The sequence below is a fragment of the Streptosporangium amethystogenes subsp. fukuiense genome, assembly GCF_042665875.1.
GTDB classification, from domain to species: Bacteria; Actinomycetota; Actinomycetes; order Streptosporangiales; family Streptosporangiaceae; genus Streptosporangium; species Streptosporangium fukuiense.
The window spans coordinates 7,302,765-7,359,093 of the sequence record NZ_JBHTEE010000001.1 but is presented as its reverse complement, the minus strand read 5'-3'; the positions used below and the strand labels follow the sequence as shown (position 1 = coordinate 7,359,093).

Here is a 56,329-nt window from a genome sequence, read left to right as displayed (position 1 = left end):
AACGTGGTCGTCCTGAACGGCGCGTACGGCTTGCGGGTGTACGGCTTGCGCTCGACCGACCTGACCTTGTACGGCACACCGGCCAGCCGCCCGGCCAGGGCCTGGGCGGCCTGCTCGTCCAGGTGCAGCACATCGGCGCTCTTGAGGGTGCCGTTACTCGCGAAGTCCCGGCCCTGGGCGACGCGCTTTCCGTCCACACCGGTCAGCATGGCGGTGAACTCGTGCGGAACCTCGTCGCCGCCGGTGTCGAGCAGCGCCTGCAGGTCCCAGTAACTCGCGCTGGTGAACGCCAGGCGCTCGCGCTCGCGCTCCACGACCAGCCGGGTCGCCACGGACTGCACGCGCCCTGCCGAAAGCCGGGGCTTGACCTTCTTCCACAGGACCGGGCTGACCTCGTAGCCGTAGAGACGGTCGAGGATGCGCCGGGTCTCCTGGGCGTCGACCAGCCGCAGGTTCAGGGCGCGGGGATTGGCCACCGCCTCCTGGATCGCCCGCGGGGTGATCTCGTGGAACACCATGCGGTGCACCGGGACCTTGGGATTGAGCACCTCGCGGAGATGCCAGGCGATCGCCTCGCCCTCGCGGTCCTCGTCAGTGGCGAGATAGAGCTCGTCGGCATCCTTGAGCAGCTGCTTGAGCTTGCTCACCTGTGCCTTCTTGTCGTGGTTGACGACGTAGAGCGGCTCAAACTCGTGATCCACATTGACGCCGAGGCGTGCCCAGGACTCCCCCTTGTACTTCTCGGGGATGTCGTCGGCCTTCTCAGGGAGATCACGAATATGCCCGATGCTGGACTCCACGACGTAGCCGCGGCCGAGGTACCCGGCGATGGTCTTCGCCTTGGAAGGCGACTCGACGATCACCAGGCGGTTTCCGCCGGCGTTGCCGTTCTTGGCTGGCACGCTGCTTCCTACCTCGCTGTTCGCATTCGTTCCCCGTTTACTTCCCCTCGGGTTACCCGATCTGAGTCGGGAACACTCCCAAGGAAAGCCGCAAGGACGCAGAATAAAGCCCTATGAGTGTCGACGTCCCTCAGCTCACCCTCGGAGACTAATCGCTGTGCTGGACTACTCCTACTTGGTTCTCCATCTCCCGCGTGGCACCTCACGGGACGCAGCCCGCCAGATACTGACCGAACACGCAGAATACGGTGACTGGGAGCTCGACCGTCTGCGACTGTATCCCGATGGCCGCCGAGACGTCCGGCTGCGCCGGAAGATCATACGTGTGACCAGGACGATGTGATTCCAGACATGGCTTTGCCCGCCCCGGGCCGCGCCCCCGGGACGGGCAAAGCTTCCGTGCCTCGCCAGGCGAGCGAGCACCGCACCACACGGGCACGGTCATCCTGTCTCGCCGCCGTCGAGGCGTCTGCGCGCCTTCCTCAGTGGCTCTGAGGAAGGCATGCCTAATAGGTGACTAATGCCTTACTTTTTACCGAAACGGATGCGACGGGTGGTGCCGAAGACGGTCGCGGAGGCCGCGGCCAACGCGCCGATCAGCAGGGTGACCAGGGAACCGACGTTCATCCCGGTCACGCCGACGGGCTGAGCGGCACTCATCAGGCCCAGATCACGGATCGGCAGGTTACCGGCCGGGGTGGAGGACGTCAGGCCCGTGACGGGAGCCAGCGGCGAGCTGCTGTCGGCCGCCGCGGCCCGCTTGCTCACCGGTGTGGCGGGCATGACGGGGAGCTCGGGCAGACCGGCGGCCGGAAGCTGGGACCGGCTCGCCTTCCGGGCACCGCGGGCGTCGGACGGCGACGCCTGACCGGTCTCGCCGTCGACCCCCGGAACGGCGGGGAGGACGGACAGCAGGCTACTGGTCTTGTTCCTGCCAGGCTTGCCATCCCAGCCGTCGCGGCCGCCGTTGTGATCGCCCTTGTGGCCGCCCCACTGGCCACCGTTGTGGCCGCCCCACTGGCCGCCGCCCGGCCCTCCGGCGCGGGAGCCGCCGAGGCAGCCCGCGGCGGCGTCGCCCAGGACGGCGACCGCGTTGCCACAGATGTTGATCGGCGCGGTGATCGGCGCCACCACCTGGTTACCACCCAGGACGCTGCCCCGACCGGAGGTACGGTTGCCACCGGCCCCCGCACCCGCACCACCGGAGACCGAGGTGCCGCCCCTGCATCCGGCCGCGGCCCGGCCGAGCACGCCCACCGCGTTGCCGCAGACGTTGATCGGCGCGGTGATCGGCGCCACCACCTGGTTGCCGCCGCCGATGCTGTGATCACCGTTCGTGCGGTTGCCACCGGCACCGCCGCCACCGGGACCACCGGTCCCGACGGACGCACCGCCCTGGCAGCCGGCGAAGGCCCCACCCAGGACGGCGACCGCGTTGCCGCAGACGTTGATCGGCGCGGTGATCGGCGCCACCACCTGGTTACCACTCAGGACGCTGCCCCGACCGGAGGTACGGTTGCCGCCCGCACCGCCGCCGCCTTGGCCCGTCCCCGCGGACGAACCGCCCGGGCAGCCCGCCTGGCCGTTGCCGACGGCGCTGCCACAGACGTTGGCGGGCGCGGTGATCGGCGCGACCACCTGGTTACCGCTGCCGGCTCCGAAGCGCCCATCGGTGTCGTTTCCCGGCCGGCCGTACCCCGAGCCGGGACCGCCCGGACGCGGGCCCCGCTCCCAGCCGCCGTGACCGCCGTGACCGCCGTAGCCCGGCTTACCCGGCCAGTCGGGCTTGCCAGGGCCACCGTGCTCCCCCGAGCCGCCCGGCCGTCCCGGCCCACCAGGGTGCCCGGGCCCACCGGGGTGACCAGGACCACCGGGGTGCCCCGGCCTGCCGGGGTGACCAGGACCACCAGGGTGCCCAGGACCACCGGGCTGCCCCGGCCCGCCGGGCCTGCCGCCGCCGACCTCGGCACCGCCCTCGCAGCCGGAGAACGCCTCGCCGACGACGGCGACCGAGTTGCCGCAGATGTTGATCGGCGCGGTGATCGGCGCCACCACCTGGTTACCACCCAGGACGCTGCCCCGACCGGAGGTGCGGTTGCCGCCCGCACCGCCGCCGCCACCGCCCTGACCGCTCACCGAGGCACCACCCCGGCAACCGGCGGTCGCCCCACCGAAGATCGCGAAGGAGTTGCCGCAGGCGTTGATCGGCGCGGTGATCGGCGCCACCACCTGGTTGCCGCCGCCGATGCTGTGATCACCGTTCGTGCGGTTGCCACCGGCACCGCCGCCGTTCCCGCCCTGGTTCCGCACCGAGGCACCGCCACGGCAACCCGCCTCGGAACGGCCGATCACCGACACCGCGTTGCCGCAGGCGTTGACGGGCGCGGTGATCGGCGCCACCACCTGGTTGCCGCCCAGAACGCTGCCCCGACCTGAGGTCTCGTTGCCCCCCGCGCCGCCGCCGCTGTTCTCGGCGGACGCGCCCCCCTCGGAGGAGGCGGCCGACTGCCCGGCCACAGCGACGGCGTTTCCACTGATGTCGATCGGCAGGGTGATCGGAAGATTGACCTGGTTTCCTCCGGCGATCGAGTGGTCACCGTCGGTGTCGGCGAAGGCGGTACCGCCGCCCATGGCCATGACGCCCAGTGCGAGCAGTGCCGCAGGGGCGGTGCCCCTAACCCACGTACGCATGATTGAAGCTCCTAGCAGTCTCGGGGGGACCTGAAGCCCTCGTGAGGGCATGCGAGTGCCATGCGAGGACCGGACAGGGCCCGCACAGCGGAGGCCCAGGCGGGCCGTCACGAGGAGTTGGGAACCGGCTGACTCGTCGGCCTGCTCACCGCTCACCGGTGGAGCGACTCTCCGGGGGACGGAGGATCGAGACAGGCTCCGCGACCGGCGGATCACTCGAAAGGAGATCAGGCCGGTCTACGAGACGGTGTCAGTCAGGAGAGAAAGAAGGGTCGTCCGCCGCTGTGCGGACGACGGGGGGGAGCACGAACGCCAGCGGAACACGCTGCGTCGCCAGTCGCGGGTCGTAGGCGAACCACGCGACATCCCCCGGACCCGAGCCGAAGAGGCCGGATCCACCACCGCTCTGGGGCACGAATCCATTGGTGCCAGAACCGTGGTCGACGGTGGCGGGTGCCGGGGCCCCCGGCTTGGACTGGCTGGTGAGCCCGTCCACACCTCGCCCCGCCATGGCTTCGGCGTTGTCCGTCGCCGACGGTTTGCCGCTACCCGTGGGGAAGTCATCGACCTTTGCAGCCGATCCGGAAGCGACAGCGTCGAAGGCCTGGGAGCGGGCCACTCCTGTCGCCGCGGTGGCGTCCGCGGCCGCGGGAGTGGCACTGAGAAAGCCGAAGACGATCGCGAGCAGCCATGCGGCGGCCAGGAGACCGCCGATGGCGAGGGCTTGCCTGATGCCCCGCCGGGCGCCGGCCGCGAACCGCGCCATCCGGTCGGCCCGGTCGGGGATCGTGTCGTCGACGGAGAAGGCCACGGGCACGCGTCGAGCAGCGGGCGAGGACGCCCTCCACTGCTCGTGCGGCACGTGCGCCACATGGCCTCCCAAAGCTCCTGGACAGGCCCGCTTGGACACGGGCCACCCTTCAACGGAGAGTCACGTTAGCACCACATGGAGTCAACGCAACGGGTTTCCCGGGAACGGATCAGCAGCCGTCCAGGAATCGGTCAAGAACCCGGACCCCGAACCGCAACGAATCCACCGGCACCCTCTCGTCCACCCCATGGAACATCCCGGAAAAGTCCAGGTCGGCGGGGAGCTTCAGCGGCGCGAACCCGAACCCTCGAATTCCCATCCGGCCGAACGCCTTCAAGTCCGTCCCCCCGACAACGTGTACGGCACGGCCAGCGCGCCCGGGTCCTCGGCGAGGAGGGCGTCGGCCATGGCGCGCACCAACGGCCCGTCGAAACCGGTCTCGATGGCGATGTCGTGGTAGATGAACTCCCTGGTCACATTGGGGCCGAGCAGCTCGTCGACGGTCTGGAAGAACTCGTCCTCATATCCCGGCAGGAAACGGCCGTCCACATGCGCGGTGGCGACCTGGGGGATCACATTGGCCTTGTAGCCGGCCTCCAGCATCGTGGGGTTGGCGGTGTTGCGCAGCGTGGCGCCGATCATCCGCGCCAGCGGCCCCAGCTTGGCGACGGTCTTCTCCGCGTCGTCCAGGTCAAGCTCCAGCTCCAGCGCCCTGGAGGTCTCCTCCAGGAACGTCCTCACCGTCTGTGTCATCCGTACCGGCCACTCGTACCGGCCGATGCGGCCCACCGCCTCGGCCAGATCGGTGACCGCGTTCTCCGCGTTGAGCATCGAGCCGTGCCCGGCCCGGCCGGTGGCGGTCAGGCGCATCCAGGCGATGCCCTTCTCGGCCGCCTCGATCAGATAGAGCCTGCGCGCCTCGTCGATGGAGACGCTGAACCCGCCCACCTCACCGATCGCCTCAGAGCACCCGTCGAACAGGTCCTTGTGCTGCTCGACCAGCCACTGCGCGCCGTAGTGACCCCCGGCCTCCTCGTCGGCGGTGAAGGCCAGCACCACGTCCCTCGGCGGGCGCCGCCCCTCGCTGAGCCGCTGTCGTACGACCGCGAGGATCATCGCGTCCATGTCCTTCATGTCGACCGCGCCGCGTCCCCAGACACAGCCGTCCGCGATCTCACCGCTGAGCGGGTGGTGGGCCCAGTCGGCGGCGTCGAAGGGCACGACGTCCAGATGTCCGTGCAGCAGCAGCGCGTCCCGCGAGGAGTTCTCCCCCGCGATGCGGGCGATCACGTTGGCCCGCCCCCTGTCCGACTCCAGGATCTGCGGCTCCAGCCCGACCTCGGCCAGTTTCTCGGCCACGTACTCGGCGGCGGCCCGCTCTCCGGGGCCCGAGTTGTCACCCGCGTTGGTCGAGTCGATCCTGATCAGGTCGCGGCACAGCCCGACGACCTCATCCTCACCGTTGAGCGTAGCCATGTGGACTCCTTGAGTTCGGTACGGCTTCCACCCCCATCCTCCCGCCGTACCCTCCTTCCCGGCACCCCGTCCCTACCCGCCCTCCAACCGATATGACGCAAGCTCAAGAGTTTGCTAACCTAAGTCCGCCGACGCGGGATGACGGTCCCACGTGCAGGCACCACGTCCGGGTGGCGGAATAGGCAGACGCGCTAGCTTGAGGTGCTAGTGCCCTTTGCGGGGCATGGGGGTTCAAGTCCCCCCTCGGACACATAGGAACAAAGTGCGACAGATGGCCATCTGTCGCACTTTGCGCTTTCCATGACCTGATCGTCGTCAGCGTCGGCGGACCGATCCGGCTCCCCGGCGCGTCCCGTACGCGATCGCGATGAAACCGGCCCTCACCGGCAGGCTCATGTCCGCAGGTGTCAATGCCCATTCGGACACCGCCGGCCCAAGAGTCCTCGCCGAACACCGTCCGACTTTGACTTTCGAGCAGATCCGCACCGGTACGGCAGTGCCGGGCACGGCAGGATCGTCCGGTACCGTCCGGCTCGGTACAGCGGGTGAGGTCATGGCTCAGCGCAGCGAGTTTCCTCCGTCCGTGATGATGGAGCGTCCGGTGATCCAGCCGGCCTCCTCGCCGCACAGGAACGCGATGACCTTGGCCAGGTCTTCGGGGGAGCCGGCGCGGCCCAGCGGTGTGGCGCGCGCGGCGGCGGCCAGGAGGCGCTCCGGGTCGGGGCTGATCTCGCGCAGCGCGTCCGTCGCCACCACACCGCCGCTCACCAGATTGACCGTGATGCCGTCGCGGCCGAGTTCCACGGCGAGGTAGCGGACGACGCTCTCGGCCGCGGCCATGGCGGCGGCGATCGCCGCATAACCGGGGACGTGCCTGCTCGTCCCGGTGCTCACGGTCGTCACGACCCGGCCGCCGTCGGCCAGTTGCGAACGTGCCGCGGTCACGAGGGCGAGGAGGGAGCCGACGCGGGTGGCGAACATCCGCTCGTAGGTATGCCAGGGGGTTTCGAGTGCCTTCCCCAGGGACGGCGAGGCGGAGCCGAATCCTGTCGCGTTGGAGATGACCGCACGGACGGGCCCGAGCCGTTCACCCGCTGCGCGCACGAACTCCGCGCACTGGTCCTGATCGGCGACATCCAGCGCGAAGGCGGCGGCGTGTCCGCCGTTCCGGTGGATCTCGCCGACGACTTCGGCGGCGGACTCGGCGTTCCGGTGGTAGCCGACCGCGACGGCGTAACCGTCGCGTGCGAGCGTGAACGCGGTCGCCCGGCCGATGCCCCGGCCGGCTCCGGTGATGACCGCGGTCTTCACGGGCGGTCTCCGAAGGAGATGTCGTCGTCGTCCGCCGCCTCGGCGTAGCGGCGCCGCGCCGCTTCCTGAAGCCTCCTGGATTCGGGGCTGGCCAGTCTCTCCGCGAAGAGTGCGGCCTCCAGCCGGAGACCTTCGGCGAGCGGTAGCCGGGGACCCTCGACGAGTGCGCGCTTCGCGGCGGCGAGGGCGGCGGCGGGATGGGACGCCATGCCGCGCGCGAGCCGCAGAACCTCCGCCTGGAAGTTGGGCGCGGGGAGCACCCGTTCGACGAATCCGGCGGCCCTGGCCTGTTCGGCGGTGAGGACGTCACCGGTGAGGACGATGTCGGCGGCCCGCCCGGGGCCGATCAACCGGGCCAGCCGCTGGGTGCCGCCCGCCCCGGGGATGATGCCGAGCGCGGTCTCGAGCAGACTGAAGTGGGCGGCGGTCGAGGCCCATCGCAGCGTACAGGCCAGGGACAGCTCGAAGCCGCCGCCCCATGCCTGGCCGTCGATCGCGGCGATCACCGGCTGCGGGATCCGCTCGACGCGTCGCATCGCGGTGTACCAGATCTTGGCCCGCGGCATCGGCCCCCGGGAGAGTTCGGCGAGCTCGTCCAGGTCGGCGTGGGCGATGAAGTAGCCGGGGACATCACTGGTCAGCGTCACAACCCCGATGTCCGGCGCGGTCTCCAGCCGGGCGAGTTCCGCGTCCAGTTCTTCGAGCGCGGCGAAGGTGAGGAAGTTGCGTGGCGGGTTTCGGTAGGTGAGGACGGCGACGCCGTCGACGTCCTCCCGGCTCCACATCGTCATATCAGTCCTCCGGTGAGTCGAGTCCGTGCTCGGCGGGGAAGCGCAGCACGGTGCTGTTGAAGAAGTCGGAGCTCCCGTGGCCCCGGACGTCCCCCAGCAGGATCCGGTACCGGGCGGCGAACGCCTCGGCCTGCGGTTCCCACGTACGGTGATCGAGGGTGGCGCCATGGGTGAGAACGATCGGGGACTGGTCACCGGAGTCGCCGGTCCAGTGGTGGATCTCGCAGTCGGTGGAGCGCTGGACGGTCCGGTGCCGCAGCGTCACGGGCGCGCCCCGTCGCCCAGGAGGAGGACCGACGTCCCGTAGTGGACACTCTGGGTGGACGGCGTGCCCGGTCCGGCCGTGGCGGGCGGCTCCCCGTCCCCCTGGTTGCGGTCGTAGTGGGGGAAGTTGCTGCTGGACAGCATCAGGCCGATCCGGTGGCCGGCCGGGAACCGCTGGGCCGTGTACCCGAGATCGATGTCCAGCCGGACCGGTTCTCCCCGTGGCACCGGGGTGTCGGGGCCGTCGCGGCGGCTCAGCCTGATCACCCCCTCGCCGACCGGCAGCATCCGCCCGTCGGGCAGCTGGTCCACCAGCCGAGCCATCACGTCGGCGTCCGCCGCGTCGGTGGCGAAGGTGAGCTTCAGCCGCACCGGGCCGATGACGTCCGTGTCCTCGGTGAGCACGTCGCCGTGGTAGACGAGGACGTCGGGTCGCTCGGCCGTTCGGCTGAGGTCCAGCGGCCCGGGGACGAGGCGGCCGAGGTGCAGGACGCGCCCGCCGTGGCTCGGCACCGGATCCTCCGGATCGTGGAGGTAGCCGTCCGGTGTGGCCGGGTTCGCCGTGTCGGGCGTGGCGGTCAGCCGTCCCGGCGTCCTACCCTGCGCGGCGGGCCCCGTCAGGTACAGGGCGTGCCCGGCGGCCTCCGTCGGCGGCCATCGCTCGGCGGTGCGCCACTCGTCCGCGCCCATCTGGAAGTACCGAACGGGGGCGGGACCGTCCGATCCGTCCAGGCAGCGGCGGAAGAACTCCAGGTGCCGGGCGGGCAGCCGGGTGGCCGCGGCGGAGGCCGCGACACCGAAGTTGACCTCGCCCTGCAGATGGGACAGGGCTCCGGTGTGCGCCCAGGGGCCGACTATCAGCTCGTGCCGCAGGTCCGGTCGCAGCCTGCGCATCTCCAGGTGCCCGCGGATGGTCGCGGTGGCGTAGACGTCGTACCAGCCGGTCACCGACAGGGTCGGCACCTCCACCGCCGCGTGGTCCCAGTCGGGCAGGGCCTGGATCCGTCCGTCCAGCAGGTCGCCGATCCGGATCGGGAATCCGGGCAGGTCCAGTTCCGGCATGCCCACGAGCGGCAGCCGCCGCATCGCCCGTCCCGGATCGTGAATCAACGACGCGACCTTGGCGACCAGCGACGGGTCGGCGTCCGGTCCCTGCCGGCCCAGCCAGTCGGCGGCCATGTAGGCCAGCCACCCGACGAGGTGGTCCAGCCGCAGCGCGCCGCCGGTGTCACGGGTGTCGGCCGCCGCGCCGGTCGTCATGGCAGGGGCGATGCCGCGCAGGTGGGGCGGGCGTTCGGCCGCGCCGAGCCAGGCGATGATGCCGAGGTAGGAGGTGCCCGCGAGGAACACGTTGCCGTCGCACCAGGGCTGTGCCGCCGCCCACTCCACCGTGTCGTAGGTGTCCCTGGCCTCCTGCTCCCACATGACGGCCCGCCAGTCGCCGTCGGAGTCAAAGCGGCCCCGGGTATCCTGCACCAGCGCGGCGAATCCTCCGGCGAGGCAGTGCTGGGGGTGCAGCGTGTCGGAGCTGATCTGCCGCCGGCCGTACGGCGTCCTGAACACCACGGCCGGGGACGGGGACGGGGGCCGCCACAGGTCGCCGCGCAGCAGCACGCCGTCCCGCATGGGGGCTTCGACGCCGCCTTCGATGCGTCCCAGTTCCGTCATCACACCTTCTTGAGAGTGAGCATCGTCCGGGCCATCTCGTTCCACCCGGCGGTCGCGCCGCCGTCCACGGTGAGACTGCATCCGGTGAGGAAGGAACTGCCGGGCAGCGCGGCGAACACCGCGGCGCGGGCCTGTTCCTCGGGGGTGGCCAGCCGTCCGACGGCGGTGGTCGCGGTCAGCGAGTCGCGGAGCGGACCCGGCGGCCACAGTTCGTCGACCATCCCGGTGTGCGTCGGCCCGGTGATCAGGGCCACCGCGCGAATCCCCTGCGCGCCGTAGTCGACGGCGACGGACTGGGCGAGGCCGATGAGAGCGTGCTTGGCCATGTTGTAGACCGGGGAGCGGGGAGTCGCCGACACCCCGCACATCGACGAGGTGAACACGAACACTCCCCCGTGCGCGCGCATGTGCCCGACCGCGGAGCGCACCAGGTAGAAGTTGGCGTCGCAGCAGACGCCCATCACCTTGCGGTAGTCGTCGTCGGTGAGGCTGTGCGGGCGGCCGGGCACGTTGACGCCGGCGTTGCCGTGGACGACGTCTAGCCGGCCGTGCCGGGCGACCACCCCGTCGACGACCTCCGCGACCTGTGCCGGGTCGGAGACGTCCGCTTGGACGATGCCCTCTCCCGGGGTCAGGTCCACCCCGATGACCTCGGCCCCGACGGCCCGGAACAGCCTCATCGAGGCCGCGCCGATGCCGCTCGCCGCACCCGTGACCAGAACGACCCTGCCGTCGAGCCGGCCGAACACGTCACCGTCTGCCATGGTCATCCGTTCCTCCTCAACGGCCCGTGAATTCGGGGCTGCGCTTTTCGACGAAGGCACGTGCTCCTTCGACGGCATCATGGACTTCCCTGTTGTTGCGGATGTGGAAGGTGTTCTGGATCCGCAGCGCCTGCTCCAGCGGCTGACCGTACACTCGCTCGCGTAGCTGCTTGTAAAGCCCGATCGCGCCGGTCGGACCGGCCGCGAGCCTGCGGGCCTCGGCGAGCGCCGCGTCCCGCAGATCCCCCGACGGGACGACCCGGGTGTAGATGCCCAGGCGTTCGGCGTCGGTGGCGTCGAGCAGCCCGCCGGACAGATAGATCTCGGTCGCCTTGGCGCTCCCGACGATCCGGGCCAGCATCACGGCGGTGCCGGTCTGCGCCACGTTCACCAGGCAGCTCCCGATCCGCGCCGTGTCCGAGGCGATCCGCAGGTCGGCGGCGCAGGCCAGCTCGGTGCCCGCCCCGGCCGCGGGGCCGTTGACCGCCGCGATGACCGGCTGCGGCGCTGTGACGAGGGCCTCGACGATCCGCAGGTACACGGGGTCGGCGGTGTCACCGAGCACCGGCGAGTGCCTGCGGTCCCCGGCGAGGTGCTCGTCCACCGCGCCGAGGTCGTCCCCGCCGCAGAAGGCACTGCCCGCCCCGGTCAGCACCACGACCCTGGCCTGCGGGTCGGTCTCGGCGTGCTCCAGCGCGCGCAGCAGCTCCTCGCCGAGCGCGCGATCGATCGCGTTGCGGCGGTCGGGACGGTTCATGGTCAGCCACAGCACCCCCGGGGCCGGCCGGGAGACCAGCAGGGCCCCTTCACCGCTTGACGTCGTGCTCTCCTGTTCGCGCATCATGCTCTGACCATCCCTCCATCGACGAACAATGCTTGGCCGGTGACATAACCGGCCCCCGTTCCCAGCAGCCACACGACCGCGGCGGCGACCTCCTCCGGGTGCCCGCACCGGCCGATCGGCAGCCGGGCGGCGACCTTCTCCGCCAGCCCGCGAAGCCCGCTCTCGTCGAGCATCGGGGTGTCGATGAAGCCGGGGCACACGGCGTTCGCGCGGACGCCGAGCGGTCCCAGTTCGACGGCGAGCGAGCGGGTCAGGCTCAGCAGCCCACCCTTGCTCGCGTCGTAGGCGGCCTGCCCGGCGAACCCGGTCACCGCGATCGAGCAGACGTTGACGATGGCGGCGCCCGGCCGTCCGGCGAGGGCGGGTGCCGCCGCACGGGCCAGCCGGAACGGCGCCGACAGGTTGATCTCCATGACGCGCGCCCAGTCGGCGGTGCTGTGCTCGCCCAGTGCCGCGCGGTGCTCCACACCTGCGTTGTTCACGAGGCCGTCGAGGCCTCCGAGTCGGCCGAGCGCCTGATCGACGATTTGCTGTGGCGCTCCGCTCTCCGTCAGGTCGAGCGGCACCAGGTGGAGCCGATCGTCGTCGAACCGCCTTTTCAGGCGCTCGCAGCCTGACGCGTCGACATCGGTCGCCAGCACCTGCGCGCCCTGCAGAAGCAGTTCGGCCACGAGGGACGTGCCGATGCCACCGGCGGCCCCGGTGACCAGCACCCGGCGGCCGCTCATGCCGCGCTTCCCTGCCAGGTGCGGTTCAGCAGTCGCTCGGCGTTGCCATGCAGCCAGGCCTGGACGACGTCGTCCGGAAGGCCCAGCCAGGTGACCTCGGCGGCGAGCCTGGCAGGGGTGGAGGCCTGGGTCCAGCTGGTGGACCCGAAGAGGACGCGGGAGCGGACGGATGCGGCACCCAGCGTCAGCAGCGCCTCCCATCCCGATCCCCTGGCCGCCATCCTGGACGGACGGTGCGAGGAGAACTCCAGGTAGACGTTGGGGTGCCGCTGCGCCACCGCCAGCATCTCCGTGACCCAGGGCCAGCCTCCGTGCCCGGCGACCAGGACGAGACCGGGGTGGGCGCCGGCGATCCGGTCCAGCACCCGCGGCCCGGAGACATCGATCGGGATGTCCGAACGGAAGTGCTGCCCGCAGTGCAGCCACACCGGGACACCACGGTCGGCGGCGAGCTTCCAGAGCCCGGCGTGTTCGGGTGCGGACGGGTCGGTGCCGTCGAGGAACGGGATGACCGAGAGGCCGGTCGCACCGAGCTCGTCGAGCGCGCGACGTGCCTCGGCGATCGCGGTCCGCGAGTCGGTGAGGCTGACCCCGGCCCATGCGCTGAGCCGGTCCGGGTGCCTGGCCGCGAAGGCGGCGACCGTGTCGTTGACGGTGGCGTCCCTGATGGGCCACGGCCCGCCGTGCAGGATCTGGTGGGCCACCCCGCTCTCGGTCAGCGCGGCGACATGGTGATCGATGTCGAAGCCGCGTCCAAGGACGTGGGCCAGCCGCTCCGCCGTTCCTATCGGATCATGCGCCGCCTCCGCCGCGACCTCGCCGTGAGCCCGTCCGGTGAGGGCGGCGAGCCGCCCGGAGAACATGACGAGATAACGCGGTGCGACGGTGGCCAGCGAACGCAGGTAGGCCGTCCAGCATTCGGTGTCGTAGGCGACCTCGCAGATGTCGATCACCGGTTCACCCATCATTCCCCCTTCTTATATACAAACGTTTGTTTACCAGACTCGGCACCGCCAGGTCAATGAACGTTCATATGGTGATAGCGTCGGGGGGTGGGTACGACACGCTCCCGGAAGACCACTGACGGCGCCCCTGCCACGACCTCGATGAGCCGGCGCATCCTCGACGAGGCGGCGCGCCTGTTCTATGAAGACGGGTTCCCCGCGACCACCGTCCGCAAGATCACCGCCGCGTGCGGGGTCACCGCGGGCTCGCTCTACAACCACTACGGGTCCAAAGAGGAAGTGCTCTACGCGATCCTCAAGAGGGCTCACGAGGACTCCGAGCGCATACTGGAGGAAGGACTCCTGCGCGGCGGCGACCGGGCCGACCGGCAACTGGCCGAGCTGGTGCGGGAGCTCACGCTCTTCCACACCGAACGGCGTATCGAGGGCCTGGTGGCCCGGACAGAATGGCGCCACCTCCCGCCCGAGCAGGCCAAGGAGGTTCTGGATGCCCAGCAGCGAGTCCGCCGCATCTTCGAACGCACCCTGGAACGGGGCCTGAACACCGGCCGGTTCCGCCTGACCGACCCGCGGTCGCCGGGTCCGGCCCGAGTGGACGTGGCCGCCAAGGCGATCCTCGACATGTGCATCAACGCCGGGCAGTGGTTCCGTCCCGACGGCGGGCTGTCCGCCCAGGAACTCGCCGACCAGTACGCCTTCCTCGTCCTCCAACTCGTCGGCGCGGCCCCGGAGGACTGACGCCCCGAAGGCCGGCGACCGGGAAAGCCGATCGCACATTCCTGATGGGAGGTGCGGAGACCGGCCGGGCGCGGGACCGGCCGGTACTCCGAGGAGGCTCAGCCTGCGGCGGGCGTCCCGCCGATGCGGTCACGCCGGACGGCCACGCCCAGCCGCTCGCGATCGGCCGTGTCCGCCGTGACGCCTTCCGAGCGCAACCGGTGCTTCTCGATCTTGTTCGTCGGGGTGTGCGGCAGCGCGTCGACCACGCGCACGTAGCGGGGCACCATGAAGTGCGCCATCCGGGGGATCAGGAAACGCAGCAGCTCGGCGGGGTCGATCTCCGCCCCGTCCACGGGCGCGACCACGGCGAGCACATCGTCCTCGCCGTAGGGGCTCGGCACGGCGACCACCGCGGCCTCCCGGACCGACGGATGCGCCAGCAGCTCGGTCTCCACCTCGGCCGAGGAGATGTTCTCACCGCGGCGCCGGATCGTGTCGCCCATCCGGTCCACGAAGAAGTACTCGCCGTCCACCGTCCGGAAGGCGTCCCCGGTGTGGAACCACCCGTTGCGCCAGACCCGTGCCGTCGCCTCGGGCATCCCGAGGTAACCGGAGTTCAGTGCCCACGGCTGGGCGGTGCGCAGCACCAGCTCACCGACCTCCCCGTCGGGCACCGGCCGGTCGTGCTCGTTGACGACCCGGGCCTCGACACCGGGCCGCAGCCGCCCGGACGTGCCCGGCACATCCGGGTTGGGGCCGGAGATGATCGGAATCGACACCTCCGTCATGTTGAACATGGCCACCACGTCGACACCGAAGCGCTCGGCGAACGCCGCGCTGTCCTCGATGAGCGGGATCATGAAAACGTGCCGCAGCGGGTGAGCACGGTCATGCGGGGACGGAGGGCGCTTGCCCAGGAACGTCGCCATCACGCCGAGCAGCGTGACGTGCGTGGTGCCCGTGTCGCGGACGGCCGGCCAGAACGACTCGGTATCGAACGCGCTGACGAGACTGATCCCACCGCCGAGCAACAACGCCGCGTACGTGCCGATAGTGCCGCCCGCGTGGAACAGCGGCAGGTTCACCATGTAGCGGTCGGCCGCTCCGAAGCAGCCGCCGAACGCGGCCCGCGCGCAGGCCGCGAGCTGGACGTACGAACACAGGACGCCCTTCGACGGCCCCGTCGTTCCGGACGTGAGGATCACCGCGTACGAGTCCCACGGCCGGGGTGGTGAGTCCGGGCGGAAGCCGGGGCTCGGCGCCGCCAGCGCCTCCGCCCCCAGCATCCCGGCCCGGCCCGCCGGTCGGCTGTCGCCCTCCCCGAGCACCACCACCCGTTCCAGCGCGCAGGCGTCGATCTCGTCCAGGCGCCCGGCCAGCTCGCCGTGCACCACCGCCACCCGCGCCCCGGACAGCCGGATCGCATGTTCGAGCAGCCTGCCGCGGTAGGCGGTGTTGAGCGGTACCAGGGCGCCGCCCAGCAGGTTGACGCCGAACCAGACGCGCAGTGCGTCGGGCCCGTTCGGCAGCCAGGAGACGACCGTGTCACCCGGCCGCACGCCCAGCGCGTGCAACCCCGCGGCGACCCGCTCGGCCTGGTCCAGGGTTTCGGCGTAGGTCCACCGCGTCCCGTCCTCGAAGATCACGTACACCCGGTCGGGGTGCTCCGCGGCCCGGCGGACGAGAAGCTCCGCCACCACGCATTCGTCGGCCTCGGGCACTTCCGGGCCCCACCACTCACCGCTCATGTCACTCCTTGTTCCGCTGCTCGCCGGCCACGGCCGCGCCCAGATAGGCGGCCCGCAGCACGGGATCCTCCGCGAGCTCGGCGGCGGTGCCGACAACCTCGATCCGGCCGTGCCGCATGACCAGTCCCCGGTCGGCGAGCGCCAGCGCCTGGTTGACACGCTGCTCGACCAGGATCACCGTCAGGTTCTGCTCCCGCAGCCGGTCCACCACCGCGAACACCCGCTGGATGATCACGGGTGCCAGGCCGATGGACGGTTCGTCCAGCAGCAGCACTCGGGGTTCGCGCATCAGCGCCTGGCCGATGGCGAGCATCTGCTGTTCGCCGCCGCTGAGCACCTCCGCGTAGGCGTCCATCCGCTCACCCAGCACCGGGAACAGGTCGACGACCCGGTCCGTCCGCTCCCGCTCGACCTTGCGCCGGTTCGGGACGTTCCAGAGCCCGAGTCTCAGATGCTCGGCCACTGTGAGCCCGGTGAAGAGACGCCTGCCCTCGGGAATGTGGACGAGGCCGTGGGCCACGATCCGTTCCGGGCTCCACCCGGTGATGTCGGTTCCGGCGAGCCGTACCGATCCGGACGTGGGGTGAAGCAGCCCCGAGATGGTGCTGAGCAGGGTCGTCTTCCCGGCCCCGTTGCCGCCGACCACCGCGAAGATCTCGCCCGTATGGACCGTGAAGTCCACCGAGCGGATCACCGGCACCGTCCCGTACCCGGCGCTCAGCCCGGACACGGTGATCAGTTCCTCGCCCTGCGTTCTCATGCGGGTGCTCCCAAGTACACTTCGACGACCCGTGCGTCACCGAGTGCCTCCTCCGGCGCCCCCGACGTCACCAGTTCGCCCTGGTCGAGGACGGTCACGACGTCGGCGACGCTCGCGACGAGTTCGATGTGGTGCTCCACCAGGACCACCGTGGTGCCCGCGTCGCGAATCGCGCGGATCAGGCGGCCCAGCGCCTCCAGCTCTCGCGGCGTGAGCCCGGCCGCCGGCTCGTCCATCAGCAGCAGGCGCGGCCGTGCCATCAAGGCCCGGGCGACCTCCAGCAGTCTCTGCTCGCCGTGCGGCAGCGCCGCGGCCTCCTCGTCCGCCCGCCCGGCGAGGCCATGACCGGCCAGCAGCCCGTCGGCCTCCCTCTCCAGTTCGGCCCGTTCGCGCCGGGCCCACGGCAGCCGCAGGACGGTCGCCGGACCGTTCGCCCGCTCCCGCGCGTAGGCGCCGAGCAGGACGTTGTCCCGCAGGCTCGACGCGCCCAGCAGCCGCGGCGTCTGGAAGACGCGCGCCACCCCGCGCCGGGCGAGCCGCTCGGCCGTGGCCCGGCTGACGTCCTCGGTTCCGAGGAGGACCCGTCCCTCGTCCTGCTGCAGCAGACGAGTGATCACGTTGAGCAGGGTCGTCTTCCCCGACCCGTTGGGCCCGACGATCGCGTGCACCGTACCCGGCTCGATGGTGAGGTCGATGCCGCGCAGCGCGTGCACGCCGCCGAAGGACTTGCGAACGCCGGCCAGTTCGACGCCGAGCGGCTCTCCGCGCGGCGGCCTGACCTCGATCGTGACGCCCGTGCCGGGGGCGTCGGAAGACGTGCCATCGGCCCCGTGGCGTGCCCGCAGCTTCTCCCACGCCCCGGCGATGCCGTGCGGCGCGTACACCATCAGCACCAGCAGCGCCGCGCCGTAGATGAGGCCGCGCCATTCAGCCAGGCCGGTCAGCAGTTCCGGAAGGGCGAAGAACAGCAGGGTGCCGATGATCGGGCCGACGAGACGCGCGGCGCCGCCGATGATGACCACCAGCAGGAACAGGATCGAGAAGTCGAGGGTGAAGTCGTCCGGGGTGACGAGCCCGTGATGAACGGCCAGCAGCGCCCCGCCCAGACCCGCGGTGGCACCGCCGCAGGCGAACGCGAACAGCTTCATCCGCGCGGGTCCGACGCCGACGCTCCGCGCCATCTCCGGCGCGTCCCGTACGGCCATCATGCCCCGGCCGAAGCGGGAGTCGACGATGGTGCGGACCATGACGAACAGTACGACATTCACGGCGAGGGCCAGCCAGAGGACGTCTCGTTCCCCGAGTTCCCAGGAACCGAACGCGGGCCGCGGGATGCCGACCAGCCCGGACCAGCCACCGGTCAGCCCCTCGAACTCGACCAGCAGGCTGCGCATCGCCATCGCCGCTCCGAGCGTGACCAGGGCGATGTACCAGGACGACAACCGGAAGGCGGGCAGCGCCATCAGGGTCCCGGCGCCCGTGGCGATCACCACCGCCACCGGGGCCGCCGCCCAGAAGGTCCAGCCGTGGTCGGCCATGAGGATGCCGGTGGCGTAGGCACCTACGGCGACCAGCGCGCCCTGTCCGAGCGAGACCTGGCCGGTGTAGCCGAACATGATGTTCAGCCCCGTCCCCACCAGCACGTAGATCGCGGCCGTGGTGGCGAGGTAGGTGATCGTCGGGTCGCCGCTGACCAGTGGCAGCGCGGCCACGGCCGCCACGAGAGCGACCCAAGGGGCCGAGCGCCGCGCGGCGCCCGCCCGTGTTCCGCGAACTTCAGACATGACGTTGCACCGCCAGACCGCGCAGGCCGTTGGGCCGGATCAGCAGGATGAGCAGCATCGCTACGAACAGGACGACGGACTGCGACCCGGGAGAGCCGTAGGTGGCGCCCGCGGCCTCGACGGTGCCGAGCACCCATCCCGCCACCAGGACGCCTCGGTTGTCGCCGATCCCGCCGACCGCCAGTGCGGCGAAACCCTTGATCAGCAGACCCAGGCCCATCGTCACCGAGGCCAGCAGCAACGGCGCCGCCAGCACTCCGGTGAGCCCCGCCAGGGCGCCGCCGAGCAGGAACGAACGGCGGGTCAGCATCGTCGGGTCGATGCCGCGCAGCCGGGCGCCGTCACGGTCGGCGGCCACCGCGCGCAACGCGGCGCCGAACCGGGAACGGTCCAGTAGGCCGAGCAGTATCACCACGGCGACGGCGATGGCCACCACCCCGACCTGGTAGCTCGAGAACCGGACTCCCGCCACCTCGTTGACGTTGATGGACAGCGGCCACGGGGGTGCGACGGTGCTCGGCTGGTCCGTCCACAGCCGTCCGGCGGCCTCCGCGAGCAGCAGCGAGAACGCCAGCGTGGTGATCACCCAGCCGGCTGCGTGGGACGATCTGCGCAGCACCGGGGTGACGGCCACCCGCTCCTCGGCCAGCGCCACGACCGCGACGACGGCCATCACGCAGACGGCGGCGATTCCCCAGGGGAGTCCGCCGATCGGAGTGGCGGCCATCAGCATCGCGCCGATCATGATGAGCTCGCCCTGGGCGAAGTTCACCACGTTCGTCGGCCGGTACAGGACGTTGAACCCCATCGCGACAAGGCCGTAGAGGCTGCCGAAGACCAGCCCCGTGACCAGGATGTCGGTGATCATCGGGCGGTCACACCCCGTCCGCGCGCCGCCGCAGAACCCCGCCCAGGCTCTCCGGATCCTTCGCCGACATGAGAGTGCCGATCGTGATGTCCTCATCGGCGATGCCGGAGTGCCGCTTCGCGGTGAACGACACCTTCGCCCGGGTGCCCTGGTAACCGTCGACCTTGTCGAGCGCGGCCTTGAGATCGGCCGGATCGAGGCTTTTGGTCTCCCCGATCACCGTGGCCATCAGCATCACGTAGTCGTAGTAGGGGCTGGTCACCGCCGAGTAACCGAGGCCCGCGGTGTCCGGATGCGCGTTGATCCGCTCGACCAGCTTGCGGACCTCGGCCGGAGGCTGCTCGTCGCCGGCATAGGTGAGCCCCCGGTAGGTGGTGCCGAAGAACCCGTCGAGCAGGGGCCGCGGGAACTCCCCGAGCGCATCGAGGTAGTTCAGGTCGTGCGAAACGATCACAGGATGGAAATCGCTGGCCGCCATCGCCCGCAGGATCAGGATGGTCGCCTGCGGCTGACCGGTGAACAACCCCAGCCCGTCTACACCGGCCCGCTCCAGATTCCGGACGAACGGCGTCATGTCGGAGGCGTCCACCTCGAACACCTCGACCGCGACCGGCTTGGCGGAGTAGTCGTCGCGCAGCGTCCGGACGACGGCGTCCCTGATCGACGTGCCGAACTCCGAGTTCTCCACGATGATGCCGATCTTGCGCAGCCCGCGGACCTCGTGGAGGAAGCGCGCCGCCACCCTGGCCTGCTGGGTGGTGTTGTAGACGAGCTGGTAGTGGTACGGGAAGCGGTCACCGTCCCCGAGCAGCTCCGCGCCTCCCCAGCACGACTGGATCAGGTTCGCGCGGGCGAGGGCCGTCACCGACGCCAGCACCTGTGAGCTGCCTGTCGGTCCGACCACGAAGGTCGGATTCTCCCGGATCAGCCGCTGCGCCACGGCCGGCTGGCTGGCCGGGCTCCCCTTGTCGTCCTGCTCCGCTACCTGCACCGCCTGTCCGAGCAGGCCGCCGGCCACCTTGATGTCCTCCAGCGCGAGCCGCGCACCCACGTAGATCGGCTTGTAGGCGGCTGCGAGGCGACCGGTCTTCGGCTCCACCCACCCGATCCGGGCGGCCGTTTTTCCTCCGCCTCCCGAGCTCCCGCACGCCGCCGTCCCAAGGCCGAGCGCTCCGAGCGCGGCGGCGGACGCGGCGCCCGCCAGAAACCCTCGCCGGGACATCCCGTCCATCCGGTAAGTGACCAAGGCCGCCTCCTCAGATTGGTGTATGAACGTTTGTATACTTCGCCTCGATGAGCGTCAAGAGGAAGCCCGTAAGATCGAGCGGCACAACAGGCTGGTCAGAGCCGGGCGTCGAAGTCGGCCCAAGGCCGTGCCGGACGGGTGACGAGCAGAGGCGTCAGCGGGCCAAGGCGGCCCAAGAGGCCGAGGGGCAGCGGCGAGAGCCGCGGCAGGTATCGACTCGCGTTCCAATTCCGCGGGGGATGTCGAAGGCACCCGGCACCCATCTCGTAGGGGCACTTCGAGTGTGGTGGAAACCGAAACGTCCGAGGTTCTTTCCGTAGCGGACTTTGACTTTCGGGGTTGCGAGAGCCTCGGACGTCACGGCGATGATCGTGATGACATGGTCGGGCCTTCCAGCCCACATCGCCGAAGACACCCGCGTGGCAACGGCCAGGTGGCGGCGTTCAAGCGCGATGTAGTTGGCCCCCAGGACGGGTGACGACCAGCTCGGAAACGACGGCTCGTGCGGAGAGCCGGGTGATGCTCATCGCCAGCTCCGCGACGTCCGCTGTACTGATCATTTCAGTGGGGTCGATGCGATCGTGCACCCATGCGGACATATCAGTGTCAACGTAGCCGGGGCAGATCGCGGTGGCCGTGATTCCGGCGGCGGAGACCTCGGCGTTGATCGAGCGGCACAACGCGATGAGCGCGCCCTTGGACGCTCCATAGGCGGCCAGGCCCGGCTCGGGGTAGACGCCCGTGATCGACGAAAGCGCGATGATCTTCACCCCCGAGACGGAGCGCTGCGCCGCGGTCGCGCGCAGGGCCGGAAGCAGGGCCTGTACCAGTGCGTAGCACGCCCGGACGTTGACGGCGAACTGCTTGTCGAACCGATGCAGGGGCACGGTGTCGAGAGGGCCTGCCGTACCGACGCCGGCCGCGATCACCAGCACGTCGCACCGCCCATAGGCCGACGTGTGCGCCTGGGCGACGCGGAGGATGTCCTGCTCCTTGGCCATGTCGGCGGCCTCGGAACGCACGTCCACCCCATATGCGCCCAGCCGGGCGGCAGCGGTGGCGAGGTGGTCGGCATCCCGGGCACAGATCGTCATATCGTGCCCTGCCTCGGCCAGCCGCTCGGCGATGGCCAGTCCGATTCCCCGGGAGGCGCCGGTGATCAGCGCCGCCGGCCTGGTTCGCATGGTGCCGGTCATCCGACCTCTCTTCCCGTCATCGCACGTAGCCCGCCCGCGGCGAGCCGCGGAACCGCGGCACCGGCCGTCTCGAAGCCCTGCCCCACCGTCAGCCCCCGCGCATGGCGCGCGTGAATCCCCTCCGCGATAACAGCGATCTTGAAATATCCCAGCGCCAGGTAGAACTCGAGGCGGCCGAGATAGCGCCCGGACACTCGGGCGTACCGTTCGGCGAGCGCCTCGGTGGAGGGCAGGCGCTCGCTCACAGCGGCCGCCGATCCACCGAGCACCGGCTCGATGGCCGGGTCGCGGTAGACCAGGTGCAGCGCGAGGTCGGCCAGCGGGTCGCCGAGGGTGGCCATCTCCCAGTCCACCAGTGCCCGCACCGTGCCCAGGTCTCGTGCGTCGAAGATGGCGTTGTCGATACGGAAGTCGCCGTGGACGATGGAGGCACCGCTCTCGGCCGGCACCGCCTCGTCGAGCTTGGCATGCAGGACATCGATGTCGCGGAGTTCGCGCGTCGCCACCCGGCGCCACTGGTCGTACCAGCGGCGGATCTGCCGTCCCAGGAAACCCTCGGGGCGGCCGAAGCCCGCCAGACCCACCTCGGCGTACGGCACGGCGTGAAGCGTGGCGAGCACATCGACCAGGCCGTAGGCGCAGCGAGCCGGCTCGTCTCCGCCATGGCGGGCGAGGTCTTCCCGGCTGCGGACGACCTCGCCGGGCACGTACTCGACGAGGGAGAACGGGCTCCCTATGACCGAGGTGTCCTCACACAGCGCGACCGTGGGCGCGACGGGGACGGCGGTGCCCCGGAGCGCGCCGACCACCCGGTACTCCCGGGCCATGTCGTGCGCGGACGGGGTGAGTCCGCCGAGCGGCGGGCGACGCAGCACCCACGCGCTGTGGCCGTCGGTCAGGCGGTAGGTGAGGTTGGACCGACCGCCGTGCAGCAGTTCGGCGGTGATCGGGCCGACCGCCTCCGGAACATGCGCGTCGAAGTAGCGCTGAAGGGCGGCCAGGTGCAGCCCTTCAGGGACACCGGTCATGTCACGTTCCCGTGCGCCCGGCTGCCGCGCAGAGCCCGGCGGGCGATGGCCCACCGATGCGTTTCGGTCGGGCCGTCATAGATGCGGAAGGGGCGCACCTCACGCAGGAACCGCCCCAGCAGCACATCGCCGGACACCCCGAGGGAACCGCAGACCTGCAGCGCCCGATCCACCACGCGCCACACCGCCTCCGCGGTGAACGCCTTGGCGATCGCGGTGGACTGTGCCGCGGAACGGCCGTGGTCGAGTTCCCAGCACGCCTGCAGCGTCAACGCCCTGGCCGCGGCGATGTCGATCTCCGAGTCGGCGATCATGCCCTGCACCATGCCCAGGTCGCCCAGACGTGAGCCGAAGAGTTCCCGCTCCGACGCCCTGGCCAGCGCGATCTCCTGCGCCCGGCGGGCGATGCCCAGCCAGCGCATGCAGTGTGTCATCCGCGCCGGGCCCAGCCGCACCTGAGCGTAGTCGTACCCCTTGTCCACCTCACCGAGCACCGCGTCGTCGGACACGACGCAGTCGTCGAACACCATCTCGCAGTGCCCGCCGAACAGGCTCTCGTCGAGGGTGTCGATGTGTCGGATGATCTTCATTCCCGGATTGTCGACGTCCACGAGGAACATGGTCGCGCCGCCGCGGTCTCCCGGCTCACCTGATGTTCGGGCCATGCAGATGGCGAAGGCCGCACCGTCGGCACCGGTGATGAACCATTTGCGACCATCGATCCGCCAGCCACCCGCCACCTTCGTCGCCCGCGTGCTCAGGGCGGCCGGGTCCGAGCCCGCCCCCGGAGCCGGTTCGGTCATCGCGAAACACGAGCGCACCTCTCCTTGGGCGAGGGGACGCAGGTAGTGCTCCCTCTGCGGGTGAGTCGCCACCGCCTCCAGCAGATGCATGTTGCCCTCGTCCGGAGCGGCGATATTGAGCGCGAGCGGGCCGAACAGCGACCAGCCGGCCTCCTCGAAGACCGCCGCCCGGCCCCGCATGTCCAGACCGTGCCCGCCGTACTCGGGCGCCACGTGCGGGGCGAACAGGCCGGCCTGCTTGGCCGCGGCCTGGAGCCGGCCGCGCAACTCCTCGCCCCCGACGGCCGCGACACCGCCGTAGCGCTCCTCCTCGGGAACGACGACCTCACGGACGAAGCGCGCGGTGCGCCGAGCCAGCTCCTCCACCCGCGGTTCATGGGACAAATCAATGGGCACTGACCGACCTCCCGACGTCTTGGGCTCATCTCTCGCAACAGGCTAATGATTGTTAGCCTTTCGTAGCCGCCACCCCTCCCTGCTGTCAAGGCGAGGATCAATAAAGGCATGGGATCATCCTCGCTTCAGCTAGCATCGATTAGCCTTAAGGGAGCACTAGGAGGTCGCCCGTGGCAGTGCGTGTGGCGGACATCAGAGCGGCGGCGTTGACGTTGTTCTCCGAACGCGGATATCAAGCCACCACGATGGCGGACATCGGGGCTGCGATCGGGATCCGCGGGCCGAGCCTGTACAAGCACGTCGGGTCAAAGCAAGAGCTACTCGCTCAGATCATGACCGCGACAATGGACACCCTCCTGGAGAACCACGAGGCCGCCATCTCAGGCTGCGAGGACGTCACCGAACGTCTCCGCAGAGCCACCGAGGCGCACGTGCGGTTTCATGCCCGGCACCGGTTGGAGGCCTTCGTGGGGACCCGGGAGATCCGCAGCCTCGAGGAGCCGCACCGGGCTGAGGTTCTCCGGCGGCGCGCAAGATACGAGCACGGATTCCGGAAGCTCGTCGCCGACGGGGTACAGGCAGATCGGTTCCGCGTCGCGTCCGTGAAGCTGACCTCCTATGCCATCCTCGACCTCGGCATGGGCGTCTCCGTCTGGTATCGGGAGAGTGGCGACTTCACCGAGGACCAGGTCGTGTACCAGTACGGCGATCTCGCGCTGCGGCTCGCGGGCGCTCGCTGAGCCGGCGACCGTTCGGCCGGGTGCCCACGACGCCCCGGTCGGCACATGTCCCTGTCCGGTCGGCGCCGGCCGTCTGACCGGGTTCCCGGCGCACGAACGGCAGCGAGGCCTCGGCCACGAGGGACAGGACCATCTCCATGAACCTCGACTGAGGGCGACCTGCCCGCACCACTGAAATTTTCATACGTCCGCTGAATTCTTCGTGCCCAGCAGCAGGTCAGCGGCACGGCCTGGGGAAACGTCCTGTACACAGATGTGAAACAAGCCAAGGATGGGAGCGCTCCCACACGGGCACCCCTTCCCTGGAGGCTTGAAGATGAAGACACTGCGTTTGTGGGCTCTGTCCACAGCGGTCGCACTCCTGGCGGCGATCGGGGTGGCCGTCACCTCGCCCGCCGCCCAGGCGGCGGTCGCCTGTTCCGTGACCTACACCAAGGCATGGGACAACGGCAGCGGGTTCGGCGCCAACATCACGATCAACAATCTCGGCGACCCGATCGGCTCGTGGACGCTGCGCTACACCTGGCCCGGCAACCAGCAGGTCACCCAGGGCTGGGGCGGAACCTGGACCCAGTCGGGCCAGAGCGTGACCGTGACCGCCCCGTCGTACGCCCCGGGCCTGGGAACGGGCGCCGGCGTCACCGTCGGCTTCAACGGCGGCTACATCGGTGCCAACACCAACCCCACCGCTTTCGCCGTCAACGGCGTGGCCTGCGGCGGCACCCCGACGTCGACGCCCACCCCCACCCCGACACCCACGCCGACACCGACGTCCGGCAACGCGCAGGCCGTCGTGGCCGCGATGCAGCCCGGCTGGAACCTGGGCAACTCCCTCGACGCCACCGGCTCGGACGAGACCTCATGGGGCAACCCGCGGATCACGGCGGCGCTGCTCGACAACATCAGGGCGCAGGGCTTCAACAGCATCCGGATCCCGGTGACCTGGGGTCAGTACCAGGGCGGGGCCCCCAACTACACCATCAACGCGACGCACATGAATCGGGTGAAAGAGGTCGTCGACTGGGCCCTCGCCGACGGCTTCTACGTGATGATCAATATCCATCACGACTCGTGGCAGTGGATCCAGAACATGCCGGGCGACCGAACGAACGTGCTGGCTCGGTACAACGCGATCTGGACCCAGATCGCCGGCACGTTCCGGAACTCCTCCGCCAAGCTGGTGTTCGAGAGCGTCAACGAGCCGACCTTCACCGGCAGCTCCGGAGACGCCCAGAACGCGACCCTGCTGAACGAACTCAACACGTCCTTCCGAAACATCGTGCGCCAGTCGGGCGGCAACAACGCGACCCGGTTGCTCGTCCTGCCGACCCTGCACACCTCGGCCGACCAGGCCAGGGTCGACGAGCTGGTCAGCACGTTCAACGCGATGAACGACCCCAACCTCATCGCGACGGTCCACTTCTACGGGTACTGGCCGTTCAGCGTCAACGTCGCCGGCGGCACGCGCTTCGACGCCACCGTTCAGCAGGACCTGACCGGCGCCTTCGACCGGGTGTACAGCGCCTTCGTGACCCGCGGCATCCCCGTGATCATCGGCGAGTACGGCCTGCTGGGCTTCGACCGGCACACCGGCACGATCCAACAGGGCGAGAAACTGAAGTTCTTCGAATTCCTCGGCCACTACGCGCGTACCAGGCAGATCACCACCATGCTGTGGGACAACGGCCAGCACTTCAACCGGACCTCGTTCCAGTGGGCCGACCCCGAACTGTTCGCACAGATCAAGTCCAGCTGGACGACGCGCTCGGGTACCGCCTCGTCGGATCAGGTGTTCAACGCGAAGGCGTCCGCCATCACCGGCAAGACGCTCACACTGAACCTGAACGGCACCTCGTTCGTGGGGATCCGCCAGGGCGGCACGGATCTGGTACGCGGCACCGACTACACCGTCTCGGGCGACCAGCTCACGTTCACCGCATCCGCGCTCACCCGGCTGACGGGCTCCCGGGCCTACGGCGTCAACGCGACGCTGTCGGCCCGGTTCTCCCAGGGCGTCCCGTGGCGGATCAACATAGTCACCTACGACACGCCGACGGTGCAGAACGCGAGCGGAACGACGAGTTCCTTCGCCATCCCCACCACGTTCAAGGGTGACCAGCTCGCCACCATGGAGGCCAAGTACGCCAACGGCACCAATGCCGGCCCCCACAACTGGACCTCGTTCAAGGAGTTCGACGTCGCCTTCGCACCCAACTACAGCACCAACACCATCACGCTGAAGCCGGAGTTCTTCGCCGAGGTCGACGACGCCTCAAAGGTCACGCTCACCCTCCACTTCTGGAGCGGCACGACCGTGACCTACTTCGTCACCAAGTCGGGAAGCACGGTCACCGGTAGCACGACCTGATCGAGCGGGCTCCCCGCCCGGCACCGTCCCGGCGGTCCACGGTTCGGCGAAGCGAATCGTGGACCGCCGGTATCCCAGGCCGTACCGGAACGTACGCCCGCACCCCATCCGGCCGATGTCCGGATTGACGTACAGCCGAGTGATCAGTGCCTCGATCCGGCCACTCCAGCACCGTGATCGTGTTCCGGTCGACATGAACGCCTCCGCGCACCGGAGCCGGCGACGCGAAGGCTGCTCCACACGGAGGGTGATCTTCAGAGCACGAACGGCATTTACGGCAGCTTTAGGTGAGCTTATGCATTGTTGTCCTATTGACTGCTAGGGGGAGGAAGAAAGATGACCTCTGGATCGGACGGATTCAGCACCGCGGAAACAGTGGTGAACGAGCCGCCCAGGCGCCGCATCCCTCGCTCCGCACTGCTCATCGCCACCACCGCGCTCGCCGTGGTCGCCGGAGCCGGTGTCGCCACCGCGGCCGCGTTCTCGCCCTCGCCGTCCCCGACGCCCACGGCCGGCGACACCGCGACACCGTCGGCGACACCGTCGGCGGCACCGTCCGACAAGGCGCCGGGACAGGACCGGGGCCGGGGCCACAGGATGGGCTTCGGCGGACCTTCCATCCACGGCGAGTTCGTCGTGCCCGACGGTGAGGGCAAGTACGTGACCGTCGCCACCCAGTACGGCGACGTCACGGCCGTCGACCAGGACTCGATCACGGTCAAGAGCGAGGACGGCTATACCAAGGAGTACGCGATCAACGGGGACACCCGGATCAACCGCCGCGGCGAGGACGGCGACACCCTGAAGACCGGGCAGAAGGTCATGGTCATGGCGAAGGTGGACGGCAGCACGGCCACCGCCGTCGCGATCCACGACGCGACCACGCGCGACGGGCAGGGCCGGCACGGCAAGGGAGGTCAGTGGCACGGCAAGGGAGACCGCTCGCACCGCGACCACCAGCCCGGCCAGCCGCCGACCTCCTCACCCGCACCGACCTCCTCACCCACGGAGACCTCCTGACCGCTGAGAATCACCCCCGTGCCATGCCGCCCGAGGTGGCATGGCACGGGTTACCTCACGGACAGCTCACATCCCGAAGAACCAGCGCCGATACCTCGGCCGCCCACCGATCGGGAGTGTGATCCGCGGGGACACCGTCGGCAGAGAAGAAGACAGCCCGAACACCGGCGATCTCGATGCCACGGGTTCGACGACGTCAGTCCGGTCGTGGGGCCGGGTCGGCGGTGACCGAGCGGAGCAGGGGCCGTGACAGCGCGCCCGCCCCCAGCACCCCGGCGAACCCCACGGCGACAGAGGTCAGCAGCGTGACCGCCCCGCTCACGCTCATCGCCGCGTACACGAACGGCAACGCGCGGAACATGCCGATGGAGGACGTACCGAACGAGGACGCCGCCCGGCTCTCCCCTCTCAAGCACGCGAACCTCAACACGCTGGGCCGCCACCCCCGCCCCGGCCTGCGCCCGCTGCGCAACCCGGCCGACGACGATGACGGCGAGGACTGAGCGGACCACGGCCGCGGTGGTTTGCCGACGCTGTTGGTGTGGTTGAAGGCGTACCGGTGGACGCCGAGGCTGCCTGCCCGCGGTCTGAACGTGGCTCAGGTAGTGCTGTCCGAGGTCGTTTCGGGTTTCGTGTGGAGGATCTCGCGGGCCTGGTCCGCAGCGCGGGCGATGCTCTCAGAGACGAAGTCGACGAAGCGGGCGATGTTCTCCAGGCGGGCGGCGGCCGGGGAGTCGGGGCCGAGGATGTCGACGCCCTGCCGGGCGACCTCGCCGAGGTGGGCGGTGGAGCGAGCGCTGGCCATCGTCGACTGGTACAAAACATCGTCGTCGACGATGTAGCGCTCGCGGCGGCGCTCGTCGCGTTCCCGGCGGATGAGGCCCTGGCTTTCGAGGAACGTGATCGCTTTGGAGACGGACGCCGGGCTGACCTGGAGGCGCCCGGCGAGTTCGGAGGCGGTGAGGCTGCCGGCGTCGGTGGTGTAGAGGCTGGCCAGCACCAGCGCCGTCATCTTGGGCAGGCCCGATTGCATGAAGACGGTGGCGAACACCTCCTCGTACTCGCGCACGGCCTCGGCCTCGCGCCCGTAGGCCTGCGGGGGTGTGTTGGGGTCCCGGGGCGCGGCGCGCCTGCGGCGGTGGGTACGGCGTTCGGTGGCGCGGTGGGCCAGGTCGGCACGGTAGGCGGTGGGGCCGCCGTTGCGCATCACCTCACGCGTGATCGTCGAGGTCGGACGGTCGAGGCCTCTGGCGATCTCCGCGTAGGCGAGACCGTCGGCCAGTCCCAGCGCGATCTGCCGGCGGTCCTGCTGGGTGAGTCTGCCTCCCGGCATCGCGGTCTCCTTCGTGGTCCGTGGTGTCTCCAGTATAGCGTTCACCTTTGATTCATTGCAACGAGCAAGGTGAGGATTGTTGCATTAGATTCAAAACACTGCAACGAATTACTGACTTCTACCTGCGAGAATGTCTCTTGTACGCAACGAATCAATTGCCGTACTGCGAAATGCAACGTAGTGTTTCCATCGTCAGAAACAACAGGGCGAAGGAAGACACGATGCAGAAGTTCGACACCCCCACCCCGGTGACCGCCATCCTCGACATCCCCGCCGGCCGCATCCAGTTCATCGCCGCCGACCGGGCCGACACCGTCGTCGAGGTCCTCCCCGCGAACGCCTCGAAGAGCCGCGATGTGAAGGCGGCAGAGCAGACCGAGGTCGCATACGGCGACGGCGTCCTGCGGATCAAGGCCCCGGAGGCGAAGAACCAGATCCTCGGCGCTTCCGGATACATCGAAGTCACGGTCCAGCTGCCCGCCGGCTCCCGCATCGAAGCGAAGGCGGCCAGCGCCGAGCTCCGGGGCGTCGGACGGCTCGGCGACGTCGCCTTCGAGAGCGCGCAGGGCTCGGTCAAGCTCGACGAGGCCGCGAGCGCCCGCCTCACCCTCCTCGCCGGCGACCTCTCGGTCGGCCGCCTGGGCGGCCCCGCGGAGATCAGCACCCAAAAGGGCGACCTCCACATCACCGAGGCCGTGCGCGGCACGGTCGTGCTGCGCACCGAGTCCGGCGAGATCTCGATCGGCGCCGCCCGCGGGGTCTCCGCCTCCCTGGACGCCGGCACCACCTACGGGCGGATCCACAACGCGCTCAAGAACACCGATGGTGCCGACGCCGCCCTGACCATCCACGCGACCACCGCGTACGGCGACATCACCGCCCGCAGCCTGTAAGAGCGGCACCCCTTGAATTTCACAACAGTTCCAAAGGAGCACACCACCATGTCCAGCCCCCTTGCCGACCAGGACCGCCCGGAGCTGCAGAAGGCCATCGAGGAGATGGTCGATTCCGGTTTCGTCGGGGTGACGCTGCGCGTGCACGACGAGCGGGGCGAGTGGGTCGGCAGCGCCGGGGCGGCCGAGCTGGGCGAGACCGCCAAGCCGCCGACCAACGGACACGTCCGGATCGGCAGCAACACCAAGACCTTCACCGCGACCGTGGTGCTGCAGCTGGTGGCCGAGGGCAAGATCGGGGCTGGACACTCCGGTGGATGACTACCTGCCCGAGTTCGGGCTGGACCGGAAGATCACAGTGCGGATGTTGCTGCAGCACACCAGCGGGGTGTTCAACTTCACCGGCGAGTACTACGACGACGGGACGTTCGCGCCGGGGATCCCCGCCACGCCCGCGGGCCAGGAGTGGGTGGACAACCGGTTCAAGACCTACCCGCCGGAGGAACTGGTACGGCTGGCGTTGTCCAAGCCGGCGCGGTTCGAGCCGGGGACGGACTGGAGCTATGCCAACACCAACTACGTGCTGGCCCGGCTGCTGATCGAGAAGGTCACCGGCCGCTCGGTCGCCGAGGAGATGCGGCGGCTGATCCTGGGGCCGCTCGGGCTGACGGGCACCGTGGCGCCGACCACCCAGACGGAGATCTCCGAGCCGCACGCCCACGCCTACTACCGCTACGAGGAGGACGGCCGGCAGAAGACGGTCGACGTCACCCGCCAGAACCCCTCCTGGATCTCCAGCGGCGGTGACATGATCTCGACCACCGAGGACCTGCACACGTTCATCTCCGCGCTGGTGAGCGGCAAGCTGCTGCCGGCCTCGCTGCTGGCCGAGATGTGCACGCCGGAATCGAAGGCCGGCTACGGCCTGGGCGTGTTCGTGCAGGAGGCACCGGACGGCGGCACCGTCATCACTCACAACGGCGGCATGGCGGGCCACGCGGCGCTGATGTACAGCACGCCCGACGGCGGCAAGACCCTGACCGCCGCGCTGAACTATGTCGACGACGCCGCGCTGTCCATGGGAGAGGCGTTCCAGAAGGCGACGCAGCGGCTCGTCAAGGAGGTGTTCGGCGGCGGACAGGCCGAGTCGGTTGACGCGGCCGAGCCGGCTCAGTAGACAGGGCCGAGCGGCGTGGCGCCCCACGCGGGCCCATGCCCGCCGACATGGACGACCAGGCCCACCCGGACCACACGCTGTCGCGACCCGAAGTGGCCGCCATGAGCGCGCGGGCCGCCCCCGTAGCTCCCGGCGCCCCAAGGCGGCGTACTCCGACACCGCATCGGAGTACGCCGCCTCGTTCGCGTGACCTCCCCTGGCGTCTCTCACCGTTCAAGATCCTTCTCAGTGCCGACCACGGTTCCGTTGACCCCCGGGGTCCGGAGACATCACCGGCTGAAAGTCCACGCCGCCGGTTGGGACCGGGCTCAGCGGACCGCCACCCCGCCCGCGGCGGTGGCGACGCCTATCCGGTTCCAGGCGTTGATCGCGGCGATCGTCCACAGCAGATGGACCAGTTCGGTGTCGTCGAAGTGCTCGGCGGCCGCGTCGAGGACCTCGTCGGGAACACCCTTTTCCGCGATCAGGGTCACGGACTCGGTCAGTGCCAGGGCAGCGCGTTCGGCTTCGGTGAACAGCGGGCTCTGGCGCCAGGTCGACAGGGCGTCCAGACGGCGCGGGTCCTCTTCCGCGTCCAGGGCGGCCCGGGTGTGCAGGCCAAGGCAGAACGCGCAGCCGTTGAGCTGTGATGCGCGCACCCGCACGAGTTCGGCGAGGGCCGGCTCCAGGCCCTCGCACGCGGCCGCGTCGAAGACCGTCATGACGGAGTGGACATACGGTGCCGTGGCGTGCACGTTGACGCGCGGCTTCATCGGGCCTCCACCGGGCGGCGGCCCTGCACCGAGTAGATCACGCACGAACCGGCCCGGAAGCCGGGGTCGGCCAGCAGGACGCGCACGTCGGCGAGTTGCCGGTCGGTCATCCCCTCCTGGATGAACTGATCACGCAGGTGCCGGGTGTGGTGGGCGACAAGGTGCACCCCCGGGGAATCCGAGTGCCACAGCTCCAGCCGGGGCAGCGGGTCGATGTCGACCAGGCCGGCACGGTGCATCGCGGCGGCGGCGTGGCGCCCCCACGCCACATCGGCGCCCGCGCGGGTCATCAGGCGAATCTTGGCCTCCATGAACGTCTCGTAGAGCCGCCGCGCGGCGGGATCGGGCATCAGCAGCGCGGGGCCGTAGGTGATGTCGAACTCGTCGAGTTGGAGCACGCCGCCGGGTTTGAGCGCGCGTACCAGGCGGTCCAGCACGGCGAGGCGTTCCGGCAGGTGCAGCAGCACCAGCCTGGCGTGTACGAGGTCGAACTCGGCTTCGGGCAGCGGGTCGCGCACGATGTCGTGGCGCAGGATCTCAAGGCCGGGGACGGTGGGAATGCGCTCGGGCTTGATGTCGGTGGCCACCACGCTCCCGGTGGGACTCACCCGCCGAGCCAGCCACACCGCCACGCTCCCGCCGCCCGCCCCCACCTCCAGACACCGCCACCCCGGAGCGACCCCGGCCTGGGCGAGGCGGTCCGTGGTCATCGGGTCGTAGGCGCGGGCCAGGCAGCGGTGCTGGTCGAGGGCGTGCTCACCGTGATTGTCGAAGACGTAGCGCGACGTGCTCGTCCCGGCGGCGGTGACGGTTGGGTGCATGGGTCCTACTCCTCGGTCGGTATGAGAGAGCCGGGAACGGCGGACTCGGCCGCGATGCGGGCGAGGGTGGCGGCGCAGACCTTGCCGGTCGGGCCGAGCGGCAGTTCGGGCAGCACCACGAACCGTTCGGGCAGTTTGCGCGGCTCCAGGCCGCGCTCGTCGCGCAGGTAGGCGGTCAGTACGGCCGGGGATGGCGGCGGGACGCCGTTCTTCGAGGCCACACACGCGCACAGGCGCTCGCCCAGGTCCGGGTCGGGGACCGGAACGCAGCACACGTCCGCTATGTCGGGGTGGGTGCCGAGTTCGCGCTCCACTTCGAGCGGAGAGATGTTGAGCCCGCCCCTGACCACCACTCGCCGGATCCGGCCGACGACCCACAGCGTGCCGTCGGCTTCCAACCGGCCCAGGTCGCCGGTGCGCACCCACCCGCCCGCGGCCCGATAGCGGTCGTCCAGTTCGGGTGCCGCCACGTGGCACAGCGGGCTCATCGGTCCCAGCGCCCAGATCTCCCCGATCTCCCCGGCGGGCACCGGTCGCCCTTCGCGGTCCCGGACGGTCACCTCGGTCACGTCGGGGGCGGGGCGACCGGCCAGCCCGGGACGCCACCGGCCGGGGTCGCCTCCCGTATGGCAGTTGACACCGTCGGTGGACCCGTACACGTTGACGACAGGCCGGTCGAACCGCCGTACACAGGCGTCCCACGCCTCCTGATGCAACGGCGCCCCGCTGGCGATCACGGCCCGCAGGGACGACAGATCCGCGTCGGCATGACCGTCGAGATCGGCCATGCGGCGCAGCATCGTGGGTACACCGAGCACGTGGGTGGGGCGGTGCCGCTCGATCGCGCGCAGCGCGGCGGCGGGGTCGTAGCGGGACAGCAGCACCAGGGTGCCGCCGTGCCTGGCCAGGGTCACCGAGGTCCCACAGGACCCGAACGAGGACGCCAGGGAGACCAGCAGCAGATTGCGCATCGGCTCCGGGCCGAACCGCAGCGCCGCCAGGTAGTTGCCCCGCCCGCCCGCCATCGCGTTGTGCGAGTAGGCGACCATCTTGGGTTCGGCCTCCGAGCCCGAGGAGACCAGGATGCGTGCGGGCGCCTCCGGGGCGAGACGGGTGGGACGCCAGCGCCGGACCTCGTTCCCTCCGGGACGGTCCAGTCCGCGTGCCCCTGTCACGGGCCGGCCGAACGTCCACAGTTCGCGAAGGTGCGGCATCTCGCACCGCCGGTCGCGGGTCGCCTCGACCATGGCCGGGACGGTGATGAGGGCTCCGGCCCGGGACCTGGCAAGCAGGGCGACGACGTCGCGAAGCCCCCGGGCATCGGGGATGGGCAATGCCACCGCGCCGATCGCCGCGACCGCGAGCTCGGCCACCACCGCGTCGCGTCCGTTGGGCAGCAGGACGCCGATGATGTCAGCCGAGCCCCAGCCCGCCCCGGACAGGGCGGCGGCGGCGCGGCGGACCCGGATATCCAGCGCGGCGTAGTCGAGGGTGCCCGCCTCGTCGATGACCGCGGGACGGCCGGGCGCCATCCGGACATGCTCCCCGAACAGGGTGTACAGATCCCGGCCGGGGCACAGTCCACGCGCGGTCCACTCCGCGCGCAGCCGTCCGGGAACGCGATCGGCCAGGACGATGCCGTTGGCGGAGGTCCAGGGCGGCGCATTGACGGGTCTCATCGGGTGTTCTCCAACCAAAGGGGCGCGGTGGCCGGGACGAACGTCCACGGTGCGCGGCTGTAGACGGCCTCGCCGCCGATGTCGAGCGCGGTCGAGAACGCGGGGTCGGCGGCCATCTCGGCCAGGTCGGTCACCACGGCGACGGCGCCGACCTCGGCACCGGTGCGCGTGGCATCCCCCCTGCCGTGCGGGGCGGTGGCGTCGCGGATCAGACGGGCCGCGTCGACCAGGGCCGTCTCCGCGCGCACCCCCGCACCGGTGCGGGAGCGGGCCAGCAGCGCGGCGACGACCCCCTCCGCGCTGATGAGCCCGCCCAGCACATCGGTGAGGGTCAGCAGGGTCGGCGCGGGCGGCTCGCCGGGACCACCGACCAGGGCCGCCACTCCGCAGTACGCCTGCACCAGGTAGTCGGTGGCCAACGGCTGGGGCTCGGGCAGGAGATCCGCCCAGCCCCCGGCGTGCGCGTGAACCAGACAGGGCCGTACGGCGGCGAGAGCCTCGTGGTCCAGGCCGAGCCGGGCCGCGCGGCCCGGTGGCCAGTTGTGCAGGAACACGTCCGCGGCGGCGACGAGCCGCAGGGCGGCACGACGGCCAGGTGCGGACTTCAGATCGGCCTCGACCACCCGCTTTCCCCGGTTCAGCGCCTGGAACCTGGCCGAGCACTCTCCCGCCATGGGCGGAACTCCCCGCATGGGATCACCTCCCGGCGGTTCGAGCCGGACGACCTCGGCGCCGAGCAGGCCGAGCAGGTGCCCCGAGAGCGGGCCCTGCACCCTGCTGGTGGCCTCCACGACCCGCAATCCGGCCAGCGGGGCGCGGTCATGCGGACCGAGTGGCGGAAGGGCGGACGCCGGGCCGGTGACGACCTGCCCGCGCAGCCGCCACGGTGACGCCGGGGCGGGGGGAAGAAGGCCGGGGGCGTCGGCGGCCCGCACCGGCAGCACGCTGACGCCGCTGCGCTCGGCCACGACTCGCACGGTCCGGTAGTCCAGCGCGGCCGCCGCCGTCCCGAGTGCGGTGGGCAGCGGGCACGTCGCGGTGGCGAAGCGCTGTTGGAACGGCGGCCAGCCCGTCGCGACCGCGGCGGGGCCCGCACCCAGTTCCGTCCAGAAACACCGCCAGTCCTCGGCGTCGAGCGTCTCGATCTCGAAACGCACACCGTCCGCCGAGCGGAAGAGCGGGGCACCGTACCCCGCTGACCCGGCCGGGCCGGGTGAGCAGGGACCGGGCTCGGCGGTGGCCGCGGCGACGTACTGGGTGAGAGCCAGCAGTGCCGCCTGGGCGGCCGAGGTGGCCGCCGCCAGGGCCGGCCCGCCGCGCAGCAGGGCCAGCACACCCGCGCTGACCGCCTGGACCGCGAGCACCCCGGCGCACACGGAGACGTAGTCCACCCGCAGCGGTCGTGGCCCGCCGGCGGCCCGCCCGTGGACCTGCATGATCCCGCAGGCGGCCTGCACGTCGTGTTCGCCGGCCATGGGCACGGCCACGGGTCCTGACCAGCCGATCCGGCACTCGGGCAGCGCACCGCCCGTCACCGTGAACGGAAGGCGGGTGACGCCCAGCCACCCCGCGGGGGCCCCGTCCGGCGGCGACTCGCTCCCTGTCTCGACGGCACAGCCCAGCGCGCGCAGCCGCCGTACGGCGACCCGCAGCGCGGGTGAGTCGCCGAGCGCGCGCACGACCGTCCCCGCCAGCGGCCGGTCCGCCGCCACCCCGGACCGGACTACGTCCACCGGCCCGTCCCGTGGGTCTCCCGCATCTCGCCGAGCCGGTCGCGCAGGGCCATCCTGCGGACCTTGCCGGTACCGGTGCGCGGTACCTCATCCCAGGTCAGCACCACGGGGTCGGCCAGTCGCGGCAGATCCGCGGTGGCGCGCCGCCACGATCCGAGATCGAGTGCGCCGTTCTCGGTGACCACGACGGGCAGGGAGGGGCGCTCGGGGACGCTCAGGATGACGCACTCCAGCACCTCGGGGATACGGTCGTCGATGACGTCCTCCAACTCGACGCAGCTTCCCTCGGGGATGGCGTCCACCTCCCGATCCACGAAACGCATGCCGCCGGTGCGGGTGAGGGCGCCGACGTCGCCGGTGTTCCACCACTCGCCCGCCCGCTTGTCCTGCCAGCGGCTCTGTTCGCCGACGTATCCGAGGCACAGTGCCTTGGTCCGGCAGTACACCAGGCCGGTGGCGCCTCGCGGCACCGGTCGCAGCGTCTCGGGATCCATGACGCGCAGCCGGGTGCGGGTGGGGATCGGATGGCCGAGGTCGCGGGTGGTGGGGTGCCGGTCGTGCGCGGTGGCCATGGCACGCCGGGTGAGGAACCGGAAGGTCAGCGGACCGGTCTCGCTCTGACCCCAGCCCTGCAACCACACCGGGCGGCGGTGCCGCGTGGCGTGGAGGAAGGCGCGCACGGTGGGCGGGTGCATGGCGTCGAAGGTGCTGATGTAGAGACGGACGCGCTCGAACGGACCGCCCTGCTCCTCGGCGTGGCGCTGCCAGCGCACGTAGGTCGCGGGCAGTGCTTCGAGGGTGGTGGGCCGATGCCGGTGCAGGAACGGGCCCGCCTCGGCCCAGTCGGGGGCGCAGACCGCCAGGAGTTTGGCGGGGGCCAGCCACAGCACGCTCGCGGCCTGGGCCAGCGCGCGGCCGTGCGCGAAGGAGATCGCACTGGCCACGGTGTCGCCGGGACGGCTGCCGAGCACCGGCCAGCGGTGTGCCTCGAACCCGGCCAGGCGACGCATGATCGTACGGGTGGAGTGGACGACGAGTTTGGGCACGCCGGTGGTGCCGGAGGTGTGCATGATGGCCAGCGGGTCGTCGGCGGGCGGGCGGTACGCGGGCGGCACGGTATGGCCGCGCACATCGTCGATGGACAGGGTGCCCTCGGCCGCGCCGTCGACGAGCAGGGTCCTGGTGGCGAAACCGGTCAGGTCGGTGCCGGCCTCGCGGCTCGACGCCAGCAGCGCGGAATCGGTGACCAGGAGGGCCGGCTCCAGCCGCTTCAGCAGCGTCTCCAGCACGTCGGGGGCCAGGTTCGCGGAGAGCGACGCGGGCACCGCGCCGATGCGTGCCGCCGCGCAGTTCAGCAGCACGTAGTCCCAGTGGTTGCGCTTGGCGATGGCGACCCGGTCTCCGCGCCGCACCCCGGCGGCTGCGAGCCACCCGGCGACATCGCGAACGAGCCCGGCCAGGCCGGGAATGTTCAGCGCGGAGCCCAGCGCGGGCGCGATGTCCAGCGGCCGGCTCAGATGCACGGCCGTGGTGTGGCCCCGGTCGGCCAGATCGTCGAACAGGGTGCCCAACTCGATGGGCTTGGTGAGGAGTGTCATCTACTCGCCTTCCGGTTCGGGGGTGGGGACGGGCGGCCACGGCGTGGCCGCGGCGGACGACCCCGGTCAGCCGGCGGGCGACAGGTGGGCGAGCACCCGCGCGGCGGCCCGCGCGGCGGAGGCGACCGCACCCTCGCTGCACGGGCGCAGCGCCGTCCAGTCGCCCGCGTACTCCACCGCCGAGGCCGGACGGGCCTCGAACGCGGCGCGCAGTTCGAGAGCGCGCGGTGTCGCCTCGGGCAGGCCGTACCGGAACCGATGCACGTGGGCGGAGGTGACGCACGCGGCCACCCCCGGCACGAAGTGTTCGGCACGGGCGGTGAGCCGGTCCGTCACCTCCTCGTCGGAGGCGTCGATCAGTTCGGCGGTGCCCCGGGGTGAGGCGACGAGCGACACCAGGCCGCGCCCTGCGGGCACCCGCCCGGGATGCTTGTGGTGATCCACGGTGATCACGTTGACCAGGGGGTCCTCGGCGGCGGGGACGAGGGTGGCGAAGCCGCGCCGTACGCCCGTGGGGGCCATCGGCCGGTCCAGGACCAGGGTGAGACGGAGCATGGGCGCATAGCCGCACGCGTCCCGGTAGGCGCGTTCGACCGGCGGGGCGTCCGTGTGCAGGCGTGCCGCGACGGGAGCGGGCACCGCCAGTACCGCCGAGCGGGCGGTGACGGTGCCGCCGGGTGACTCCAGCCGGACCTCACCGGGGTCCGCGACCACCCGGGTCACGGTATGCCCGGTGACCACGTCGAGCCGCGCGGCCAGCGCGCGGGCGAGGGTGTCCATGCCGTCGCGGTAGGTGTGCCAGCCGTTCGTGCTGCCCGAAGCCGTCAGATGCGCGGCGAACGGAGCCGCCGCGGCGCGCTCGGGATCCCATCCGAAGAATCCGGCGACCAACGGTTGGATGAGGTAGTCGCGAAGGTCGGGATGGTAGCGCCTGACGAGGTCGGCGACGGTGGCGGAGCCCAGCGGGCCGCGCTCCGGACGGTCAGGATCGAGGTCGCCGAACCGGGCCAGGCGCGTCTGGAGGCGGAACAGGTCCACCCGCGCGCGTGGCGGCAGCCCCGCCCCGGTGAGCAGTCCCAGCGGGCGGCCGACGTGTGGCCTGGAGCGGCCGCCGCGCCATACGGCGAGCGCGTCGCGCACCCGGGGCACGGCCTCGGGGTCGGCGTCCAGGCCGAGGGCGGCGATGAGCCTCCAGGTGGCCGGGTAACCCGCGGCAGAGGGGAGCATCTCGGCTCCGGTGTCGATCAGACAGCCGTGGGCGCGCAGGGTGCGCATCCGCCCGCCGACCGCGTCGGCGGCCTCGAAGACTCTTACCGAGCACCCCGCCTCGGCGAGCGCGTAGGCGGCGGCCAGCCCGGCGGGACCCGCGCCGACCACCGCGACGTCCAATGCGGAGGTCATGTGGCGGTGCCGGCGAGCAGCGGGGCGGCCAGATTCGCGATGACCAGCAGGATCACGGTGACCCGGTGGGCGCGAATGGCGATCCGCCGGGCGCGCAGGATGTCACCTCGCACGGAGCCGATTACCAGGTGGGTCGCGCGCATGGCGAGAACCGGCACCAGGACGACCGGTAACCACCAGGGCACGGCGCCGACGAGGGGGCCGGCGACGATGAGCAGGACCGCGGCGGCGGTCATCACGGTGATGAACGCCGTGTTGACCCCGGCGGGCACCAGGGCCGCGACGGTGACGCGCCCGGCGCGACGGTCTCCGTCGATGTCGTGGGTGTTGGAGTAGAGCCCGAACAGCATCGGCCCGAATCCGAACAGCAGTGCCTGCACGAGAACCAGATCGGTCACCTCGCCGGTGAGCAGGCCGTACGGCACCAGCACCCAGCCGACGCCCAGGCCGATCAGGAAGATCTCCTGAAATCCTCGATAGCTGATCTTCAGCCCCCAGGAGTACTGCACCGACGCCACGACGCACACCGCCGTCAGCACGACCGCCCACGGCGGGCGGTGTGGTGCCACCGCCACCGCCAGCGCCCACAGCACCACGCCGAGCGCGGTCGCCGCCCAGGCGAAACGGAGTGCCTGCGCCTCGGTGAGCGTGCCGGCGACCAGCGGTTTCCTGGCCAGGCGTCGCCTTGCGGCATCGGCGCCGTAGTTGGCCGCGTCGCTGCCGTCGCGGTAGCCGGTGATGTCGTCGAAGCCGACCATGGCGGCCACCACGGCGATCTCGGCGAGGCAGATCAGCACCAGCAGGCCGATGACGCCCGGCTCCCACCGGACGGCGGGAGCGAGCAGCGTCCACACCAGTGGCAGGCCGATGTAGTAGTCGTAGACATCGAGCTTGGCCAGACGCGCGTAGGCCGTGAGGGTACCGCGTGCGGTCGCGGCCGGACCGGACTCCGTTTGCCCGCCGGTTTCCCTGCCGGTGAACTGATCGGTCATCGTGCTCCCCGGGTTTCGTGGGCGAAGGCGCAGACGGTGTCGGCGATGTGTTCCAGCTGGATGTCGCTGAGATGCGGATACAGCGGCAGGGCGAGGTTGCGCCGGGCGGCCGAGGCGGCGTTGGGCCAATGTGTGTCGCGGGGCGCGTGCGGCGCGAACGCGGGCTGGGCGGGAAGGGTACGCGGGTAGTAGACGTGCGAGTCGACGCCGCGCTCGGCCAGGTGTGCTCTGAGCGCCTCGCGGTGGGTGGCCAGCACCGTGTAGACGTAGTGGCAGCGTCCGTCACCGCCGACGGGAGGTGCCGACACCCCGAGGGCGGCCAGGGAGGCGAACCGGGTGGAGTAGTAGTCGGCGATATCCGCCCGGCGTGCCAGCCGTCGGTCCAGACCGGCCAGCCGATGCGTCTGGAAGGCGGCCATCACCTCGTCGAAGCGGCTGTTGTGCCCGATGCGGTGGTGGACGAATCGGCGCGTGCCGTCCTGGCCGTGATTGCGCAGCATCCGCACGCGCGTGGCCAGGTCGGCGTCGTCGGTGACCACCACACCGCCCTCACCCGGCATCCCGAATGTTTTGACCTGCACGAACGAGTAAACGCCCGCGTCGCCCCAGCGACCCGCGGGACGTCCCAGCAGCGTGCCGCCCTGCGCGACCGCCGAGTCCTCCAGCAGGCGCAGGTCGTACCGGTCGGCCAGCTCACGGAAGCGGGGCATGTCCGCCATCGTCGAGAACATGTGCGCCGGCATCAGCGCCTTGGTGCGCGGGGTGATGAGTGCCTCGGCGGCGGCGGGGTCCATGGTCAGCCGCACCGGGTCGATGTCGGCGAAAACCGGCCGGGCACCGATGTTGACGACGGTCGCGGCCAGTGGCGCGCAGCCGAAGGCGGGCACCACCACCTCGTCACCGGGGCCGACTCCCATGGCGTTCAGCACCAGGGTGAGGGCGGCCGTGCCGCTGGAGCAGGCGACGACGTCGCCGGCCCCCAGCCGATCGCACAGTTCTCGCTCGAATCGTGCCGTGTGCTCGCCCAGGATGAACCTCTGGGAGGCGGCGGTACCGATGACGCGCACCGTCTCCAGCAGTGCGTCACGCTCCTCCTCGAACAGGTCGGCCGGAAAGAAGGGGATGGTCGCGGTGGTCGGGGTGGTCACCGTCGTCCTCCCGCGTAGAAGTTCTCGACCTCGTCGCACACCCGGTCCACCTGCCACTCGGCCAGGTCGGGATAGAGCGGTAGCGCGAGGGCTCTCGCGCAGGCCGCCTCGGCACGTGGGAAGTCGCCGGGGGCGTGTCCCAGATGCGCGAAGCACGGCTGGAGATGCATCGGAACCGGATAGTAGGTTTCGGACTCGATCCCCTTGGCCGCCAGATGCGCGACGAGGGCGTCTCGATCTCTGACCTCGATGAGATGGACGTAACAGACCCGGTTGCCGCCGGGGTGTGGTGGGACGGCTCCTGGAACCGCGTACACCCCCGGGACACCGCGCAGCCGGTCGTCGTAGCGCGCCGAGAGCTCGTCTCGGCGGACGATGTCGGCGTCGAGGCGAGCGAGTTTGGTGAGCAGGACGGCGGCCTGGATATCGTCCATCTTGCTGTTGAGGCCGGAGAGCACCGTGGGGTTGGCGATACCGGGGAAGTGGTCCAGGGTGCGTCCGCCGCGACCGTGATGGCGTAGCGCCCGCGCGGTCTCGGCGACGGCGTCGTCGTCGGTGAGCAGCGCCCCGGCGTCACCGATGGCGCCGAGGGTCTTGGTCGGGAAGAACGACAGCACTCCGCCGACGCCGAGCAGCCCGGCGTGCGTGCCGTCCAGACGCATGCCGATGGCTTCGGCGCTGTCCTCCAGGACGGTCAGCCCGTGTCTTCGCGCCACCGCGTGCACGCCCCGCATGTCCGCGAGGCGGTCGAACAGGTGCACCGGCATGACCATCCGGCTGCGGGGGGTCACCACGGCTTCCACGGACCGCGGATCGATCCCGTACCCGTGCTCCTCGATGTCCGCGAAGACGGGCACGCCTCCGGCGAGCACCACCGAGCCGGCCGTGGCGATGAAGGTGTAGGCGGGGACGATGACCTCGTCTCCGGGGCGCAGTCCGGCGGCGCGCAGCAGCAACACCAGCGCGTCGGTGCCGGAGTTGACACCGACGACGTGTCTCGCGCCGGTCCACCGGGCGAGCGCCCCCTCGAACTCCGCGACCTTGGCGCCGTGCGAGAACTTGCCCCGGTCCAGGATGTCGACGCAGTGAGCGCGGATCTCGGGCCACAGCTCACCGAACGACGTGGCCTGGGTGAAGAAGGGGATGGGCGCGGGTTCGGTTCGCGCCGGGGATGTCGTGGGAGGAGGGAGGATCTTCTCCATGGCTCTCTTCCTGTGCGGCATGGTCGGGGAGAGCAGGTCCAGAGAGCACGGCGGCATGGCGCGGAAGGCTACGCGTCGGTTTCGCGCGTCCGGTCGCACCCGCCGTGGGCTGTCCGGGGCGCCTCCGGGCAGCCGCACGACGGGCGCACGGCGGACGCGTCTGGATCAGCGGCCCAGCAGGGGGATGTCGTTCTTGCCGAGGTGGTAGTCGCGAACCGCGTCGATCAGCTCCGTCACGGAGAGCCGGCCGGTGCCGTCGGTGTCCAGTTCCTGGAACGACTGGGCGGCCACGTCCGGCTCAAGACCGATGGCCTCGAACCACTTGGTCATCTCCGTCTGGCTGATCTCGCCGTCGCCGTCGCCGTCCAGGACGTTGACGATGGCCTGGATGGTGGGACCCACCACGCTGGCGAATCCGGCGTCGCCCTTGCTGATGATCTCCTGGTTGGCGGCCTGGATGAACTGGCCCTTGTCCATCTGGGGAGTGCCCGCGGCCCTGGACAGGCGGTCGAACATGGCCAGGTAGACCTGCCGGAGCTCGGCGCCCTTCGGGGTGCCCTGAGCGCCCAGGCCGGTGACGATGTCGTCGGCCTCGGATTCGAAGTCCGAGCGCTCGATCACACCGTCGCCGTCCGAGTCCCAGAGGCGGAAACGCTCTTCCAGACGACTGCTCTGCTTGGTACCTGCGGCCATTTGAGTCCTTTCCCGAGAATTTTGGGCAGCCCAATGGATGAGCGCCAGGGATGAGCAGAGTCAGCAGCAGAATTCCATCCTTTGAAATTCACCACTCTCCGCAATGGACTTATAACCGTGAGTGACGATCCGTAAACGCGGAACCAAGAAAGTGCCACGGCTTTATCTGGTGAGGCATCCAAAAAGGGAACAGCTGGACATAAACAGCCGTACGCCGATATGCGAATATCGATCAATTCTCATAGCCTGATCACCGTGAAATCGGACGCGCCGGCACCGGACTCGTCCATGCTTCCGGGCATGCCCTGCCGGAATACCAGCGACATCTCAGGTGCCAGATTCAGGTCCCGGCCGGTGACCATCGGATCGGCATGGATGAGCACGTTGTAGTGATTGGGGAAGTGGCAGCCGTCGAACCCGAGCAGCACACCGATTCGGCGCCGGCCGATCCAGACCTCGTCACCACGGTCGAGCACACCCGCCGTGGCGATCTCGACGAAGCCGAGAAAACCGACACGGTCGATCCTGGCCCCGGCCGCGGTCTCGGCGTGGTCGGTGACGACCAGCTCGTGCACCTCACCGGCTCGCACGCACCGGCTCGCGTACGGTTCGAGTCGCATACCCCGGTCCGTCCGACGGTGGACCAGCAGCTTCACCAGGGTCGCGGTGACCTCACGCTTGGGGCCGTCCTCGTACGGGTTCACACCGGCTCCTTTCTGGTGGCCGCCGCCAGCCGATAGACGTCCTCGACGAGACGTAGGGCGGGCAGCCCGCCGTCACCGTCCCCCGCGCCGTTCCGGACCCGCTCTTCGAACGCCCGCAGCACCCCCACGTACTCGTGCCACAGAGTTCTTGAACCCCGGATGGCCCGTCAGCATGTCGGCGTAGAGCGTTCGGCCGTCGGCCAGCAGGACTTCGATGTCCTTGCGCTCGCCCGGATAGGACCAGTCGAGCAGCACCCGCACCGACGCCGCCCCGGCGCGCAGTCCGATGTCGGCCTGCCGATCGGTGTCCGCCGCGTCACGGGTGATCCGCGCGGACACCACCTCGGCCGACCCCAGCAGCGACTCGACCAGATCGAACGCGTTGGGGCCGTTGTCGGCGACACATCCGCCGCCGCACCGCCGCGCGTCCAGATACCAGGTGTCCGCCCCCGCGTGCTCCTCGATGCGTTCCAGGTAGCGCACCGTCAGCTTCTCGACCCGTGCCCCGGTGAGCCCGGCTCGCAACCGGCCGACCGCGTGGTTGTACCTGCGGTGGAAGGCGGTGAACAACGGAACGTCCCCACGCGCGGCCAGCCGCGCCAGCGAGACGCCCTGCTCCGTGTCCAACGCGAGCGGCTTCTCCACACACACGGCCACTCCACGCTCCAGCGCGTCCGCGCACACGCGCGCGTGCGCGTCGTTCGGCACGGTGACCACCACCGCGTCCGGACGTACCTCGTCCAGCAGCCGCAGATGGTCGGTGTAGACGGGCACCGAGCCGGTCCGCGCGGCCAGCACCGCCGGATCGCGGTCGCACACCGCGCTCAGCCGCAGCGTCGCAGAGCCGCGCAGCGCCGCGAGGTAGAAACGGGAGATCACACCGAGGCCGACGACCCCGATCCGCAACGGGACCGTCATCGCTCCGCCAGGACGTCCGGTACGGCAAGGCCGGCATCTGCCGCGACCTCCGCCAGTTCGGCGTACACCGTCACGTCCAGCGGGACCCCCGTACTCATATGTTCCTCGGCACGCCGGTGTTCGTGCCAACCGGGGTAGCGCACCGGCTTCGCCCGGTCGACGGGCGGGCAGGCCAGCAACGTGCCGAACAGGACGTTCGCGTCGGCCTCGGCCCCCTCGCGCAACGCACCCGGCGCGACGGCCGCCACGAAGAAGCCGATGTCGTCGTCGCGCCCGCCCGGCCCGCCGTCGCCCACGAGTGCGTCGGGATGCGCGCCCAGCCCGGCACCTGGCACCAGCGCGGCCAGCACCTCCACCGCGATGCCCAGCCCGAACCCCTTGTACTGCCCGGCCTCGCCCCCCAGCCACATCAGGTGTGCCCGCCCGGCGTCGAAGGCGGCGGGGTCGGTGACGGAGACGCCCTCGTCGTCGCGGAGCAATCCTTCGGGGACGGGTCGCCCGGCGCGGGCGGCCTGACGGATACGGCCGGTGGGGGCCGCGGTGGTGCTCATGTCGAGCACGAACGGGGGATGGTCGCCCGCCGGGGCGGCGACGCTGAGCGGGTTGGTACCCAGCATCGTCACCGCACCGCCGGGTGGCCTGGCGATGCGCTGGCCACCACAGTTGCTGGCGACCAGTCCGATCATGCCGCGGGTGACCGCGCGCAGCGCGTGGTGCCCGGCGCAGCCCAGATGGGTGGCCCCGCGCACGGCCGCCACACCGATCCCGTACTCGGCGGCGCGTTCGGCCGCCGCGTCCATCGCGACCCCGGCCACCCACAGGCCGAGCGCCCGGTCGGCGTCGATGAGCACGGCCGCGCCGCGGTCGGCGACCGTACGGGGTTCGGCATGGGGGTCGACCCGCCCCTCGTCGAACAACGGCAGATAGAGCCGGGTCAGGTTGACCAGGCCGTGCGAGTTCAGGCCGGTGAGGTCGCCGTAGCAGAGCGCCCGCGCGGCCTCGTGCGCCCGCTCGGGTGCCAGACCTCGGGCGGCGAACACCGCCGAGGTGAAGCCGAGCAGGTCGGCGTGGCGCACCCGTACGGTCCTCGGCGCCGGCGACGCGGGCTCGGGGTGCGGCCGCGCGGCCGACAGGGTCTGGTTCATGGTCGTCCGTTCGTGTCGTCGGTGAAGGCCAGCAGTAGTCGGGCCACCGCGGCGGCGAACTCCGCGAGCTCGTCGGCCCGCGCGAACTCACCATCGGCGTGGGCGTTGTTGACGGCGAGGTCACCGGGTCCCAGCACCACGGTGCAGGCCCCGGCTACCCCCGACATCCAGATGGCGTCGCAGGTGAAGGCGGGCTCGTCGGGCGGCCACGGCGCGATCCCGGCCGCGTCGCGCAGGAGCGCGTGCATTCGGTGGTCGCGATCGTCCAGGACGGGCAGGCCGCGCTTGAGCCACTCCAGCCGGGTGACGACGTGCGCCTCGGCGGCGGTTCTGGCGAACAGTGCCGTGCCGGCGAAGGCCGTGACGAACGCGTCGAGGCCGTCGGCCAGGGCGGCCCGCAGGTCCCGCTCCAGCCGCTGCCCGGCGGCCGCCGAGGCGTAGGCGAGGTTGAGCAGTAGCGACCCGCCGCCGTAGACCTTGTTGTGCAGGGTGCCCGTGTGCAGGCCCGCCACGCACACCGCGCCCTCGGCTGCGTGCCGGTCGAGCGCCCGGCCCAGGTACTGGGCGAGAAATCCCAGCAGGACACTGGCGTTGTGCCCGTGGGCGGGGTGGTCGTCGACGGCGTCCAGCCCGTCGACGACCACCCGTGCGGTCATCGCCGCCGTACCGCGCGGCAGGAACCTCAGCCGGGTGGGCTCGCAGAAGACGTTCAGCCGCCCGGTGTGGCCGCGCTCCACCAACGGCCTGGTGCCGAAGACGCCCATGGCACCGCCCTCCTCCCCCGCCACGGCCTGGATCAGAATCCCGATGTCACGGCCGATGGCGGGGCGCAGCGCCCGCGCGACGCGCACCCCGGCGAGCAGCGCCACCGCGGGCCCCTTGGCGTCGATCGCGCCGCGACCGTAGAAGCACTCACCGTCGAAGCGGACGGGCTGCCATCCGGCGACGGTGTCCAGGTGCACGTTGAACATCACGGTGCGGGCGACCGGCAGGGCGGGCCCCAGCAGCAGCACCAGGCTGGGCTGGTGTTCGAGGAAAGCGGGGGTGTCCAGCGCCGCGCGCACGGGTGCCGGGACATCTGGGCGGTCGAGTTCGGCCCTCTCGGCGGGCGCGTGGCGTACGGCGCGAAAACCGATCGCGGCGGCGGCGCGGAGATAGTCGGCCTGCGCCTCGCGCAGCCTGGGCGCCGGCGCCTCCGGGCCGGTCTCCAGCGGACCGGCGGTGGGCAGCCGCAGCAGCCGCAGCAGCAGGTCGCGGTCGGCTGGGGCGAGCGGGATCGGGGGCACGGCGCGGGCGGGCGGAGCGGTCATCGGAGCTCTCCGGCCGTTGCCGCCACCTGGGCCACAAGCCGTTCCAGCGCACGCCCGTACGCCACGAATGCGGCGTGGTCGCCACGGCCGGGGTCACCGGGCACCGCGTCGGCGCTCGCCGCGGCGAGGTGCGGGCGCAGGTGCAGGTGCGGCTCGATGGAGAGCGCCCCGGTGTAGCCATGGGCGAGCAGCAGGCGAAGGCATTTCGCGACCTGGGCCTCACCGGTGCCCGGCGGGACGAAGCCGACCCTGCCCTCCGGACCGGTCACCGCGTCCTTGACGTGCACGTGCACCACGTGCTGAACGACGGCGGCCAGCATCGGTGCTGACGGGTATCCATACGCGACGCCGTTGCCGACGTCGAACAGCAGCCGCAGCGCCGGGCTGCCGACGCCGGTCACCAGGTCCAGCATTCGTTCGGCGCGATCGCCCGCCCAGCCCGCGCAGTTCTCGTGCGCCAGCAGCAGCCCGGCGTCCTCGGCGCGCCGCGCCAGCTCACGCAGCCGCCGACGGGCGCGACGGCCCCATTCGGCCTCGGGCAGACCACCCGAGGGGTAGGACATGACACGCACCAGGCGGGTTCCCAGAACGGCGCAGCGTCGGGCAAGGACATCCAGTTCGGCCAGGTCGAGGGCGAAGTCGCCGGTCACCGGTCGGGACCAGTCACCGATCTTGGAGGCGACGCAGACCACGGTGACACCGGCCGCCCGGATGCGCTCCGCCGAGTGGGCGAAGGTGGCCTCGTCCAGCCTCGCGATGGGGAGGCCGCCGATGGTGCGCAGTTCCAGGTGCCTCCAGCCCAAATCGTCCAGAGCGGCGAGCTGGCCGGGCAGGTCGGGGGCCGCCTCGTCGCCGATCCCCGCCGGCACGACTCCGCTCGGCGGTCGTCCGCCGGCTGGAACGGGCGTGTGCTCAGCGGACGCCGTGGACACGCCGGACCTCCTTGTGCTGGGCGGTGTCCGGCTCGTGCGCGGCGCACAGATCCTTGGCCTCGTTGAGCAGCCGGACGGCGTCGATCTGCACCGGCAGCGTCCCCGGCACGGAGGGAAACCGGGCGTAGCGCGTGTAGGCGCTGCGGACGAAGGCGGACAGGGCGTCGTCGGCGAACACCGAGCAGATCTGATCTCGGCCCTCGATCACCACCCGGAGCTGGGCGGTGTGGTCCGCGTCGCTGCACGGATAGTGACCGATGAGGGTCGCCCCCTCGAAGTCCAGAGTGATACGGCGCTCGCGCACGGGCGAGGTCAGGTCCGAGTCGATCTCGGTGTGCACGCCGGAATGGTGATCCAACCGGAGCCTGGCGCGGCCCAGGCGGGGCAACCTGAGTTGGTCGGTCACCATGTCCGTCCAGGAGGCACCGGCGATCCGGGCACCGCCGGCCAGGGTGAGCACCACGGCGAGCGCGTGCGGCATCTCGACGTCGAAGGCGGTGGGGTGGCCGGGGACCGCCGCGCTGCGGGTGAACCGGGGCTTGTTCTGCACCACACGGATGCCGCGCAGCCTGCCGAACTCCCCCGAGTCCACCGCCGCGCGCAGGCGGCGGGTCAGCGAGCTGTGCAGCCAGTGGGTGGCGACGGTGATGTCCAGACCCCAGCGTCGCCTCGTGCGCGCGATGGCCGCCAGGCCCATCAGGTCCAGGGCCAGCGGCTTCTCGATGATGATCTTGCGGTAGCCGAGCTCGGCCAGTCGCTCCAGCACCCCCGAGCGAATATGCGGCGGGGTGCACAGATGGACCACGGTGCGGTGGGGGGGAGTGTGCCCGGCCGCCTCCTCCAGGGTGCCGACCGCGACCACGCCGGCGACATCGGGGGGAGGCCGGAACGGGTCGTGGACGACGACCCGCCCGGGGGCGAGCAGGTCCGGGATCGCGGCGCGCACCCGGGACAGCGCCGGTAGATGCAGCCCTTCTCCAGCCCTGCCCATGCCAAGAATGAAAGTATGTAACATGCCGCATCAGCGCCTTTCCGGGGTGCCTGTCACATATCTCAGAAATATGCTTGCTGGGCCATCCAGATTCATGTCAGGCGTTCGGCGGAGTCCTCGGGCGAACGGTTTCGACGCCACCGAGAAAACCTCATCAACCCGTACCGCATCAGGCTTCGGACCACCGCCTTGCGAAGGCCGGCGATAAAAGAGTCAGGAGGATCGGCGGGAGTCGTCGGCGACTTCGTCGATTCCCTTCGAAACCGACGGCGAGAGAGAACGACTCCACTCCCCGGCGGTCCCATCCGGTCCCGCCCTGGTGAGAACGGCGGTCGCCGAGACCGGAACGGCACTGAACAGCTTCATTCACCCCTCATGGATTGCCTCAGAGCACATCCCGAAAGATCCTGGCGCCCCAGCGGAGTCCCTACGGCACCACCGACACCGGCCATCATCAGGTAATGGAAAGTGATGTGTCAATCACTCTTAGTAACAAAAACTTGTTTCGGCGATCCGGAAGGCGTCAAGCCGCGGGGCGGACCGGTACCCGGCCCGCGCGGCCATCCGGTATCCCGACAAGGCGTCCGGTCCGCCGGCGGCAGAACGACTGCGTCATATGGCTCCGCGGGCTCGCTCAGGTACGCCCCGTGCCACCTGACCGGCCGAGTCGCACGGTGACCGTCTTCGAGCCGCCGCCCCGGTCCGCCAGCCGGCCGAAGGCGAGGGTGAGGCTCGCGCCGGTCGTGGCGCTCGTCAGGAGCGGGTGTTCGCCGAGCACCTCGGCCACCGGCCGGTCCCAGGTCACGATCAGTTCGTCCAGGTCGCGCCGGGGATCCGACACGGTCAGCGTGGCCGTACCGTCACCGCGCTCTCTGACCAGGACCGCGCATGGAGCGGAGGCGGTCAGGGCGCCGACGGCTCCGTCGTTCCAGAAGTTGACCGCGGTGATTCCGAGAGACGGGACCCGGACGCCCTGCTGCCTGGCGGTGTTGGCGAGCACCCGCGCCCAGCCGGGGTCGGCGGCCCGGGCCCGGGTCTCCGCCCGGCTCGCACCCGGCAGGAGAAGGTAGACGTAACCGGCCGAGTCCGGGTCGACGCCGTGGTCCAGCCAGAGCGTCACGTAGCTCCGGGTCACCTGGCCCGCGGTGCGTTCCTCGCGCAGCGTGCGCAGCCGGGTGGGACAGGGCAGGACGTAGCCACCGTGCCCGGCCAGATGCGCCCAGCCCTCCCGGTCGTCCACGGTGAGGGGCGCGCCGGTCCTGCGGTTGTCCACGACGGTCTCGACCGCCACGCCGTCCTCGCTGGTGATCCCGGCCCCCAGGCAGAGCACCGCGTCGTCGAGGAAGAACCACGACTTGAAAGCCTCCATCGTGCTCTCGAACCCGTTCAGGTGCTGGCCGACCGTCGCGTAGGTGCCGTCGGTGGCACCGCCCACCCAACGGGCAGGCGGGCAGGTGTCGCCCCAGGCGTTACCGGCGCCGTCGGCCAGCCGCCTGGTGGAGACGGTCGTGCCCGGCAGGCGGTAGGGGTCGACGGTGGACCAGAACGAGTCCGAGTACTGGTCACCGTGCCCCTCGCCCCACCAGTAGAGCATCCCCGATCCGGTGTGCCAGCCGCGCCGGTTCTCGCCGTTGCCGTGCTCGTAGTGGCCGATCCGGTACGAGGCCATGCTGAGCCCCGCGCACCAGGTCGGCCTGCGGTGGACGGCGCGGGCACTCATCGCCGGCAGCCGGTGCCCGGGGGGTTCCTCGGCCGCCGGGATCGCGTCGTCGTTCAGGACCGCGGCGAGGCGGGCGTGGAACCCCAGGTCGCTCCGCTCTGCCGCGTCGAGCATGGGTCTGGAGGTGTCGCGCAGCGCCCATCCCTTGACCATGCCCTGCCAGCGGACCCGCTCGGCGGCGGAGGCCGCCTCCCCCAGCAGCAGGATCGCCGCGGCGATGTCGCGTCCCCTGCGGTGGTCGCCGTACGGTTCCCTGCCGATCCCCCGGCCGCTGACCAGGTCCATGCAGAAGCCGTCGTGGACGAACGGCGCGAACGACCTCTCGACACCGTCGAAGACGACCTGCCTGTTCGGATCGGTGATCTCCCATGGCGAGCCGCGCAGCACCGCGAACAGTGTGGCGAGCCCGGACAGCAGCACCACCCCGTACCCGCCCTGGTAGGGGACGGACGTGTGCTGGACGAACGAGCCGTCCCGATAGAGCCCGTCGCCCTCGAAGACGTAGCGGAAGACCGGGGAGAGAGCGGAGGCGGCCAGCGCGACCTTTCCGGAGTCGGAGCCGAGGATGGCGCGGAGCAGCATCACCGTGCACAGGTCCACCCGGTTGGCCCCGGTGCTGGTGCCCTCGTAGTCGTCCAGCCGGCACTCGGGGAGAAAGTGGTCCACCGCCTCCTGAAGCGCCCCGCTTCGTGGGTCTGTCAGGTGCGGACCGATCAGCACGGCCGCGTCGAGGAGCTTTCTGGGAACGCCGATCTGCCAGTTCCACCAGTTGCCCGCCGGGTCGGCGCCCGCGGCGTACACCCGCCGCCGGTAGTGGTCGATGCCTTCCGCGACGGCGACGGCCAGGTTCGCGTCGCCGGTCAGCCCGGTGCCCGGCAGCGCGTACCCGCGGGCCATGGTCCGCAGCCGCGCCGGAGTGTCGGTGAAGGAGGGGAACGCCAGCCCCGGCCAGAGCGAGGCGCCGGTGGGCACCATGGTGTCGCGGTACCCGGCGGCCGTCTTCCCCAGCCTCGCCAGCCGGGTTCGGTACGGCTCGGCCGCAGGGTCGAATCCCGACCCCGCCGACGCCTCCCGCCAGCGGCGGCGTAGCGGGGCGAAGTGGTCGTTCACCGGGTTCACCGTACGCCCGGTGTGCGCCGGGATCATCGCTCCGGCCACGGCGACCCCGCCGAGCTGGAGAAATAATCTCCTGGAATGTCCAGTCACATATGGATTGTCAGCCGGAAATCACCCCTGCCCTGGATGCCACGCCGCGCTGTCACCGCCTGCTCAGGTACTCTCCGATCACCGAACGAGAGACCAAGGACGCCCGGGTCCCGCCGGGTGGCCCTGCGGCGAGCGCCGCCTCGGACGGCTCACCGGGGCTCTTTCCCCGGTGCGGGACCGCGGGCACCGCTTTGGCCAGGTCGATGACCAGACCCCGCGCGCAACCGGATCCCCCGCCCGTCGCACCCGGGCATCGCGACTCCTCCCCGGCTTCCCCGCCGGGCGCGGGACACCGGTGCCGCCCGGTGAAGCGCCGCGGGCCGCGCGGGGTCCGATTCCACCGGGCCGCCCGACCGTGATCGGGTACGACTCCCGGTGGCGCCCGGGGAGACATGATCCGACAGGGGTCAGAGGTCCACGTCGTGGGAGGCGATCACGTGGACCCCCTCGGGATGCCGGCCCGCGGGGGTGACCAGGACCCGCCTGCCCTGCTCCCGGTAACCGTGCTCGGTCAGCCACATCAGGGCGTACGGCCCGAGGTCGCTGAAATTGACCGGGCAGTCGGGCGAAAAGAGGTCCTGGCCCGACGGGAGACCGCCGGTGTCGCCTTCGACGATCGACAGGGTGTACGTGGTCATGGCAGCCCCCGAGCCGTAGTTGTTCTCGGCTGCTCCATACCCGGTCATCCGGATTCCGCCCTCGGCCCCCGGTCTCCTCGCCCCGGCCGCCCCCGGCCGCCGGGCATCAGGCGGCGCTCGCGGCCCGGCCGCCACGCGTCATTCGAAATATCATTAAAGGCAATATAAAGGACATATAGGTATATACTGGACAAGTATCTCTCCGGGAGGAGTCCCTCCCGCGGCACATGTGGCCGATCGCGAAGAGCGGCCCACCCAGGCCATGCCCCCGATGCCGGCCCCTCTTCCCCGACGGCTCCTCCGACACGTTCACCAGCAGACCCGGAAGCCATGTCATGAGTCAGGACAGCACCAGACCGTATGTCGACTTCGAGATCGACCTCACCCTTGAGGAGACTCGCCGCCGCGCCGCCGTCATGGCGGCGCTGGAGCCGGACTGGGACCCTCCGGGGGTGATGCGGGCCGAGGAGGAGGCGTACGACCTCCTCTACTCCGGCCTCGACAGCCGACAGCAGGAGATCTACGACATGCTCGTGGCCGCCGGTGTGCTTCCCCCGAGGGAGCCCGGCCATGCCGCTTGACCCGCACGCCGACTTCGGGCGCAGGGCGTGGCTGCCCTGCCCCGGCTGCCAGGACCACCTCGACTGCGACGACTGCCTCGGCGGCCGCAACTGCGGGGAGCACTGGCGCTACCTCATCGGCAACACCGGAAGCCTGCTGCACCTGCAGTGCCCGGCATGCACCCACCTGTGGAACCACGAGACGGGCTTCGGCTCGGGCGGCCGGACCACCCCCGGCTGACCTGGCCATTGAAGTAGACGACGCCCCCTGCCCGGACGGGGCGTTTCGCGTCGGCACCGGGCCCGTCCACCCGCGCTCGCCCCGGGCCGATCGCGTGCCCGGCGGGCCGTTCGGGGCGCCCATCCCGAGACGGAAGACCGTCGTCCCCGGCGGGCACGGAAAAGACGGAGCTCCAATTCCTGGAACGGGGTCCGAGGCCGAACAGTCGAACCCGGGAAACGCATTCATATCAAGTTGTTATGGAGATTGTACCAATCCGGAGTGTGAAAGGTTTTCGCGATCACTTGCCCCCCGCGGGACGCCGGACCGGAGACCGGAAAGCCCAACGGAAGGTGAACGACAGGTTTGCCCAGGGAAAAGGGCAGTTCACCAAGGGGCACGGAAGGTCACCCGAAACCCAGAGATGAGGGCACATCTCTAGAGAACTACTGGTACGGTCCATCGACAGGATGCCAGCAGGTGAGGGCGGTCCACGTTTCGGACAGCCCATATATCGACTTAAGTGTTATTTATAATCAAATAGCCATAAGTAGCAATTACTAAGCCCTTTACCTTCCCAATAGATCACGGTCAGTCTAATATTTGGACCTATGTCATGGCGTGCATCAGATTTCCCAGATGGACAGGCTGGGTCCTCTGGCCGTGGCAGTGCTTCCTCCAGGCATGATTCCGAACAGGGATCCGACTGGCATCCCGAACGCCTCCCGTCATTCGATTGGCGGAAGGTCATTCTGTTCACCGCGGTTTTAGCGATCATCGCCGCCTCCGCGTTCTGGCTCGCGACCCGAGAGCCCTCCGGTCCGTCCCTCGCGGCGAACCCCACTCCCGACTCCTCGGACGCCGGCTGGGAGAAGGCCGTTTCCTCGCCCTCACCCTCACCGACGCCGTCCTCCTCATCTCCCACCCCCGGCTCGACCCCGAAACCCGCGAAGAGCGGCAGGTCCTCTCCTCGCCCCGAGGCGACCCGTACGGAGAACCCCCCCGCGGAGAAACCCCCTGCGGAGAAGTCCCGTACGGAGAAACCCCGGACCGAGACGGAAACCCCCCCGCCCGGCACCGACTCGCCGGCCGCGTCCCGTCCGCCCCAGCTCACCGTCAAGGAGGCGTACGGCATCCACGGTCGCTACCAGCGAGGGCTGTCGGCCGCCCAGAGCAGGAAGGACCAGGCCGCCATGGCGAAGCTGGAGCACGGGCTCGCGCTGGAGATGACGCGGGCCGGCTTCAAGACCGCCGAGATGGAGAAGAAGTCGCTGGCCTCGGGGATATGGCCCAACCCGCAGATGTGGATCCCGCGCCATGTGAACGGCACCGCCGACTGGTTCGTGGCGGTCTCGTACGAACCCGGTGTCGCCCGGGTCGTCGACGTGATGAGTTCGGCACCCGGTGGCTGGCGGCTCGTCGCCTCGGCCGCCGACACGCGTGCCACCCCGGCGCGGTTCCCCAAGATAGCGACCGACGCGGAAGGCTACGCGACGAGCCTGCCGGAGAACGCCACCGGACTGAGCGCGACCCCTCGCCAGATCGCCCGCGCACACCTGGCGAGCCTGGAGAACGCCGAGGTCGACGCACAGTTCGACGAGGGGCCGTGGACCAGCGAGGCCGCACTGTTCTGGCAGCAGGAGCGGGCGCAGCTGAGACAGGCCGACTGGAAGCTCACGCTGTCGTACCGGCTTGAGGGACCGGTACGCGCGCTCAGGACCAGTGACGGGGGCGCCCTGGTCTGGTACGGAGCCCGATCCACCGAGGTCCGCGAAGCGGAGCGGGAGGGCGCGACGGTCAGGCTGAAGGGCTCGGCCGCCGTCCGCACCCGCGGTAAGGCCTTCGCCCACTCGGTGAGCGCCACATACGGACGCATGTATGTGACATATGTCCCCCCCGCCGGCTCGAACGAGCCCGCTCGCGTGCTGGGCGAGTGGAGCGACGTCCTGGAAAGCCACGGCGACTGACGTTTCACCGGAAGAAAAGGAACATTCATAATGACACCCTCACGTAAGCCATCGCGCGCGACGGTGCTCACTGCGAGTGTCGCGATCGGCGTCTTCAGCGCCGGCGCCGGGCTGGGGACCGTCATCGCCGTCCGCTCCGACCCCGGTGGGGGGCAGGTGATGCGACTGGCCGCGGGCACGTATCTCCTCGATGACCAGGCCGACGCCTGGTCATCGAGTGCGTCTTCCGGCGGTGACCGACCGGTCCCGCTCTCCGGTGCCGACGCGGGCAGCACCATCGCGGGCGCTGCCCGCCGCGGCGACTCCGCGGACCCGCGGGTCTGCCTGACCACCACCACCGACGGGCACGCGGTCGAGGCATCGGGGGAAGGCTGCGTCGCCCTCCCGGTCCTGGCCCTGGCCGCCGCCGCGGCCCCGCTCGCACAGCGGCCCGGCAACCCCAAGAGCACGCCGACCCCGCCACCGCCCAAGACGACCACGGAGACGAAACCCTCGACTCCCAAGAAGAGCGCCCCGGCCCCCAAGGCCACCTCGGCGCCGGTGCAGCCCGCCCCCAACCCGGGGCCGGTGCAACCCCCGGCTCCACCACCGGTGGCGAACCCCCAGCCCGTCAAGCCCCCGGCCCCTCCGGCGCCGACGCCGACGGAGAGGATCAGCGGGAACATCTCGCAGAGCGAGAACGAGAGCGGCAGCGTCATCGAGCG

Annotated in this window: 52 protein-coding genes, 1 tRNA gene and 1 pseudogene (2 of these 54 only partly in view); 14 read left to right on the top strand and 40 right to left on the bottom strand. The window is 70.6% G+C overall.

Going from position 1 to position 56,329, the window contains the following annotated elements:
- A protein-coding gene (gene topA / locus ACFQVD_RS32670) for a type I DNA topoisomerase (RefSeq protein WP_343971417.1) crosses the window boundary here: on the bottom strand, nt 1-902 show its 5' end (the start). 1,750 nt of this gene lie to the left of the window's left edge; only the first 902 of its 2,652 coding nucleotides appear in the window; it begins with the start codon at nt 900-902; its stop codon lies off the left edge, out of view.
- Here topA and ACFQVD_RS44860 point away from each other — a divergent pair.
- Nucleotides 829-1,245 carry a DUF5703 family protein gene (locus ACFQVD_RS44860; RefSeq protein ID WP_425580436.1) on the top strand — a complete coding sequence of 139 codons (417 nt, stop codon included), beginning with the start codon at nt 829-831 and terminating at the stop codon, nt 1,243-1,245. The genes topA and ACFQVD_RS44860 overlap by 74 nt on opposite strands.
- 182 nt (nt 1,246-1,427) lie before the next feature.
- Here the strand turns inward: ACFQVD_RS44860 and ACFQVD_RS32660 are convergent, their stop codons facing one another.
- From ACFQVD_RS32660 to ACFQVD_RS32650, 3 genes and pseudogenes are all read right to left on the bottom strand, one after another.
- Entirely contained in the window at nt 1,428-3,593 is a 2,166-nt protein-coding gene (locus ACFQVD_RS32660) for a chaplin family protein (RefSeq protein ID WP_343971421.1), read from the bottom strand.
- Nucleotides 3,594-3,843: 250 nt separating this feature from the next.
- Entirely contained in the window at nt 3,844-4,464 is a 621-nt protein-coding gene (locus ACFQVD_RS32655; RefSeq protein ID WP_343971424.1) for a hypothetical protein, read from the bottom strand.
- 109 nt (nt 4,465-4,573) lie between these two features.
- Nucleotides 4,574-5,880: pseudogene (locus ACFQVD_RS32650) on the bottom strand (M20/M25/M40 family metallo-hydrolase).
- A 164-nt stretch (nt 5,881-6,044) separates the two neighbouring features.
- Between ACFQVD_RS32650 and ACFQVD_RS32645 the strand changes: the two are divergent.
- Nucleotides 6,045-6,130: transfer RNA gene (locus tag ACFQVD_RS32645), tRNA-Leu, on the top strand.
- A gap of 308 nt (nt 6,131-6,438) precedes the next feature.
- Here the strand turns inward: ACFQVD_RS32645 and ACFQVD_RS32640 are convergent.
- From ACFQVD_RS32640 to ACFQVD_RS32605, 8 genes are read right to left on the bottom strand one after another with little or no spacing between them, the layout of a single operon-like run.
- Complete coding sequence (locus ACFQVD_RS32640) at nt 6,439-7,191, bottom strand: SDR family oxidoreductase (RefSeq protein ID WP_343971430.1); 753 nt, start codon at nt 7,189-7,191, stop codon at nt 6,439-6,441.
- On the bottom strand, nt 7,188-7,982 hold the full coding sequence (locus tag ACFQVD_RS32635; protein ID WP_343971433.1) for an enoyl-CoA hydratase/isomerase family protein: 795 nt from the start codon (nt 7,980-7,982) through the stop codon (nt 7,188-7,190). The genes ACFQVD_RS32640 and ACFQVD_RS32635 overlap by 4 nt, the downstream gene beginning before the upstream one ends.
- 1 nt (nt 7,983) lies before the next feature.
- Nucleotides 7,984-8,247 (bottom strand): alpha/beta fold hydrolase, encoded by a 264-nt coding sequence (locus ACFQVD_RS32630; RefSeq protein ID WP_343971436.1) that lies wholly within the window; start codon nt 8,245-8,247, stop codon nt 7,984-7,986.
- A complete protein-coding gene (locus ACFQVD_RS32625; RefSeq protein ID WP_343971439.1) occupies nt 8,244-9,914 on the bottom strand; it encodes a CocE/NonD family hydrolase in 1,671 nt (556 codons plus the stop codon). The genes ACFQVD_RS32630 and ACFQVD_RS32625 overlap by 4 nt, the downstream gene beginning before the upstream one ends.
- Nucleotides 9,914-10,684, bottom strand: a complete 771-nt coding sequence (locus ACFQVD_RS32620) for an SDR family NAD(P)-dependent oxidoreductase (RefSeq protein WP_343971442.1) — start codon at nt 10,682-10,684, stop codon at nt 9,914-9,916. Before ACFQVD_RS32620 ends, ACFQVD_RS32625 begins: the two co-directional genes overlap by 1 nt.
- 10 nt (nt 10,685-10,694) lie before the next feature.
- Nucleotides 10,695-11,522: an enoyl-CoA hydratase-related protein gene (locus ACFQVD_RS32615; RefSeq protein ID WP_343971445.1), complete on the bottom strand. Its 828-nt coding sequence runs from the start codon at nt 11,520-11,522 to the stop codon at nt 10,695-10,697.
- Nucleotides 11,519-12,250, bottom strand: a complete 732-nt coding sequence (locus ACFQVD_RS32610; protein WP_343971448.1) for an SDR family NAD(P)-dependent oxidoreductase — start codon at nt 12,248-12,250, stop codon at nt 11,519-11,521. The genes ACFQVD_RS32615 and ACFQVD_RS32610 overlap by 4 nt, the downstream gene beginning before the upstream one ends.
- Nucleotides 12,247-13,218, bottom strand: a complete 972-nt coding sequence (locus ACFQVD_RS32605) for an amidohydrolase family protein (RefSeq protein ID WP_343971451.1) — start codon at nt 13,216-13,218, stop codon at nt 12,247-12,249. The genes ACFQVD_RS32610 and ACFQVD_RS32605 overlap by 4 nt, the downstream gene beginning before the upstream one ends.
- Nucleotides 13,219-13,356: 138 nt before the next feature.
- Between ACFQVD_RS32605 and ACFQVD_RS32600 the strand changes: the two genes are divergently transcribed.
- The gene (locus ACFQVD_RS32600) at nt 13,357-13,953 is read left to right on the top strand and encodes a TetR/AcrR family transcriptional regulator (RefSeq protein ID WP_343971454.1); all 597 of its coding nucleotides are present in this window, start codon (nt 13,357-13,359) and stop codon (nt 13,951-13,953) included.
- Between the two features lie 98 nt (nt 13,954-14,051).
- Here the strand turns inward: ACFQVD_RS32600 and ACFQVD_RS32595 are convergent, their stop codons facing one another.
- The 8 genes from ACFQVD_RS32595 to ACFQVD_RS32560 all read right to left on the bottom strand — a co-directional run bounded on the left by ACFQVD_RS32595 (nt 14,052) and on the right by ACFQVD_RS32560 (nt 23,764).
- The gene (locus ACFQVD_RS32595; RefSeq protein WP_343971457.1) at nt 14,052-15,683 is read right to left on the bottom strand and encodes an AMP-binding protein; all 1,632 of its coding nucleotides are present in this window, start codon (nt 15,681-15,683) and stop codon (nt 14,052-14,054) included.
- 1 nt (nt 15,684) lies between these two features.
- Complete coding sequence (locus ACFQVD_RS32590; RefSeq protein WP_343971460.1) at nt 15,685-16,443, bottom strand: ABC transporter ATP-binding protein; 759 nt, start codon at nt 16,441-16,443, stop codon at nt 15,685-15,687.
- The gene (locus ACFQVD_RS32585; RefSeq protein WP_343971463.1) at nt 16,440-18,227 is read right to left on the bottom strand and encodes a branched-chain amino acid ABC transporter ATP-binding protein/permease; all 1,788 of its coding nucleotides are present in this window, start codon (nt 18,225-18,227) and stop codon (nt 16,440-16,442) included. Before ACFQVD_RS32585 ends, ACFQVD_RS32590 begins: the two co-directional genes overlap by 4 nt.
- The gene (locus ACFQVD_RS32580) at nt 18,220-19,095 is read right to left on the bottom strand and encodes a branched-chain amino acid ABC transporter permease (RefSeq protein WP_343971466.1); all 876 of its coding nucleotides are present in this window, start codon (nt 19,093-19,095) and stop codon (nt 18,220-18,222) included. Before ACFQVD_RS32580 ends, ACFQVD_RS32585 begins: the two co-directional genes overlap by 8 nt.
- Nucleotides 19,096-19,102: 7 nt before the next feature.
- Nucleotides 19,103-20,341 (bottom strand): ABC transporter substrate-binding protein, encoded by a 1,239-nt coding sequence (locus ACFQVD_RS32575; protein WP_343971469.1) that lies wholly within the window; start codon nt 20,339-20,341, stop codon nt 19,103-19,105.
- A 443-nt stretch (nt 20,342-20,784) separates the two neighbouring features.
- Complete coding sequence (locus tag ACFQVD_RS32570; RefSeq protein ID WP_343971472.1) at nt 20,785-21,537, bottom strand: SDR family NAD(P)-dependent oxidoreductase; 753 nt, start codon at nt 21,535-21,537, stop codon at nt 20,785-20,787.
- The gene (locus ACFQVD_RS32565) at nt 21,534-22,565 is read right to left on the bottom strand and encodes a phosphotransferase family protein (protein WP_343971475.1); all 1,032 of its coding nucleotides are present in this window, start codon (nt 22,563-22,565) and stop codon (nt 21,534-21,536) included. The genes ACFQVD_RS32570 and ACFQVD_RS32565 overlap by 4 nt, the downstream gene beginning before the upstream one ends.
- Nucleotides 22,562-23,764 (bottom strand): acyl-CoA dehydrogenase family protein, encoded by a 1,203-nt coding sequence (locus tag ACFQVD_RS32560; RefSeq protein ID WP_343971478.1) that lies wholly within the window; start codon nt 23,762-23,764, stop codon nt 22,562-22,564. Before ACFQVD_RS32560 ends, ACFQVD_RS32565 begins: the two co-directional genes overlap by 4 nt.
- 170 nt (nt 23,765-23,934) lie before the next feature.
- On the opposite strand from ACFQVD_RS32560, the gene ACFQVD_RS32555 reads away from it, so the two are divergent.
- From ACFQVD_RS32555 to ACFQVD_RS32545, 3 genes are all read left to right on the top strand, one after another.
- Complete coding sequence (locus tag ACFQVD_RS32555; RefSeq protein WP_364223247.1) at nt 23,935-24,504, top strand: TetR/AcrR family transcriptional regulator; 570 nt, start codon at nt 23,935-23,937, stop codon at nt 24,502-24,504.
- Between the two features lie 316 nt (nt 24,505-24,820).
- Nucleotides 24,821-26,872, top strand: coding sequence for a cellulase family glycosylhydrolase (locus tag ACFQVD_RS32550; protein ID WP_343971481.1), 2,052 nt, complete (start codon nt 24,821-24,823; stop codon nt 26,870-26,872).
- Nucleotides 26,873-27,208: 336 nt separating this feature from the next.
- A complete protein-coding gene (locus tag ACFQVD_RS32545) occupies nt 27,209-27,892 on the top strand; it encodes a hypothetical protein (protein WP_343971484.1) in 684 nt (227 codons plus the stop codon).
- Nucleotides 27,893-28,088: 196 nt separating this feature from the next.
- Here the strand turns inward: ACFQVD_RS32545 and ACFQVD_RS32540 are convergent, their stop codons facing one another.
- Entirely contained in the window at nt 28,089-28,253 is a 165-nt protein-coding gene (locus ACFQVD_RS32540) for a hypothetical protein (protein ID WP_364155789.1), read from the bottom strand.
- 4 nt (nt 28,254-28,257) lie between these two features.
- Between ACFQVD_RS32540 and ACFQVD_RS32535 the strand changes: the two genes are divergently transcribed.
- A complete protein-coding gene (locus ACFQVD_RS32535; protein ID WP_364155791.1) occupies nt 28,258-28,395 on the top strand; it encodes a hypothetical protein in 138 nt (45 codons plus the stop codon).
- Nucleotides 28,396-28,490: 95 nt separating this feature from the next.
- Here the strand turns inward: ACFQVD_RS32535 and ACFQVD_RS32530 are convergent, their stop codons facing one another.
- Complete coding sequence (locus ACFQVD_RS32530) at nt 28,491-29,225, bottom strand: GbsR/MarR family transcriptional regulator (protein ID WP_343971494.1); 735 nt, start codon at nt 29,223-29,225, stop codon at nt 28,491-28,493.
- A 221-nt stretch (nt 29,226-29,446) separates the two neighbouring features.
- Here ACFQVD_RS32530 and ACFQVD_RS32525 point away from each other — a divergent pair, with 221 nt between their 5' ends.
- From ACFQVD_RS32525 to ACFQVD_RS32515, 3 genes are read left to right on the top strand one after another with little or no spacing between them, the layout of a single operon-like run.
- A complete protein-coding gene (locus tag ACFQVD_RS32525) occupies nt 29,447-30,118 on the top strand; it encodes a DUF4097 family beta strand repeat-containing protein (protein ID WP_343971497.1) in 672 nt (223 codons plus the stop codon).
- A gap of 48 nt (nt 30,119-30,166) precedes the next feature.
- Complete coding sequence (locus ACFQVD_RS32520; RefSeq protein WP_386368738.1) at nt 30,167-30,439, top strand: serine hydrolase; 273 nt, start codon at nt 30,167-30,169, stop codon at nt 30,437-30,439.
- Nucleotides 30,432-31,295: a serine hydrolase domain-containing protein gene (locus tag ACFQVD_RS32515; RefSeq protein ID WP_386368735.1), complete on the top strand. Its 864-nt coding sequence runs from the start codon at nt 30,432-30,434 to the stop codon at nt 31,293-31,295. Before ACFQVD_RS32520 ends, ACFQVD_RS32515 begins: the two co-directional genes overlap by 8 nt.
- Before the next feature lie 308 nt (nt 31,296-31,603).
- Here ACFQVD_RS32515 and ACFQVD_RS32510 read toward each other — a convergent pair whose 3' ends face one another.
- The 18 genes from ACFQVD_RS32510 to ACFQVD_RS32425 all read right to left on the bottom strand — a co-directional run bounded on the left by ACFQVD_RS32510 (nt 31,604) and on the right by ACFQVD_RS32425 (nt 52,926).
- The gene (locus tag ACFQVD_RS32510; protein WP_343971501.1) at nt 31,604-32,047 is read right to left on the bottom strand and encodes a carboxymuconolactone decarboxylase family protein; all 444 of its coding nucleotides are present in this window, start codon (nt 32,045-32,047) and stop codon (nt 31,604-31,606) included.
- On the bottom strand, nt 32,044-32,868 hold the full coding sequence (locus ACFQVD_RS32505) for a class I SAM-dependent methyltransferase (protein ID WP_343971505.1): 825 nt from the start codon (nt 32,866-32,868) through the stop codon (nt 32,044-32,046). Before ACFQVD_RS32505 ends, ACFQVD_RS32510 begins: the two co-directional genes overlap by 4 nt.
- Nucleotides 32,869-32,873: 5 nt before the next feature.
- The gene (locus ACFQVD_RS32500; RefSeq protein WP_343971508.1) at nt 32,874-34,547 is read right to left on the bottom strand and encodes a class I adenylate-forming enzyme family protein; all 1,674 of its coding nucleotides are present in this window, start codon (nt 34,545-34,547) and stop codon (nt 32,874-32,876) included.
- Entirely contained in the window at nt 34,544-36,280 is a 1,737-nt protein-coding gene (locus ACFQVD_RS32495; protein WP_343971511.1) for a CoA transferase, read from the bottom strand. The genes ACFQVD_RS32500 and ACFQVD_RS32495 overlap by 4 nt, the downstream gene beginning before the upstream one ends.
- Complete coding sequence (locus ACFQVD_RS32490; protein ID WP_343971514.1) at nt 36,271-37,878, bottom strand: class I adenylate-forming enzyme family protein; 1,608 nt, start codon at nt 37,876-37,878, stop codon at nt 36,271-36,273. Before ACFQVD_RS32490 ends, ACFQVD_RS32495 begins: the two co-directional genes overlap by 10 nt.
- Before the next feature lie 66 nt (nt 37,879-37,944).
- A complete protein-coding gene (locus tag ACFQVD_RS32485; protein WP_343971517.1) occupies nt 37,945-39,279 on the bottom strand; it encodes a protoporphyrinogen/coproporphyrinogen oxidase in 1,335 nt (444 codons plus the stop codon).
- Nucleotides 39,276-40,271, bottom strand: a complete 996-nt coding sequence (locus tag ACFQVD_RS32480; RefSeq protein ID WP_343971520.1) for a UbiA family prenyltransferase — start codon at nt 40,269-40,271, stop codon at nt 39,276-39,278. Before ACFQVD_RS32480 ends, ACFQVD_RS32485 begins: the two co-directional genes overlap by 4 nt.
- Entirely contained in the window at nt 40,268-41,419 is a 1,152-nt protein-coding gene (locus ACFQVD_RS32475) for a DegT/DnrJ/EryC1/StrS family aminotransferase (protein WP_343971522.1), read from the bottom strand. Before ACFQVD_RS32475 ends, ACFQVD_RS32480 begins: the two co-directional genes overlap by 4 nt.
- The gene (locus ACFQVD_RS32470) at nt 41,416-42,621 is read right to left on the bottom strand and encodes a DegT/DnrJ/EryC1/StrS family aminotransferase (protein WP_343971525.1); all 1,206 of its coding nucleotides are present in this window, start codon (nt 42,619-42,621) and stop codon (nt 41,416-41,418) included. The genes ACFQVD_RS32475 and ACFQVD_RS32470 overlap by 4 nt, the downstream gene beginning before the upstream one ends.
- A 165-nt stretch (nt 42,622-42,786) precedes the next feature.
- A complete protein-coding gene (locus ACFQVD_RS32465) occupies nt 42,787-43,314 on the bottom strand; it encodes an EF-hand domain-containing protein (RefSeq protein ID WP_343971528.1) in 528 nt (175 codons plus the stop codon).
- Nucleotides 43,315-43,553: 239 nt separating this feature from the next.
- A complete protein-coding gene (locus tag ACFQVD_RS32460) occupies nt 43,554-44,018 on the bottom strand; it encodes a DUF6917 domain-containing protein (RefSeq protein ID WP_343971531.1) in 465 nt (154 codons plus the stop codon).
- A gap of 72 nt (nt 44,019-44,090) precedes the next feature.
- Nucleotides 44,091-44,936, bottom strand: coding sequence for a Gfo/Idh/MocA family protein (locus ACFQVD_RS32455; protein ID WP_386368732.1), 846 nt, complete (start codon nt 44,934-44,936; stop codon nt 44,091-44,093).
- Nucleotides 44,933-46,081, bottom strand: coding sequence for an Ldh family oxidoreductase (locus ACFQVD_RS32450; RefSeq protein WP_343971537.1), 1,149 nt, complete (start codon nt 46,079-46,081; stop codon nt 44,933-44,935). Before ACFQVD_RS32450 ends, ACFQVD_RS32455 begins: the two co-directional genes overlap by 4 nt.
- On the bottom strand, nt 46,078-47,391 hold the full coding sequence (locus tag ACFQVD_RS32445) for a M20/M25/M40 family metallo-hydrolase (protein WP_386272923.1): 1,314 nt from the start codon (nt 47,389-47,391) through the stop codon (nt 46,078-46,080). Before ACFQVD_RS32445 ends, ACFQVD_RS32450 begins: the two co-directional genes overlap by 4 nt.
- A complete protein-coding gene (locus ACFQVD_RS32440) occupies nt 47,388-48,323 on the bottom strand; it encodes a sugar phosphate isomerase/epimerase family protein (RefSeq protein WP_343971543.1) in 936 nt (311 codons plus the stop codon). The genes ACFQVD_RS32445 and ACFQVD_RS32440 overlap by 4 nt, the downstream gene beginning before the upstream one ends.
- Complete coding sequence (locus ACFQVD_RS32435) at nt 48,304-49,314, bottom strand: oxidoreductase (RefSeq protein ID WP_343971546.1); 1,011 nt, start codon at nt 49,312-49,314, stop codon at nt 48,304-48,306. Before ACFQVD_RS32435 ends, ACFQVD_RS32440 begins: the two co-directional genes overlap by 20 nt.
- Nucleotides 49,315-49,948: 634 nt before the next feature.
- Nucleotides 49,949-52,240, bottom strand: a complete 2,292-nt coding sequence (locus ACFQVD_RS32430; RefSeq protein WP_343971549.1) for a polysaccharide lyase 8 family protein — start codon at nt 52,238-52,240, stop codon at nt 49,949-49,951.
- Nucleotides 52,241-52,647: 407 nt separating this feature from the next.
- On the bottom strand, nt 52,648-52,926 hold the full coding sequence (locus ACFQVD_RS32425; protein ID WP_343971552.1) for a hypothetical protein: 279 nt from the start codon (nt 52,924-52,926) through the stop codon (nt 52,648-52,650).
- 287 nt (nt 52,927-53,213) lie between these two features.
- On the opposite strand from ACFQVD_RS32425, the gene ACFQVD_RS32420 reads away from it, so the two are divergent.
- From ACFQVD_RS32420 to ACFQVD_RS32405, 4 genes are all read left to right on the top strand, one after another.
- Nucleotides 53,214-53,459 carry a DUF6400 family protein gene (locus ACFQVD_RS32420; RefSeq protein ID WP_343971555.1) on the top strand — a complete coding sequence of 82 codons (246 nt, stop codon included), beginning with the start codon at nt 53,214-53,216 and terminating at the stop codon, nt 53,457-53,459.
- Nucleotides 53,449-53,679, top strand: a complete 231-nt coding sequence (locus tag ACFQVD_RS32415; RefSeq protein WP_343971558.1) for a hypothetical protein — start codon at nt 53,449-53,451, stop codon at nt 53,677-53,679. The genes ACFQVD_RS32420 and ACFQVD_RS32415 overlap by 11 nt, the downstream gene beginning before the upstream one ends.
- A gap of 1,172 nt (nt 53,680-54,851) precedes the next feature.
- Nucleotides 54,852-55,625, top strand: coding sequence for a hypothetical protein (locus tag ACFQVD_RS32410; protein ID WP_343971561.1), 774 nt, complete (start codon nt 54,852-54,854; stop codon nt 55,623-55,625).
- A 30-nt stretch (nt 55,626-55,655) separates the two neighbouring features.
- Nucleotides 55,656-56,329 carry the 5' portion of a hypothetical protein gene (locus ACFQVD_RS32405; RefSeq protein WP_386272918.1) on the top strand. 1,246 nt of this gene lie beyond the right edge of the window, so 674 of the gene's 1,920 nt are visible here — the first part of the coding sequence; the start codon lies at nt 55,656-55,658; the stop codon falls past the right edge of the window.

Excerpts from the sequence above, each read along its gene's own strand:
- ACFQVD_RS32550 (WP_343971481.1), top strand. The coding sequence starts at position 24,821 with ATGAAGACACTGCGTTTGTGGGCTCTGTCCACAGCGGTCGCACTCCTG.
- ACFQVD_RS32490 (WP_343971514.1), bottom strand. The coding sequence starts at position 37,878 with ATGACACTCCTCACCAAGCCCATCGAGTTGGGCACCCTGTTCGACGAT.
- ACFQVD_RS32580 (WP_343971466.1), bottom strand. The coding sequence starts at position 19,095 with ATGATCACCGACATCCTGGTCACGGGGCTGGTCTTCGGCAGCCTCTAC.
- ACFQVD_RS32620 (WP_343971442.1), bottom strand. The coding sequence starts at position 10,684 with ATGACCATGGCAGACGGTGACGTGTTCGGCCGGCTCGACGGCAGGGTC.
- ACFQVD_RS32425 (WP_343971552.1), bottom strand. The coding sequence starts at position 52,926 with ATGACCGGGTATGGAGCAGCCGAGAACAACTACGGCTCGGGGGCTGCC.
- ACFQVD_RS32415 (WP_343971558.1), top strand. The coding sequence starts at position 53,449 with ATGCCGCTTGACCCGCACGCCGACTTCGGGCGCAGGGCGTGGCTGCCC.
- ACFQVD_RS32530 (WP_343971494.1), bottom strand. The coding sequence starts at position 29,225 with ATGCCGGGAGGCAGACTCACCCAGCAGGACCGCCGGCAGATCGCGCTG.
- ACFQVD_RS32615 (WP_343971445.1), bottom strand. The coding sequence starts at position 11,522 with ATGATGCGCGAACAGGAGAGCACGACGTCAAGCGGTGAAGGGGCCCTG.
- ACFQVD_RS32525 (WP_343971497.1), top strand. The coding sequence starts at position 29,447 with ATGCAGAAGTTCGACACCCCCACCCCGGTGACCGCCATCCTCGACATC.
- ACFQVD_RS32410 (WP_343971561.1), top strand. The coding sequence starts at position 54,852 with ATGGCGAAGCTGGAGCACGGGCTCGCGCTGGAGATGACGCGGGCCGGC.
- ACFQVD_RS32450 (WP_343971537.1), bottom strand. The coding sequence starts at position 46,081 with ATGAACCAGACCCTGTCGGCCGCGCGGCCGCACCCCGAGCCCGCGTCG.
- ACFQVD_RS32660 (WP_343971421.1), bottom strand. The coding sequence starts at position 3,593 with ATGCGTACGTGGGTTAGGGGCACCGCCCCTGCGGCACTGCTCGCACTG.
- ACFQVD_RS32480 (WP_343971520.1), bottom strand. The coding sequence starts at position 40,271 with ATGACCGATCAGTTCACCGGCAGGGAAACCGGCGGGCAAACGGAGTCC.
- ACFQVD_RS32545 (WP_343971484.1), top strand. The coding sequence starts at position 27,209 with ATGACCTCTGGATCGGACGGATTCAGCACCGCGGAAACAGTGGTGAAC.
- ACFQVD_RS32500 (WP_343971508.1), bottom strand. The coding sequence starts at position 34,547 with ATGAGACCCGTCAATGCGCCGCCCTGGACCTCCGCCAACGGCATCGTC.
- ACFQVD_RS32470 (WP_343971525.1), bottom strand. The coding sequence starts at position 42,621 with ATGGAGAAGATCCTCCCTCCTCCCACGACATCCCCGGCGCGAACCGAA.
- ACFQVD_RS32600 (WP_343971454.1), top strand. The coding sequence starts at position 13,357 with ATGAGCCGGCGCATCCTCGACGAGGCGGCGCGCCTGTTCTATGAAGAC.
- ACFQVD_RS32590 (WP_343971460.1), bottom strand. The coding sequence starts at position 16,443 with ATGAGAACGCAGGGCGAGGAACTGATCACCGTGTCCGGGCTGAGCGCC.
- ACFQVD_RS32635 (WP_343971433.1), bottom strand. The coding sequence starts at position 7,982 with ATGACGATGTGGAGCCGGGAGGACGTCGACGGCGTCGCCGTCCTCACC.
- ACFQVD_RS32520 (WP_386368738.1), top strand. The coding sequence starts at position 30,167 with ATGTCCAGCCCCCTTGCCGACCAGGACCGCCCGGAGCTGCAGAAGGCC.
- ACFQVD_RS32625 (WP_343971439.1), bottom strand. The coding sequence starts at position 9,914 with ATGACGGAACTGGGACGCATCGAAGGCGGCGTCGAAGCCCCCATGCGG.
- ACFQVD_RS32455 (WP_386368732.1), bottom strand. The coding sequence starts at position 44,936 with ATGACGGTCCCGTTGCGGATCGGGGTCGTCGGCCTCGGTGTGATCTCC.
- ACFQVD_RS32570 (WP_343971472.1), bottom strand. The coding sequence starts at position 21,537 with ATGACCGGCACCATGCGAACCAGGCCGGCGGCGCTGATCACCGGCGCC.
- ACFQVD_RS32565 (WP_343971475.1), bottom strand. The coding sequence starts at position 22,565 with ATGACCGGTGTCCCTGAAGGGCTGCACCTGGCCGCCCTTCAGCGCTAC.
- ACFQVD_RS32605 (WP_343971451.1), bottom strand. The coding sequence starts at position 13,218 with ATGATGGGTGAACCGGTGATCGACATCTGCGAGGTCGCCTACGACACC.
- ACFQVD_RS32505 (WP_343971505.1), bottom strand. The coding sequence starts at position 32,868 with ATGCACCCAACCGTCACCGCCGCCGGGACGAGCACGTCGCGCTACGTC.
- ACFQVD_RS32585 (WP_343971463.1), bottom strand. The coding sequence starts at position 18,227 with ATGTCTGAAGTTCGCGGAACACGGGCGGGCGCCGCGCGGCGCTCGGCC.
- ACFQVD_RS44860 (WP_425580436.1), top strand. The coding sequence starts at position 829 with ATGGTCTTCGCCTTGGAAGGCGACTCGACGATCACCAGGCGGTTTCCG.
- ACFQVD_RS32510 (WP_343971501.1), bottom strand. The coding sequence starts at position 32,047 with ATGAAGCCGCGCGTCAACGTGCACGCCACGGCACCGTATGTCCACTCC.
- ACFQVD_RS32465 (WP_343971528.1), bottom strand. The coding sequence starts at position 43,314 with ATGGCCGCAGGTACCAAGCAGAGCAGTCGTCTGGAAGAGCGTTTCCGC.
- ACFQVD_RS32595 (WP_343971457.1), bottom strand. The coding sequence starts at position 15,683 with ATGAGCGGTGAGTGGTGGGGCCCGGAAGTGCCCGAGGCCGACGAATGC.
- ACFQVD_RS32420 (WP_343971555.1), top strand. The coding sequence starts at position 53,214 with ATGAGTCAGGACAGCACCAGACCGTATGTCGACTTCGAGATCGACCTC.
- ACFQVD_RS32540 (WP_364155789.1), bottom strand. The coding sequence starts at position 28,253 with ATGTTCCGCGCGTTGCCGTTCGTGTACGCGGCGATGAGCGTGAGCGGG.
- ACFQVD_RS32445 (WP_386272923.1), bottom strand. The coding sequence starts at position 47,391 with ATGACCGCTCCGCCCGCCCGCGCCGTGCCCCCGATCCCGCTCGCCCCA.
- ACFQVD_RS32610 (WP_343971448.1), bottom strand. The coding sequence starts at position 12,250 with ATGAGCGGCCGCCGGGTGCTGGTCACCGGGGCCGCCGGTGGCATCGGC.
- ACFQVD_RS32535 (WP_364155791.1), top strand. The coding sequence starts at position 28,258 with ATGGAGGACGTACCGAACGAGGACGCCGCCCGGCTCTCCCCTCTCAAG.
- ACFQVD_RS32485 (WP_343971517.1), bottom strand. The coding sequence starts at position 39,279 with ATGACCTCCGCATTGGACGTCGCGGTGGTCGGCGCGGGTCCCGCCGGG.
- ACFQVD_RS32435 (WP_343971546.1), bottom strand. The coding sequence starts at position 49,314 with ATGGGCAGGGCTGGAGAAGGGCTGCATCTACCGGCGCTGTCCCGGGTG.